This is a genomic window from Acinetobacter sp. YH12211 (assembly GCF_013418015.1).
Classification (GTDB): Bacteria; Pseudomonadota; Gammaproteobacteria; order Pseudomonadales; family Moraxellaceae; genus Acinetobacter; species Acinetobacter towneri.
The window spans coordinates 1-40,588 of sequence record NZ_VPCW01000020.1 but is presented as its reverse complement, the minus strand read 5'-3'; the positions used below and the strand labels follow the sequence as shown (position 1 = coordinate 40,588).

The following is a 40,588-nucleotide window of genomic DNA, read 5'->3' as shown; positions in this document are numbered from 1 at the left end:
GTGATCTTGCTTAGATCGTAACGTCTGTGATTTTTTGGGGTTCTATCTGCGACTAAAGTGCCTTCCTCATCCCATCTTCTTAGGGTTTGGATGGAAACACCCAGTGTTTTAGCTGCAACGCCAATACTAACATATCTACTCATTTGTATATAATAATATAGAAATAGGCAGATTTCAACTAGCAGTTATTAACCCTAAATCAATTTCAAAAAAAGTGCTGCACATTGCAGCACTTTTTGATTGCATCTTTTTATTTTGCAGTGCTGCTTGCAGAAGTCATCACAGTTTTTTGTGCCGCTAAATACTGTGCTTCCGCAGGTTGTTTTTCAATACGTTGTTCTTCTGGAAAACTCAGACTATGCACAATTTCAGTCGCTGCAACACTCGACCATGAACACCCTAAACTCATTAGACCTAACCCAATCAGCATCCACTTATTCATTTTCACTTTCCTCAATCTCTCATTTTTACAGCAGTCCGTTGTGCTCAATACATTAGGGTCTGTTGACAATTCGTCTATGTTTGCGGCATGAGAGATATATCTCGCAAGGTTTTTTAGCTGATATAAGGCATGGGACAGGAAATTTAGTCATTCTAAATGACTGGCACATAACGCAATAGCAGCAAAAAATATGCTCGCCCCGAAAGGCTGTGGCTAAAACTTTCTCAGATTGCGTTATGAAACTTAGCAATAATCTCGCTATTCCTTGCGTTTCATGCCTGATCTGCTCAGTTTTAGCCTACAGCGCAAGCCATTTATGAAATGTCAACAGACCCTAGCCTGCAAAAAAAATGCTGCGTGAACCGTGACAGAAAACTCTGCTTTTAAAGCGGTTATTAGACGTGAAAAGAGAAAAACTGAATATCACTGCAAATGGTGATTTTAGGTGAAAAGTGAACTTATTTTTTAGCACGCTCAATGCTACATAAGCCAATCGAATTCAAGTACAAAAGATAAAAGCGTAAAACGATATCCACATTTTACGCTTCATCTTAATTAAAGAAAGAATCTCACATGCCCTGTAATTTTTTTACCATTTCACCTAGGCGTTGTCCTTGCGCTTCACAAAGGATTTTTTCATCCTGACTCAAAGCCTGATCGTGGCGCGGGCCGCTCACATGCGTTGCACCATACGGCGTACCGCCCGTTTTGGTATTTGATAAAGCAGGATGCGCATTATGCAATCCCATAATCATCATTCCGTGGTGAAACAATGGCGGCAACATGGTCAATAAGGTACTTTCCTGTCCACCATGCATCGAACCCGATGAGGTAAAAACGCAGGCAGGTTTATTGTGCAATGCGCCATTCAGCCACAGACTAGTGGTTTGATCCCAGAAATATTTCATTTCAGATGCCATATTGCCAAAACGTGTAGGTGAACCTAAAGCCAAACCTGCACAATTGGCCAAGTCATCCAAAGTACAATAAATATCACCTTCGGCAGGAATACTTGGCTCGGCTTGTTGCACCACGGTCGAGATATTTGGCACAGTTCTAATTTTAACGGGCATGCCACTAGCCTCTACCCCGTTGGCAATTAAATGTGCCATTTCTTTGGTAGAACCATATTTACTAAAGTACAAAACCAGAATATATGCTTGCATCATGCTAAGAAATCAGACTAAAAATGAAAACTATACGGTATTTTGCTGCTTTTTTGGTTAAGCTTAACCATGAAAACAGATAAAGATGATTAAAAAAGTTGAGACAGCCACTGTATGATCGTTGAGTATTTAAAGAAACTGCCTTTTTATGACAAACAATGGTTTCAATTTGTCTTATTTGTGCTGCGTCGCTTTGAAGCAGATCGCTGCCGTGAACAAGCAGGCTCTTTAACCTACACTACCCTGTTTGCCGTTGTACCTATGCTCACCGTATTTTTGGTGATCATCTCATCCATTAAGGCACTCGAACCTGCACGGCAACAATTACAACAACTGATTTACAGCAACTTTTTACCTAAAACCACCATCGCCTTTGATAAAGCCTTAAATGCCTTTACCGACAAATCTAGCAACTTAACCGTCATCGGGATTTTGTTTTTATTCGTGACCACGGTGATGATGCTGACCAGTATTGAAACTGTGTTTAACCGAATTTGGCGGGTTAAGGAAACCCGTGGCGGCATTATGGGTTTTATGCGTTACTGGACCATTATCTCATTAGGCCCTATTTTACTGGGCAGTGCTTTTGTCATTTCCTCAACTTTGGCATCTATGAATGTGCTGAGTAATAACTTTGCAGGTTATGAACTCAATGGCGCATTTATTTTATGGCTGATTTCATTTGCCCTAACCATTTTAGGTTTTTTTATTCTGAATTGGACCATTCCCAACCGCAGTGTACCTATTAAAGCCGCATTAATTGCGGGGGTTTTCAGTGCTGTTGTATTTGAATTTTTGAAAAACCTGTTTGGTTTTATTATGTCCAACTTCACCAGTTATGAAATTATTTATGGTGCTTTTGCTGCCGTACCTATTTTCTTACTGTGGATTTTCCTGTCTTGGAATATTGTGCTGTTAGGTGTTGAAATTAGTTATGCCTTGACCGCTTTTGAAGCCAGTCGCGAAAAAAAATGCCATCCGCTGCTCATGCTATTGGACTTACTGGAATTGTTTTACAAAAAACAAATGCGCGGAGAAAGTGTCACTGAAGCTGAAGCCTTAGATGTATTGGGACGTAATGAAATTGGGCGCTGGCCGTCTTATGTGCTGATGCTAGAACAACAAAATTTAATTAAACGTACTGAAAATGATGAATTTGTTTTGGTGCGCAATTTATCTCAGGTAGATTTTTGGAGTTTTTATTCACAGCTACCGTATTCATTGCCACGTCGTCAGGACTTGGCCAATGTCTATCCTGATGATGAATGGATGCAAAAACTTGGCCCCGTACTCAGTGAAACCGATGACTATTTGGCTGCCAAATTGTCGATTCCGCTCTCTAAGATTTTTGAAGAAAAATAATCTTGTACGCGCTCGCTAGATTTTAAATATCACCCATCTTCAAATTTAAACCCGTATTGAGCTACTAGGTTATTTGAAGATGATTTTTACATGACAACATTGCTGATGTTGAGTCTTGCTCAAGTTCATGGAAAAGCTGCAAATACTTATTTTCTTTTTAGTACTTGGGTTTTATGTTTAAACCAACATTGAGCATTCACCATCAACACCCCCAGCATGACCAAAACAGCCCCAATCATAAAACTTTGGCTCAAGCTTTCATTCAACAACCATACACCAAACAATACGCCAAATAATGGCGTTAAAAATGAAAACACGCCTAAACTGGATGCTAAATATTGTTTCAGCAACCAAAACCAAGCGAGATAGCTAATAAACGAAATCAATACCGCATGAAAAATCAAACTGCCTATGGCTAAGGCTGTCCAATGAATTTCAGCCTGTCCCATCCACCATGCCATCGGCAGTAAAATCAAAAAACCACCCATCAATTGGTAAAACAAAGTTTGTGTTGCAGGGGCTTCCGATAAACGACTTAGACGTACCGCAACAGTTGTGGCTGCCCAAAGTATGCCTGCACTCAGCGCAAGTAAATCGCCAAAAAGCATCTGGCTGAAGTTTTGGTGGCTCTCTTGTTGCACAGTATCACGCCATAAAAAAGTCACCGCTATGCCAGCAAAAGACAACAGAATCCCGCCCCATTGCAAGCGAGATAAACGCTCTGCAGGTAGTTTCCAATGCAACGCTAAAGCCACAAAAATAGGCGCGGTATATAGTAAAACCACCACATGCGACGCAGAAGTATATTGAATCGCCTGCCCTAACATAAAAAATTCTGCGGCAAATAAAATACCCACCAATATGCCTGCAGGCAGATATTCAGTCGAAGCCCATTGTGTATTTCTTGCAAGCAATAACAAAGGCAACACCATCACAGCAGACAAGCCTGAACGCAGTGCCAATTGCATCAAGGGTGAAATATCTGCTGCAGCAACTTTTAGCACCACTTGTTGCAAACCCCAAAAAACACACAAAATTAGCATCATACTGCTGGCTTTTGCATCAAGTGCTTGGCGTGAACTCATGGCTGAACCTGATCTGAGATAAAAAATAGACTTTAAAGTAAGCAGCGGACTCAACCTACATCTTTTGGATATTCAACATCATTGAGTACTTGAGGAGTTTTGGCATTATGCGCGACTTTGCATAAAAAAAGCGACCTAAATAGATCGCTAATTTTTAAGGATTAACTTAATCATCTGTTGCGAAAGCAATATCACTGAGTCCGGCTTCACTCGCACGTGACATCACTTGCGCCACAGTATCATAACGCGCATCTTTATCTGCTCTTAACACCACGGTTGGCTGTTGAGCTTGCTGACTAGCATCATTAAAGCGGGTTTGCAACTCATCTAAACTAATGATTTGATCATCCCACGCCACTTCACCATTGGCATTGATACTGACCTGAATTTGCTCAGGCGGTAAATCAACAATTTCTGCGCTGGTTTGCGGTAAGGTTAATGGTATAGATGGGTTGGCAACGGTCGCTGTCACCAAAAAGATGATCATCAATACCAACATAATGTCGATCAGGGGAATAAGGTTCATCTCATTCATGCCTGAATCGTTGTCTTCACCCAATTGAAAAGCCATTAAACCTGACCTCCCACTAAACTTTGTTGTGTTGCATTCACTTCAGTTCTTTGAACAGAAGAATCTTGTTGCAACATGGTGTCAATCAACAAACTATGTGCATGATCTTGCAAATTTGTAGATAAGGTACGGTTCACACGCGAACAAATGTTGTAAGCAATCACGGCAGGAATCGCCACCGCCAAACCGAAGCCCGTCATAATCAACGCTTCACCAACAGGCGTTGCCACTTGAGCCAATCCCGCCTGACCGCTTTTTCCAACCGCAACGAGTGCATGGAAAATACCCCAAACTGTACCAAACAAACCCACAAACGGTGCTAATGACGCAATTGTACCCAGTACCGATACGCCTTTTTCTGCCGATGCTTTTTCTACCGAAATTTGACGCAATAAGGCTTGCTCAGCAACCGCTTTACGCTGCTCAAAATTTAAGGGCACCAGTTTTGCTTTAAGCTGATTTAAAGCCTGTGACAGTTGAGCATAAGCTTGTTGCTTCAATTGGCGCGTGCCTATCAAACGTAATGCGAAGATGGTCCATGTCGCAATCGACATCGCCAATAACACGAAATACAGCGTTTTGCTGACTGCATCTGCGTGTTGCCAATAGACGGAAAAGTTCATACTCGAACTCCTGTTGAAGGTTAGCCGTTAGGGTTCAATGTCAATTCAAAAGGCTGCTCAGCACGAATTGGATAAGCCACGCCATTTTCTTTGTACGGTTTGAATTTTGCACTACGCACTGCGCGTAAAATCTTTTGATCTAAAGCAGGTACACCACTAGAACGCGTAATTTGAGCATCGGTGATCACGCCTTTTTCATTGGCTTCAATCCGAACCACCACGTTACGGGTTTCTCCCTGTAAATCACGATTGGTATAAGAAGGTTTTGGAGAACGACTCCATTGCACGCCTGAGCCGCCAATCGACACTGTTTTTGGAGCAGAAGGTGCGACAGGAGCAGGTGCTGGCGCAACAGGTGCAACTGTCGGTTTCGGTGCAGGCTGTACCACTTTAGTTTCAGTCACCGTTGCTACAGGTGCAGGTTGCACCACACGTTCGACTGGTTTTTCTACGGGCTTCGCCACGGGTTTAGGGGCTTCTGCTTTTTTAACTTGCTGTACTTTTTCTACTTTTTTCGGTGGCGGTGGCAACGGTTTTTCTACCACAGGCACTTCTTTTACAGGCTGAGGCTTGGGTTTTTCAGGCTGTGGTTCAGCCTTAGGTTGCGGTGGCAACGGTTTAGGCTGTTCTTGAATTTTTACAAAGCGTACTTTTAAAGGTTCTTTTTCTATGGGCTTTAAGGTCGGAGTTTGCATTTGCCCCAATGCCCACAACACACCGACATGACCTAATGCAACCACAGCTAAAGCCGTCACAACTTTCTTTTTCATGGCATTGGGCATTTGTAGCATAGCGTTGGGAGATTGGTTCATTAAAGTCAGCGACCTTCAAAAGCAATTGCCAAACCATCACAATTCCGAACGATCAAACTGATCGGTTAGCACAATTAAAGTAACGCAATAATAAATGAGAAGTGTTTTCATTTGCAACTATTTTTTAATAACAAACGTGAATCATCCAATAAATTTGCTATTTTAAAAACAGTTTAAATAAATGTTATAACATTACAATTTTAGCATAAAAAAACATGCCATGTCGGCATGTTTTAATTCGATTTTTAGATAGCTTTTACCCTATTGAAATACAACAGTTTTGTTGCCATCTACAATAATACGGTCTTCCAAATGCCATTTAACTGCACGTGCCAGTACATTACGTTCCACATCCTGACCCAATTCACGCAGTTGATCTACCGTAAAGTCGTGGTTTACACGCTCTACATCTTGCTCAATGATCGGACCTTGATCTAGGTCTGCTGTTACATAGTGTGCAGTTGCACCAATCAGTTTTACGCCTTTTTCATAAGCTTGTTTATATGGATTTGCGCCCACGAAAGCAGGCAGGAATGAATGGTGAATATTGATCACTTTCATTTCCCACTTAGAGACAAAGTCTTCATCCAAAATTTGCATATAACGCGCCAATACCAACAAATCATTGCCTTGCATCAATTCATCAATTTTAGCGTAAGCTTCACGTTTATTTTCTTTATTAACAGGCACTACTTCAAACGGAATACCAAAGTTTTCTACCGCTTCACGCAAGGTGTCATGGTTCGACACCACTTTGGTAATTTCACATGGTAAACCACCACGTGAATGACGCCATAATAGTTCGAGCAAAGCATGATCAACTTTAGACACCAAAATGCCGACTTTTTTCACATCGCTGACCAAAGCCAAACGCCATTGCATTTCATAACGCTCTGCCACGTTAGAAGCAAAGGTTTGCAATAAGCTTTCTTTACGGCTTTGCAAGTGATCCAGTTCAAACTCAACCCGCATGAAATAACGCCCGCCCTGAGCTTCTGTTGCGTATTGATCAAGCGCGGTAATGTTGGCTCCTTGATGATACAAAAAGCTCGATACAGCCTGCACAATACCTGGCTTATCTTCACAGGTAATCAGTAAACGTGCAGTATTCGCAGTCGTCATATTCATGTTGTTTTTAGTCACTACTTGGTTAAATTGAAAAACAAGCCGAGTATTCTAGCGCGTTTCTCAGACATTCTAAATAGCCATTCTCAGTCTCTTAGTCGGCTTGAGTATTTTTACTGGATGATAAACTCTCAAACAGTTCAGATGTGCCTAGTGTTTCTAGTAAACGCTCATAGGTTGCACGACTTTCACCCCGTAAATATGCCCCTTCAAGGAACAGCATTTGACGTAAAGCCTGCCAAATCCATTTTTCTTCCAAATGGTTTGAATCGGTAATGTGACCCGACATATATAAGAAGTTCGTCCAGTTGGTCAGCACAATCCAAATATTGATAATCAAGGCTTCAATTTCTGACTCAGTCATTTGCATCAGACCCGCATCCACAAAGGCCTGATAAATTTTTTGTCCCTGCTGCATGACCTGTCCTGCAAAACGTGGATACATTTTGCGGAAATCTTCATTGGTTTCGACCAAATGATAGACATCACGATGCAAAAAACGATAAGCCCACAGCTGACTACTGAGAACCTGAAAATAACGAATTTTGTCATTGGCATCTAAGCCACGATTTTCAGGCAAAGCCAGCATTTCTAAAGTTTCTTGCTGATATTGTTCCATCAGCTCTTTAATAATTTCGTTCTTATTGCGGAAGTGGTAATACAAGTTTCCTGGGCTCATGCCCAGTTCTGCCGCAATATGATTGGTTGTTACCGAACGCTCACCACGCTCGTTAAACAATTGCAAACTCAATTGCAAAATACGTTCTTTGGTTTTCAACGTTTTGGTTTGAGACATCCTAAAAACAACCATTCTTTAAAATTTGGGGGGCATGAAAACATAAAGTCACTTGACTGATTAGAGTAAATACTCTAAAAATTAACTTATATTGCTTTTATTGAATGGTAACATGCCATGAACAGTCAAACAAAAACAACTTCAATGACCCCACATTCACCCGATTTACAACGTCTGGATGATATTTTGGCATTGCAGAAATATGCCTATCAGCGTCATCCTGTCCCAAGTGCCAAAGAACGCATTGAACGCTTAGCCCGCTTAAAACGTGTGATTGTGAAATATCAGGATCAATTTGCCGAAGCCATTAACCGTGACTATGGCAACCGCGCCATTGCAGAAACCAAAATTGGTGAATTACTTACCTGCTTGGAACATATCAAATATTACAGCAAAAACCTGACCGACTGGATGAAGCCATCTAAACGTCAGGTTGGTATTATCCACCAACCTGCAAAAGCATGGGTACAGTATCAACCTTTAGGGGTAATTGGCATTATTGCACCTTGGAACTATCCGCTGCTGTTGTCTTTAGGCCCACTGATCTGTGCTTTGGCTGCAGGCAACCATGCCATGATCAAAATTTCCAGTGCTTCTGCGCATTTTGGTAAAGTACTGGAAAACGCCATGAGCGAAGCATTTCCACAGGAATTGGTGGCAGTAATTAATGGCGGCGGTATTATTTCCGATGCGTTCTGTCATTTGCCTTTTGACAAAATTATTTTCACAGGCTCTACCGAAGTCGGCAAAACTGTAATGGCTGCCGCGTCACAAAACCTTGTGCCTGTCATTTTAGAACTAGGTGGAAAATCCCCTGTTTTGGTGCATCCATCTAGCGATATGGTCGATGTAGCGCAGCGTATTGCGGTAGGTAAACTCTGGAATGCTGGACAAACCTGTGTTGCACCCGACTATATGTTCTTGCCTAAAGGCAAAACTGCCGAATTTATGGAGCATTTCGAGCAATTTGTGACCGAAATGTATCCGCATATTCGTGATAACCAAGACTACACTTCTATTATTAATGACAAACAATATCGTCGCTTACAGGGCTATTTAGAAGATGCACGTGAGCGAGGTGCAAATATTATTGAAATTAATCCGCAAAGTGAAAATGTGGCTGCAACCCGTAAAATGGCACCAACGGTACTGACCAATGTCAGTCCAGACATGCAAATTATGCAAAATGAGATCTTTGGTCCAGTCCTGCCAATCTTAGAATATGAACAAATTGATGATGTAATCGAGTTTATTAATAGCCGACCGCGTCCTCTTGCTTTATACTATTTCGACTTTGATCAGGCGCGTGCCGACTATGTCGCACAGCGAACCCATTCAGGGCATTTCGGACTCAATACTGTATTGACCCACGTTGCACAAGATGACTTACCATTTGGTGGTGTTGGTGCATCGGGCATGGGGAAATATCACGGTCCAGAAGGTTTTTTCAGCTTGTCACATGAACGGTCGGTAATGTCTAATCCGAAGCTTTACAGCTTGAAGTTCATTCTCCCCCCATTTGATAAGCCGATTCATCGATTGATTTCGAAGACGCTTCTTCGTTAACTGATCAAGGCATGAGCTATCAAACACGCTCATGCTGTTTTTGAAGAAAATCGCTTGTCTTTTAAGCGTATTTTTGATATAAAACGCTCCTTGAATGAATTCATCCGTTTATTTTTGACTGGCCATACAGATTTGCTGTTGGCTAAATCAATGGAGTTACACCATGTCTAAGGTTTGCCAAGTTACCGGCAAGCGTCCAGTCGTTGGTAACAACGTCTCACACGCCAACAACAAAACTAAGCGCCGGTTCGAGCCGAACCTGCACAACCACCGTTTCTGGTTAGAAAGCGAAAAACGTTTCGTACGTCTTCGTTTAACCACTAAAGGTATGCGTATTATCGACAAATTGGGCATTGAAAAGGTTGTTGCTGACCTTCGTGCTCAAGGTCAAAAGATCTAAGTAAGGAGTCAGGACAATGCGTGATAAGATTCGCTTAGTTTCTACAGCTGGTACAGGTTATTTCTATACCACTACTAAAAACAAACGTACTATGCCGGAAAAAATGGAAATCAAAAAATTTGATCCAAAAATCCGTCAACACGTAGTTTTCAAAGAAGCTAAAATCAAATAATTTTAGCTTTTTTAAAAAACGACCTTATTCAGGTCGTTTTTTTTTGCACTTTTTTTGCCTCACTTGTTAAAATTTCCTCGTTTTCTTTTTTGGCACTATTTGTGCTTGTCTTATTTCAGTCTTTTGACCGCACCTTCACCATGGCTTAGGAGTTTCTCGTGCCTCATGATGTAGAACTCATCATCTTACTTGCCGTTGGTTTTAGCTTGGCACTGGTATTTGGCTATATCGCTGCGCGCTTACGCCTTCCACCGCTTATGGGCTATCTGATTGCAGGTGTCATCATTAGTCCCAACACACCGGGCATTGTGGCAGATATTCATCTTGCCAACCAATTGGCAGAACTTGGGGTCATGTTCCTCATGTTCGGTGTTGGCATGCATTTCTCGCTAAATGATTTAATGCAGGTACGACGCATTGCTTTGCCTGGTGCAGTATTGCAGATCGCCGTGGCGACCCTGCTCGGTGTAGGCGTGTCGATGATGTGGGGTTGGAGTTTTGGTTCTGCCTTAATTTTTGGCTTGAGTCTGTCTTGTGCCAGTACCGTTGTGCTCTTAAAAGCATTGGGTGATCGTGGCCTGCTCGACTCCGTGAACGGTAAAATTGCCGTAGGCTGGTTGTTAGTTGAAGACTTAGTGATGGTCTTAGCATTGGTGCTTTTGCCTGCCACAGCTGTATTACTGGGTGGACAAGCCTTAGAAAGTACCAATGATGAAAATATTTGGCTAACACTCGGACTGACTTTACTGAAAGTTTCAGGCTTTATTGCCTTTATGCTCATTGTTGGCAAACGCCTTGTGCCCTTCATTATGCAAATTGTGGCACGCTTAGGTTCACGGGAACTGTTTACTCTAACGGTAGTCGCTGCTGCCGTATCAATTGCTTTCGGTGCTTATAAAATCTTTGGCGTGTCGATGGCACTTGGGGCGTTCTTTGCGGGGATGGTGGTCAAAGAATCTGATTTTAGTCATCGCGCCGAAGAAGAAACTTTACCCTTACGTGAAATTTTCTCCATCCTGTTTTTCGTTGCTGTGGGCATGCTGTTTGACCCGCGTATTCTGATAGAAGAACCACTGCATGTTTTAGCTGTCGTCGGCATTATCATGGTGGGTAAAACCATTGCAGCCATGGCATTGGTCTTGTTCTTCCGCTATCCACTCAATACAGCCTTGACCGTAGGCGCGAGCTTGGCACAAATTGGTGAGTTTTCCTTTATTTTGGCAACGCTAGGTGTATCTTTACAACTGCTGTCACTAGAAGGACAAAACCTGATTTTAGCAGGCGCACTCATTTCAATTACCCTCAATTCCTTTGTTTTTTCTGCGATTGAGCCTGTGCAAAACTGGATTCGGGAACGCTCTTATTTGGCGCGTTTGCTTGAACGCAGCAATGACCCTTTAGCCATGCTGCCCGATGAAGTTTCTCAAGATTATTTACGTGATCAGGTGGTGATTGTTGGACATGGTGAAGTCGGACGCCGCATTACTCAAAATTTAATGGCTGAAAATATTAAGGTCGTGATTGCAGAAGAAAACCGTGAAATTGTCGAAGACTTACGCGAAAAAGGCATTGCTGCAGTCAGCGGCATTGCCACAGAAGCGGGTGTACTGATTCAGGCACATATTCAACATGCACGACTACTCGTTCTCTCGCCTATGGACATTCTGGATATTCATAAAATTGTGGATATTGCCAAAACCCTAAACCCTGAAATTCAGGTTTTGGTGTGTGCAGAAAGCAAAGCCGAAGCGGAAGTAATTCGTAAAGACAACATTGGTGAAGTGTATTTTGCCAAAGAAGAAATGGCGAAAAATATGAGCAATTATATTTTAAATCAAATTGAAATTGCCCATCATCAGCCACCAACGCATTGAGCATCATTCATCTAAAACCCATAGCCAAAATCACAAAAAGCGCACCGTTTAAGCTGCGCTTTTTTGTTGATGTATAGATTGGCTTTCACTGTGTTGATGAAAAACTATCTAATACTGTCCATGATTTTAACCAAAGCAGATAGACAATCTATTCATTAAAGATAGCTCATCACCGAAAGACCTTTTCGGATTAACTCATAAATTGCGGCTGTTCATCCACAATTTCGGCATGCCATTCATTGACCTGCTTTTCCAACAAGCCAAATAATGCCGCCTGAATCATGTGCTGTGCCACAACAGCCGTCTGATCGCCCAATATGGCTTTGACTTCGTCATTGAACTGGATTTTGACCAACGGCTCTTTTTCAGAGCCTGCATTACGCAATGCCAACTCGCCACCTTCAAGCTGAACCAGCTCTAAAATTGCTTCCTGATTACCAAATAATTCTTTCAATTGCTCTATAGACATATATCCTCCATGCTGGACATGGTGGCAAAGGCGCTTGCTCTCTGCATCGTTCAGAATATTTATATCGGGCTGATCAGATTTTTTTCAAGGGTGTTTGGTCGGCTTAAAATTCCACCATTTCATTGCGAAAACCATCAATCAACTGGGTTAAATCACGATGCCATTCGCGCAAAATTTTCGTATCTGGTAGCCATGCTTGCGGAGATTGTGTGACTTTAATAATTAAATTAGATGACGTTTCCTGTTCAGGCTCTGGTGCACTCGGCTCAGGTGTGTACTGACATAAACGATACGCGCGTTTTAACTCTGCAATAAAGCCCGATTTGCTCAGTTGCTGCAAAATCGCCACTTCAGGGGAAATCTGTCCTTTGGCTGCCATCAGTTCTTCAATTGATTTAAGAGTTGGATGACTGTCATTTAAACGATAATACCGCACCAATTCCTGCAAAAAAGCCAGCACGGCACCATTTAAATGAAACACCGCAGCTTCACGATGTGCCTGCGCTTGCTGAACATGCTCGGTTTGCTCTGCCTGCTGACATGAAAGACGGGCGAAATATAATTTCTGATTGGTACGATCTGCATGAAAACGAGCAACACGGGACATGAGCTTTTCCTCAATTTAGCGTTCTAAGAAGCTTAGATTAAACCGATTTTCCTACAACGCCCAACAAAAAATACACTATTTTTACTGCGATAAAATCGTGCACCAAAGCGGCGCTCATCTCGTATTTTTACTAAAATTCACGCATAAAAAAGGAGCATTTTTTGCTCCCTTTGAACTATTTTGATGCAGGCTTATCTTCTGCTGCTTTGACACGTATTCCATGACCATGCAGACGCAAAGTATTCAGCGCTTTAATGGCTTTTACTGCCTCACGTGCATGTGGCATTTCTACAAATGCAAAACCTTTAGATTTTCCTGTTGCAGCATCCAACACCAAATTACAAGATTCTACAGTGCCATATTCCTGAAAAAGTTTTAACAATTCTTCTTCAGTAACAGTACGCTCTAAACTACGAACTAAAATTTTCATCTTACAACCTTAAAATAGGCAAAAAACATCAAAAAGCACTCGCCTACTCTACTTTTTGCAGGAAACCATGTGGCATAGTTTAATCGAGATCTATACCAAAATCTAAATTAATCGCTTGGCGTTCCACCAAGGCACTTTTCACAGTTTGCTGACGGGTACGGTGATGAGTTTCCATCGTACATAACTGCCGTGTCAGATCACTCAAAAAATAACTGTCCAGTTTGCGCCCTTGTTCATCTACCGTATCACGCGCCCATAAATTAAAATTTTGCTTGGTTAAAATCAGTTCATTTTGGGCACGGGTCAAAGCCACGTACAATACTCGACGTTCTTCTTCAATATCATCAAAACTGCCCTGCGCCCGTGCATGGGGGTACTGTCCTGCGGCCACATTCGCCACATAGCAGACTTTTTGCTCAGTCCCTTTGGCAGAATGGATGGTGATCAAAGTGACCACATCTGTATCAGACTGGCGTTCAATTTCAGAAATAGACACAGGATCAAGCACATATTCTTCTAAAAACTCACTTAACTGCGCATGCTTACCCGCCAGTTGTTGCACCAACTGAAAATCACCCTGACGACGATTCCAGTCTTTTTTATAGTTATCAGTCAATTGTTCCTGAATCGCTTCAATGCCTAAACCGACGCAAGCTGCAACTTCATGGCGTAAGACATCCATTTGCTTCATGATCAATAAAGTTTTTTCTGGCAAGCGTCCAAATTTTTCCAGCTTTTCAATCACCTTATCCATTGTGGGTTCAAGTAACAATTGCTGCGCCAACTTACTCGCACCGACATCACCCACGCCATTCCATAAAGTGAGAAAACGCATCCATGCAATATCATCTAAAGGATTGGCAATAACGCGCAATAAACTAAGTAAGTCTTTCACATGCGCAGTTTCCAAGAGCTTCATGCCGCCAATAAAACGATACGGCACACTTGCCGCAATACAGGCAGCTTCAATATGTCGCGCTGCAAAACTTGAACGCACCAAGACCATGTGATCTGACCACGGCGCGCCTTGCAAGAAATGTCGCTCTTTAATATCAATCGCAATCCATTTGGCTTCATCAAATTCATTCGGGAAAATATGCATTTTGGGTTTGATGCCATCACCACGATGCGCCTGCAACCGTTTGTTATAGCGAATCTCACTTTGATCTAACAACCAATTGGACAGGTCTAAAATTTCCTGCGTAGAACGGTAATTTTGCTCTAATTTGAAAATTTGAGCATTGGGTACGCGCTCTGTGAAATGATGAATATTTTCAAAATCTGCACCACGGAAACCATAAATCGATTGTGCATCATCGCCCACACAAAACAAACTGACCCGATCTTTTAAAGGCTCAAGCAAAGCCCATTGCAAAGGATTGGTGTCCTGCATTTCATCGACCAGAAGATGCTGACAAATTGACGCGACATAATCGACCAGACCTTCCGACTGCGCCAATGCCGATGCCACCACAGCCAAAATATCGTCATAATCGAGAAAGCCACGTGCACGTTTACGGCTTTCGTATTCCTGCATAATTTCAGCAATTTGATCTTTTAATGCCAAATATTCAGGCTGTTGCTTTTCTAAAGCCACACTCAGTTTTTGACGGGTATTCCGCGCAAAAGAATACAAATCACATAATTCTTGAGGCTTAGGCAACTGACTTGGATTTTTCTTATCATCTTTTCCGCGAATGAGGCGAAACATCATCAACTGATCATCACGATCAATAATAGAAAATTGTTCCAAGCCAAAAGCTTTAGGAATACGTCGTAACAAGTACATACAAAAAGTATGAAAGGTCGAAGCACGTAAGCCTTTGGCTTGCTCGCCCAGTGCCAACTCCACCCGTGCGACAATTTCACTCGCCGCACGGCGGGTAAAGGTCAAAATTTGAATTTGATTGGCTGGAATACCTTGATCAATCAAGTACGCTGCACGTGCCACAATGGTTTTGGTTTTGCCACAGCCTGCGCCAGCCAAGACCAGACTATGTTGATATGCTGTCGTGGCTGCTTGTTTTTGCTGGGGATTCAATTCATCAATTAGGCTGGCTAAACTCATAGTGACTCATCGTACTGGGTGGATGAATAGTTTAACAGATCGGTTTAGGAATAAACCCATGAATATAAATGGCTCGGTTCATGCCTAAACACATACTTTTACACAAGCTCTATTGTAGAGATGTGGATAAGTACATGCTTATCCACATTATTTCCAGCCCAATTCTATGGCAGTGATTTCGTTAATACGTGTCTGTTGTAACGATTCAGGCATTTTACTTTTGCTTTGCGAAAGTGGTACATAACCCGCCATCAGTTCAGCCTGTCGTTGTGGATATAACGGTTGCTGATTTGGGTCTGCATAACCAATCGGATAAATCGGCTGACCTGTGCTTAAATCATATTTATCTGTGGCACCAAAGGTATGCAGTAATTCATGCACCATCACCAACGTATTACGCTGACTGTGCGCAGCAGAAGCAAATAAATTCACCGAGCCAATTTTGCCTTTTTGCAAAGCGGTGGAATGCTTCAAAATTTGAGTTTGACTCGGATCATAATAATTCAGGTACAGTGTCACTGTTGCAGCACCATCACTGCTTTGTCGTTGCTGCCAAGCGTAAAAACGGAACTTTAAACTCCAAAGTACGGTGCTCAGTAGCGATGCTTGCTCAGGCACTTTTGGTGGCAACTGCTTTAATTCTCGCCCCTGTTTGAAATAAAGCGCAATCGGTTGCCCACGATACTGCAAAGAAGCTTGTTTTAGATAGTCTTGAGCTGAATTTAAGTTATTGATATTTAATGTATTGATATAGTTTTGGGTGTTTGATCGTCCATCGGTATTGATTGGATGTAACAATACGATGATAGGCTTATTCCAGGCTTGATTCTGATCACGCCAAGCATTGACTGCAACGACCAGTAAAACCAGCAATAAGCATAAAATTCGAATTTTTTTCCACATACTTTAAATATCTTTAGGCAATCACTTTACCAAGTTTAATCTTATTATCTTTAAACTCGACCCAGCCACCCGCAATTGCTAAAACTGCTTCCTCAAGAGAAGAGAATCCGTAAGGAACAATATCGAGCTCTGGATCCAAGCGCTTGATCGCATCAACTACTGAAGCAATACTTACCCAGTTATTTGCATGTGATACCTGTTTCAAAGCTTCTTGCGTCAATTTGATAATGGTCTTAAAAGTTCTTTTTCTTACCAACAATTGACTTCTAACTTCTTTAATTTCAAATAATTCTAACGATTTAATTAAGCCTGAAAATTTAGCTCTTTTATAATTTCTCGAATCAAAATCAGGCTTAACAACATTAATGTATTGATGAACAACCAAAAGGTTTGCCCAACCATGATCATCAGCTTTATCACGTATTGTTTTTAAAATTAGTGCAAGCACATCCTTATCAATTGTAATTTGACCTTGTGTCACCTGCTCATTTGTATTTTCCTTTAAATCTACAGTTTCACCATTGGTGAGGTTTTTCACATCAATGAAACGATCACAAGCGTTTACAAAAGATATTGGTGTTGTACCCTTACCAAAACCATGAACAAAAAGCCCTTTCTCTCGAATTTTCAAAGCAAGGGGAGTAAAGTCACTATCACTAGAAACTAAGCAGAAACCATCAAATATTCCCGAATACAATAGCTCCATAGCATCAATAACCATTGCAATATCAGTCGCATTTTTTGAAACCGTATAAGCATATTGTTGTACAGGTGTCATGCCACATTTAAGTGATATTTCATACCAGCCCTTTAGTGTTGGGTTGCTCCAATCACCATAAACTCGTTTGACACTTGCTATACCTGATTTGGCGATCTCTTCTAATACAACTTCAACATTCACCATGGATGTATTATCAGCATCAATTAATACTGCTATTTTCTTTGGATTAAGATTCACAAAACCTCTCTGTTTTTTATTTTTCACATTTCAAATTATATGATTTAAAAAAATGCTGACCGAAGCCAGCATTTTCTAATTTGGATAATTAAGCCTCAACCCATTTACCATCTTGGTAAACCAATGACCATTTGGTTTGTTTGCCTTCAGGCGTTTCCGAACCAATATATTGCGCTTGATTCTTACGGCTGAATTTCACCAATGTTGGATTACCCTCTGGGTCTGCATCGGGTGCTTGCAAAATAAACTGATATTTCGGATCAAGCTGTTCTGCAACTGTGCGCAATTCCGCGACTTTCGGTGCACGGGTTTCACGTACTTTCGGGAACTTACTGGCTGCCAAGAACAAGCCTGCTGCACCATCACGCAACACAAAGAAATCATCGTGTTTGGTTGAACGTAAATGTTCCATTTTAATTGGATCAACACGCGGTGGCGCAGGCTGACCATTCTTGAGTACTTTTCGCGTGTTTTCACAGCTGGTGCAGGCAAAATAAGGGCCAAAACGACCTGTTTTCAACTGCATTTCGCCATCGCACTTGTCACACGGAATGGTTGGGCCATCATAGCCTTTAATTTTGAACTCGCCTTCTTCTAGCTCAAAACCTGCACAGTCTGGGTTATTCCCACAAATGTGCAGTTTACGACCACCATCAATCACATAGCTGTCCATGGCAGTTTCGCAAATTGGACAGCGTTTTTTAGACATCAAATCTGCAGTTTCAGCGGTATCATCATCCGACAATGCAGCAAGCGACTCGACAGGAGTTAGGTTCAGAGTTCCCTTGCAACGTTCTTTCGGTGGCAAGTTATAGCCTGAACATCCCAAGAATACCCCTGTTGTACCTGTACGAATCTGCATTGGACGTGAACATTCTTTACAATGTACTGCATCGACCTCTACAGGTAGATTACGGCGCATGCCTTGTTCGCCCTGTGCATTGGTCAAACGCTGCTTGAAGTCACCATAAAAACTGTTGAGTAAGTCTTTCCAGTTACGTTCTCCATCTGCAACTTTATCCAGCTGACCTTCCAAGTCTGCTGTAAAATCGTAGTTCATCAGGTTATTAAAACTTTCATCCAGACGATCTGTAACAATCTCACCCATTTTTTCGGCAAACAGACGACGGTTTTCCAGTTTGACATAACCACGGTCTTGAATAGTTGAAATAATCGCAGCATAGGTCGATGGACGTCCAATACCTTTTTTCTCAAGCTCTTTCACCAAAGAGGCTTCGGTAAAACGCGCAGGCGGTTTGGTAAAGTGTTGTGATGGATCAAGCTTCTCTAATTTAAGAATTTCACCGACTTTAACTGCAGGCAGTAACACATCATCATCCGATTTGTTTTGCCCACGCACTTTGGTAAAGCCATCAAAAACTAGCGTACGACCTTTGGCTTTTAACTCGACACCATTGGCATCAACCAAAATGGTCGATGATAAATATTCGGCTGGTGTCATTTGGCAAGCGACGAACTGACGCCAAATCAGATCATATAAACGCTGTGCATCGCGCTCTACACCCACCAAACTGTCGCCTTTAAGCGCAACATTAGATGGACGAATCGCTTCGTGCGCTTCTTGTGCGCCTGCTTTATTGCCATAACGATTTGGTTTAGCAGGCAGATATTTTTGACCAAACTCCGCTTCAATATGCGTACGCACCATATTGACCGCGTCATCACTCAGGAAGGTCGAGTCTGTACGCATATAGGTGATAAAACCTGCCTCATACAAACGCTGTGCTAGCATCATGGTTTTCTTGACTGAAAAACCAAGACGGGTACTCGCAGCCTGTTGCAGCGTTGACGTGATATACGGCGCACTTGGGTTGACTTTGGTCGGCTTATCTTCACGTGCAGATACGGTGTATTGCGCATCTTTAATCAAGTTCAGTAAAGCATCGGTTTCAGCTTTGTTGCGTAACTTGAGGGTTTTACCCGCTTGCTTAACCGCTTCTAGACGAATGTCATCTTTTTCAGATTTAGTATCTGCAAAGACTTGCCAGTATTCTTCAGGGATAAAGGCGCGAATTTCACGCTCGCGCTCCACAACCAGCTTCACCGCAACTGACTGCACTCGTCCTGCCGATAAACCACGGGCAATTTTTTCCCAGAGCAGTGGCGAAATCATAAAACCCACCACGCGATCTAAGAAACGACGTGCCTGTTGGGCATTGACTTTGTTGGTATCTAAACGCGCAGGATGCTTAAAGGCTTCTTGAATCGCATTTTTGGTAATTTCGTTAAACACGACACGTTGATAACGTGAGTCATCTCCACCAATGACTTCTTTTAAGTGCCACGCAATCGCTTCCCCTTCACGGTCCAAGTCCGTTGCGAGATAGACTTCATCGACCTGCGATGCCAGTTTTTTTAATTCAGCGACTACATTTTCTTTGCCTGGCAGCACTTCATAGTGTGCTTTCCAGTCATGTTCAGGATCAACCCCCATACGGTTGACTAATGCTTGTTGAGCTTTTTCAGCTTTCTGAGCCTCGGTCAGTTTGGTTCGGGTGGTGGTTTTCTTTTCTGTGGTTTTTGCGCCACCACTGGTTGGCAAATCACGCACGTGACCGACCGAAGACTTCACAATGTAGTCCGAACCAAGATATTTATTGATTGTTTTCGCTTTTGCAGGCGACTCCACAATCACTAAGGCACGTTTGTGACCAGCTTCAGATTTGGCTGCAGTGCTTTTGGATGTGGACCGAGGAGCGTTCGCCATAAGTAACCGTATTTCCTATTTAATGGTTTAAAAATTAACGTTCAGCCAAGCTATGTAAAAAGGCTTTCATCTCATCTAATTGAGTTGCGCGAAGATCGGCTTCTTCATCCCAATAGATTCCTACACAGTTTGCCTGCATATCAATAGCATAAATGCCCTTTAATGCAATGGGTAAGCCTTGGAATTTCTCATCGCCATGCAACAGTTCTAGCTTTTGGTCTGTCACTAAAGCACGCATTAACGGTAAACGTGCATCGGCAATGAGTACACTGTAATACGCCACCATACTGGCACGTGATTCCGTGGCTTTCGGGATTTTTGTCCAGTCAGGCGCAACCACCAAACGAGGGTGTAGTCCCATTTTTCGGGCTTTTTCACGCATCAATCCTAAAGCTTTTTCTCTTGGGCTGACACGCAGACCAAAAATAGAGCCCATCACAAATATAATGATGGCAACGGCAACCCAAATTCCAGTATTTTCCATAGTACAACCTTTCTATTCTTATATTAGAGTTGCATAAGCACAATATAAAACGCAAGATTAAAATAAGCTGTGATTTATTTATTTCAAGTGTTTTAGTCTATCTGCCTACAAACAGCTTAAAATCGTCTTACGTGAAAAGGCATCATTTTCAAAACTTTAAATGGTTGATAAATGATGACTTAAATCAGTCTTATCGATAAAAAAATAATCTTGCAGATGGGTTTTAAATCGACACATACCATTAATCGAAAAATTCTAAAACTTAGCTTAAAAACATCTCATGACTATATAGCACTTCATGTCCATTCCAATAAATATAGCCTTTTTCAATCAGTTCTTTGAGCAATAAACGAATATCAGATTTTGGAAATAACCGTTCCAGCAAATCACGCAATTCATAAATATCTTTTGGTTTTTCACCTTTTAGCTCACGTAACTTTTTGGCAACTTCCCATTGCACAGGGTCAATTTGGCTAAAGTTTTTAAATAAACTGTGCTGAGGATGTGGCTCTACGGCTTCAGTTTGCGCCACGATTGTAGAAGTGACTGTCGCCTCTTGCGTAGATTCTTCCACGACATCTAGGTCAAGTTGAGCCCATTGTTTCAGAACTTTTTTACGAAAGCTAATTTGTTCATCCACCCGCTTTACAATTTTCAGGCTCATCAACATACCAACCACATGCTGCACTTTGTCGGCCTCAAGTTGCAAAATATTGGCAATTGAGTGTTTTAAAGCTTCTAAGTTGGTTGGCTTGCCTGACATTTTTGCCAGCGCATCACAGTACTTTTTTACCAACAGCAATTCAGGTTTGCTGCGAATTGCCATTGGGCTTGGTAAACGATTTTTGCTTTTCCCAGACTGCATTTCAGGCTGAATATGAATCAGGTGACAGGCAATTTCAGATGCTTGCAACATTTCCATTAAAATCTGAATACTGTCAGCCGCAGAAATCACTTCAACTTGTGTTTCTGGCTCTAGCAGTGCCATCAGTTGCCCAACTACCACTGCATATTCAAACTCTTTAAACTCTGCGCGCGGGCTGTCTAAAATCATAAGTTGACCCGTACTGATCCAGCCAGCGAGTTCAGTTAAATCCTGCAAGTTATATTCAAATTTTCCTGCACAATTAAACAGATACACACTCGGATGATGCTCAATAATTTCTCGCAACAAAGTCGCGGTAGGCAGGTTGTTTTCAAGGTCAAGTAATACAACTTTAGAGGACATAAACTTTAGCGGACACAATAGGGTTTAAAAGATTCAGGCACAGCAGCCGAGCATTACAGCGGGAAGTACAGCAAAGGTCAAATTAAAATCAGCACGGAAACCAATACCGTTGATTAAGTACGATTGATTAATAGTGTGGTGGGCGATTGGTCATCGGGTCAAATGGTGCAATCCCATCCGACAAATCTGCCGACTCTACCCGCTGATATAACAACTGCATTTGTTTCTTTAAATCAGCAATTTCCAGACTTTGATGAACCACTTGTTCATTCAATTGCTCAACTAAATCGTCCAAAAATGCAATTCGCACTTGCAAATCTTCAATGGGTGCGGAAAATGACGCCTGATCATCTATACTTTGTTTAGTCATTTCAAATCCTCATTTGAGATTTTTTAGGAAACACTATGGCCTATATTACTTTAAGGGATGTCCAACTTGCATTTGGTGGACCTGCCTTGCTCGACGGCGCGAATTTTAACCTAGAACGTGGCGAACGAGTGTGTTTGATTGGCCGTAATGGAGAAGGTAAGTCTACTCTACTTAAACTGATTGAAGGAAGTTTACTGCCCGATGCAGGTGAAGTGTCCATTCAAAATGGCATCACCATTGCCATGTTGGCGCAAGATGTACCCATGGATTCAGGCAAAGTCGCCGATATTGTGGCCGATGGTGCAGGTGAAGCTGCTGCAGTATTAAAAGCCTATCACGAAGCCAGTGATGCCTGTGTATTGGGCGATATGGATGCCTGTGACCGTATGGGGAACTTGCAACACAAGCTAGATCAGCTTGATGGCTGGGCGCTAGAAAATAAGGTCAATGCCATTTTAAGTAAAATGGGACTTGATCCAAATGCCGACTTAGCCGATTTATCCGGGGGACGTAAACGTCGTGTATTGTTAGCACGTGCCCTGCTCACCCAACCTGACGTGTTGTTGCTAGATGAACCGACCAACCACTTAGATGTGGAAAGTATTGAATGGCTAGAAAAATTCCTACTCGATCAAAATAATTTAACTCTACTGTTTATTTCGCATGACCGTGCTTTTGTCGATAGTATCGCCACCCGCATTGTCGAGTTAGATCGTGGTGTATTACGCAGCTACGAAGGTAACTATTCACGTTATTTAGATTTAAAGGCGCAGCAACTAGAAGCCGAAGAAAAACAAAATGCGCTGTTTGATAAAAAACTGGCCGAAGAAGAAGCATGGATTCGTCAAGGCATTAAAGCACGTCGTACCCGCAACGAAGGACGTGTGCGTGCCTTAAAAGCCTTACGTGAAGAATCAAAAGCACGTCGCTTCCAACAAGGCAAAGTCAATATGGCAGCGCAGGAAGCCAATCGCTCAGGCAAACTGGTCTTTGATATTGAACATTTACAAGTGGCCTTTGGCAATCAAGCTCCGATTATCAAAGACTTTTCAACACTGGTATTACGTGGCGATCGTATTGGTTTAGTTGGCGATAACGGTGTCGGTAAAACCACCCTGATTAAAGCCATTTTAGGTGAAATTGAGCATGGTGGCTCTGTCAAAACAGGCACACAACTGGAAATTGCCTATTTCGACCAATTACGCAATGTCTTGGATTTGGAAAAGTCGGTCAAAGATAACGTGTCTGAAGGTTCAGACTTTGTTGATGTGAACGGACAACGTCGTCATATCTATAGTTATTTACAAGACTTTTTATTCTCACCAGAACGTGCACGCACGCCGGTTAAAGCTTTGTCTGGCGGTGAACGCAACCGTATTTTACTGGCAAAATTACTACTCAAACCATCTAACCTAATTGTGATGGATGAGCCGACCAACGACTTAGATATGGTCACTTTAGAGTTGCTTGAGGAAATGCTCAGCGACTATAAAGGCACCTTATTGCTGATTTCACACGACCGTGCCTTTATGGACAACGTGGTGACTTCAACTTGGGTATTTGATGGCAAAGGCAATATTGATGAATATATTGGCGGCTATCAGGACTATTTGCAGCAACGCCCAGACCAAACTGTGGTTGATCAAAAAAGTGATGTTAAAAAAGCCGTTGCCAAAGCCGAAGCGGCTGCAGCAGCACCAACGGCTAAAAAAGTAAAATTGAGCTACAAAGATCAACGTGCTTTAGAGCAGTTGCCAGGTGAAATTGAAGCACTGGAACAGGAACAAACCGAATTGGCTGAAAAACTGGCGGATGGTTCTTGGTTTGTAACAGATGCCAATGCAGCCACCAAAGCCTCACAGCGTTTGGCTGAAATTGATGAAGAACTGCTGGAAAAACTGGAGCGTTGGGACGAACTGGAAAACTTGGCGAATGGTAACTAGGGTCTATTGACACTTCGTCTACGCTTGTCCTGAAAGACTTCGCAAAACCGTTTTAAGCATCTTTCCCATTGGACGGATGCTTTTAAATTTTAAAATCGGTTCGTGCTAAACTGCAACGATACAACACTTTACACGGTCATTATGAGTCAACACACTGAATATCAACCAGGCGAATTTCAATGGTCTTTCCTGTTGCCAAAATATTGGGGCATCTGGATTGGCATTGTCTGCCTGATGATTTTAGCCATTTTGCCGTGGGCGATTCAGTATCGTTTGGCGCAGCTTTTAGGCAATCTTGCCTTTAACAGCATGAAGTCACGTCGCGTAACTACGTTACGCAATTTGGAAGTGTGTTTTCCTGAATGGAGCGAGGCTGAAGTACAAGAAAATGCTCGCCAAGTCTTTGTTGATCAAATGCTGGGCGTATTTGAAACCTTAAATGCGTGGTACTGTCCACAGTGGTTTAAAGGACGTACTCAGGTTGAAGGTTTAGAACATATTCAGCAAGCCCAAGCAGATGGTCGCGGGGTTTTATTGTTAGGTACACATTCTACTCTGCTAGATGCAGGCGGCTATGTCTGTGCGCAATATTTTGACCCCGATGTGGTCTATCGTCCACAAAACAATCCCTTACTGGACATGCTGATTTACCGTTGTCGCGCCACCATTTACGGTCATCAAATTGACCACGATGACATGCGTGGTTTAATCCGCCACTTAAAAAATGGTCGTGCCATTTGGTATAGCCCAGATCAGGACTTTGGTTTAAAACAAGGTGTTATGGCGCCATTTTTTGGCGTGCCTGCTGCGACAGTTACAGCGCATCGTCGTTTACTTAAAATGACCAAAGCCGCAGCAATTCCGTTATATTTTTACCGTACAGGTGAGCTTTCCAACCCTCAATATAAAGTCTTGATTGAACCTGAACTGCTGGATTTCCCAGGCGCAGATGAAGTTGCAGATGCAACGCGCACCAATTTCATTATTGAGCAGCAATTACGGATCGCTCCTACCCAATATATGTGGTTTCATCGTCGGTTTAAGAGCCGCCCCGAAGGTTATGACAGTATTTACTAATCTGTACGGCAGAAGGAAAGATTCATGAAAGTCATGCAGTTATTACCCGAATTAAACAGTGGCGGTGTAGAACGCGGTACGCTCGAAATCGCCCGAGCCTTGGTCGCTCAAGGACATACGTCATTGGTGGTGTCGAATGGCGGACGGATGGTTAACCAACTCGAAGCTGAAGGTTCCACTCATTTAAAGTTAGCCATCCACAAAAAATCATTATCAAGCTTGTGGCAAATCCGTCCTTTACGCCAACTGATTGTGCAACATCAACCTGATATTGTGCATGTACGTTCCCGCGTACCTGCATGGCTAACTCATTTTTCCCTAAAAGGTATTCCAGCCGAAAAACGTCCACACTTAATTTCAACTGTACATGGTTTTTATTCAGTTAACCGTTACAGCCAAATTATGACCCAAGCGGAAAAAGTGATCGCAGTTTCTGACAGTGTAGTCAAATACATTCGTGATCATTATCAAAACTGTCCACCTGAAGATATTGTCCGTATTTATCGTGGAATTGACCCTGCTGCATTTCCGCACGGGTATCAACCTTCGGCACAATGGATGCAACAAACCTATCAAGATTTCCCAGAACTTGAACATAAGTTTTTAATTTGTTTGCCGGGACGTATCACCCGCTTAAAAGGTCATGAAACATTGATTGATCTAATTGCGAAATTAAAAACCCAGTATCCACAGATTCATGCTGTTGTTGTAGGCGGTGCAGATGTTAAAAAAGCAGCTTATTTACAGGAACTGGAACGCAATATTCGGGATAAACATCTGACCGAAGCGATAACCTTTGTTGGACACCGTTCTGACATTCGCGAGTGGCTTGCGTTTAGCGATATTGTACTTTCACTTTCCAATCAGGCGGAAACCTTTGGACGCACTGCACTTGAGGCTTTATCTGTAGGAACACCTGTGATTGGCTGGAACCGTGGTGGTGTGGCTGAAATTTTGTCACAACTGTATCCGCAAGGGCTCATCGCAGCAGATGACCAAGTGGCTTTATTCAATGCAGTGCAATTGCATCTGGAAATACCGCAAAGTGTCACCCCTGTTGAATTGTTCAGCTTGGCAGATATGTGTCATCAAACCTTAGATTTATATCAGCAAGTTTTGCAGTCAAAACACACCTAAAGCCTTAAAACTGAATCGAGCTGATTGAAATTTAATTTGTTTAAAAACAATGAGAATGAAAAAATAAGCCCTAAAAAATCATCGCCCGAGTTCTACATCCTGTAAAACTCGGGCTCATGAGGTTGTGCTTTCAAAACTTATTGTTATTTTATTGTATGGCGTTCCTTACCTACATCATATCCTTGATGTTTATCCCTCAGCGTCGTCTTCCTTAATGGGATATTCCGTTCCCGAGTCCTTGTGCTGATGAATTAATCTTAACCAGATCAGTCAGAATAAAACATGCGTCATGTGCCTAAATCCGTGTAAGCCATTTCGTACACTTTTCGTTTAATTTCTAAACCGATTTATCCTGTGCTTTATACGGTTGTGCAATTTCATCGGTCACCAGTTTTTCTTCTTGCTCTGCTTTTTCAATCCCATCCTGAATCGCCTGTTGTGCTTCCTGCTCATCGGCATCGGTTTGCGGCAGTTCTTCCTGAATTCGATCAAACACCCGCCCAGTTTGCAATACCACATACACAGGAAAATGATCTGAACCAATATGTGCTAAACGCTGCATATCTACCAATGCAAAATCTGTGCTATGAAAAACATGGTCTAACGACCAACGCAACAAGGGATAATCGGCATGAAAGGTATTGATGTAATGACGCCCTACCCGTGGATCAAGCAAACCACTAATCCGCTGAAACAGTCGTGTCGTACGTGACCACGCCACATCGTTTAAATCACCCATTACGATACAGCTTTCATCTAAATCTTTGATTTGATCGCCTACAATCAACAATTCGGCATCTCTTAAAACTGAATCTTTGGCTTCGGTAGGACTTGGTGGTTTAGGATGCAAACAATACAACTGTACAGGCTGCCCCGAAGGCAAAATCACACTGGTATGAATGGATGGAATTTCATCGCTGAGAATAAATTTGATCTCACTGTCTTTTAATGGCAAACGGCTATACAAATGCATGCCATATAAATTATCTAAAGGTGCAGCGACCCGATAAGGATAATCGGCTTCAATCACAGACAAGGCTTTCTGCCAAGCCAAATCAGATTCTAGGGTCAACACCAAATCTGGTTTTAAGGCTTGAATATGTTCAATTAAAAGATGATATTTTTGATTTGGTGTCAGAACATTGGACACGATTAATGAAATTTGTTTTTCAGGATTTAGCTGTTCTGGACGAACTTGTTTGACCTGTTTTCTCCACAGCAAGGTGTAGGGCAAGACCATTTTGAGCTGATAAGCCAAAGCCGCAATCAGCCCAATTAAAATCACTTGGCTAGACACATCCCACGTCTGCTCCCAAATTAGGAGCAAAACAAAGGCAATGATGCCCAAAACCAAGATCTGTAAACGTGGAAAATCTGCGCCCCGAATCCACCATTCATCACGCGGAATCAGTGACCAAAAACTTAACCAAATGACTAATATTGCAAGCCCTTCTACCCAAATCATCTTGCTTTACTCTTTTGTATTTTTTGTCGTTTTTACATGAAAACCAAAGTTATCAATTTTGTATGTAACACAAACAAGAGATTTCACTCAATAATACTCATGTTTTGTTCATGTAATGCTTGCAGTTGCGTCCCCTTTTGATAGACTTATATTCCTTTATTGTTTTTTAACGCACCGAGGCAAAGTGACATGAAAGTAGGTCTGGTCGGTTGGCGCGGGATGGTGGGTTCCGTCCTTATGCAACGTATGGTTGAAGAAAATGATTTTGCTCATTTTGAGCCATTCTATTTCTCTACCAGTAATGCTGGCGGTGAAGCACCAGCGTTTGGTGGTAAGACTGCCCCAGCACTTATGGATGCAACAGATATTGAAAGTCTGAAGCAAATGGATGTCATTATTACCTGTCAAGGTGGTGATTACACTTCTGCCGTTTTCCCGAAGCTTAAAGCTGAAGGATGGAATGGTTACTGGATTGATGCTGCATCTACCCTACGTATGGATGATGAAGCGATTATCGTACTTGATCCAGTCAACATGAATGTCATTAAAGATGGCTTGGTGAATGGCACCAAAACATTTGTGGGCGGTAACTGTACTGTTTCACTCATGTTGATGGGCTTGGGTTCATTATTCCAAAACAATTTGGTGGAATGGGCAACTTCAATGACCTATCAAGCAGCTTCTGGTGCAGGTGCGCAAAACATGCGTGAGCTGATCACAGGCATGGGCTACTTGTATAACAACACCAAAGACTTGTTGGATGACCCACGTTCACCAATTTTAGACATCGACTCTAAAATTGCCGAATTACAACGTGGCGAAGGTTTCCCATCGGCAAACTTTGGTGTGCCTTTAGCGGGTTCTCTCATTCCATATATCGACAAACAGCTTGAAAGCGGTCAGTCAAAAGAAGAATGGAAAGGTCAGGTTGAAACCAACAAGATTTTAGGCAATCAGCAGATTGTTCCAATTGATGGTCACTGTGTGCGTATTGGCGCAATGCGTTGTCACTCTCAGGCAATCACATTGAAGCTGAAAAAAGACGTTCCACTGAACGAAATTGAAGATATGATTCGTCAATCAAGCCAATGGGCAAAAGTGGTACCAAATACACGCGAAGCATCAATGACCGATCTTACCCCAGTTGCAGTTACAGGGACTTTAACAGTACCTGTTGGTCGTTTACGCAAAATGAACATGGGTAAAGAATACCTTGGTGCATTCACTGTAGGTGACCAATTACTTTGGGGCGCAGCAGAGCCATTACGTCGTATGTTACGCATCTTAATTGATTACAAAAATGCTTAAGCTTCGTCTTGAGCACTGAATCATTTTTGATTCTGTGATCAATCTCAACAAGCCAGTCAAATTTGACTGGCTTTTTTATGTAATCAACGTGTTAATATTTTACAATCGACCTACAACTCGCTACTCTATCCTTTTCGCCTTGCGATAAATGACCGAGCTAACAATTAAGATGACTGTATATAACAAATTAAAGATCGCCATTTTATCTATTTTGGCTTCACAGCAAATGTATGCAATGAATGTTGACCCGATTCAAATTCAGTCAACAACTGGGGAATTGCTCTATGCCGAAATCAACTTTCGTCAATCGAATGTGAATGAAGCGATTGATGTTAGTTTAGCTACGGCCGAAGATCTGATGTCGATTGGTGCGAGCCACCGTCCGCCTGGTCATCTTAACTTTTTTACACGTCGTAACAGCAACGGTACAGGGGTCATCACCATTACCTCATCTCGACCTCTAACCGAGTCTGAGTTGAATATTGTGGTCAAAATTAAAGAAGGTAATGCAACTCGCCTGCAACATATTCGTACACCATTAAAACGCAGTGCACCTGCGCCATTGGCCGCTATGCAACGCAGTAATGAACAAGCTTTAACGCCTGTCATGATTGTCAATGAGCAAGATATTGCTTTAAATTTACCTGTAAGTACGGCCTATCAGGTTGAAACACCCAAAGCAATTGAACAACAGGCTTTTGAAGCACCGCTAACCATTAAACGCAATACACCGCCTGCGTTAAACCATCAAGCAGTAACAGTGATTCAAACTGCGCCAAGCCGTAGCGCAGCGAGTGAAAATACGACTGTTGCTGCTCCAAAAGCAGCGCCAGCAAAAACAAATAACAACCCAACACCGACAGCATCTACAGCGACTACGTCAGTCACTGCACAACAATCGGCTGATCCATTGGTACAAAAATTTGCTGAACAGCAACGCACGAAGCAACTGGCACAAACTCAGCCTGCTGCTGCCGTGAAAAAGCCTGCACAAACAGCGGCTGCACAGGCTAAACCAAGCCCTGCCACAGCCATGCCTGCAGTCAATACCCAACACGTGGTGCAATCGAATGAATCATTATGGGCAATTGCCTCACGCATTGCGGGTGAAAATAACCGCCCTGTTGCTGAAGTGATGCAGCAAATTAAAGCCAATAATGAGCATGCTTTTATTCAAGGCGATGCCAATCGTTTGCGTCGTGGTGCGACCTTAAATTTACATGCACAAGCTAACTCTAAAACAGAGAAAAAAGCCGCAATTCCAAAACCAGAAACGGCCAGTACACCACAATCAGGCAAAGCCAAATATCGTTTAAATCAAGCAGAAATGAGCCTCGTGGCAGAGAATCAACAGGACTCCACCCACGGTTCTGCCAAGAAGAACACACAATCCACACAAACTTCGGGTGACTTGTCATTAAAAGTTATGACATCCCGTGAGAAAACCGTTAAATTACAGAGAAACGTAACAGAATTAGAATTGGCATTACGTCAGAAGGATCACAGAATTCAATTACTCAACGCGCGCCTTGCTGAACTGCAACAACAATTGCAAAAACAACAAGCCGCAAATAAGCCAAAACACTAAATGTTACACACAATGATTTTTTGGGATAAGGTCAAACAGGGACCACATCCTCAAGGGGTATAAACATGCTGATTTATGTGATTCCGTTTATTTTATTACTGGTGATCGCAATTTTCTTGAAAAAGCGTGAAGCAAGTAAAGAAGCCGAACCAAACAACAAGAAAACAGCAGCGCCAGCCAAAACCAGTGCCAAGAAAACCACAACTACCAAAAAAGTTGCCCAGAAATCGGTGGTGGTTGAAGAGGTTGTTCCAACACCACAACACTCTACCCCTGTTCCTGTAAAAATCCAAACCAACATTGAAAACCTGATCAAAGAACGTAATTTCTTTGCTGCAGAAGCACAAATTAACCAAGCATTAAAACGTGATAACTCATTGCATGGTTTGTATTTGTTATTGCTTGATATTCATTTACAACAAAAAGATGAATTTGCAATTGATCAATTGCTGAATCATTTACGTTCTTTAGAGCTTGACGATATTCTGTCACAAGCTGAAGCGAAAAAAGCCAGTCATGCACATGAAGATATTGCTGAAAAATCAGCAAATGAAGCGCTGACAGCAGCTCCAAGCAGCTTAGATTTTACTGCACCTGTGAGTACGCCAAATCAAACGGCTTCTTTTGACCAGTTACAGCACGAACTGACCTCAAATAAAACTGCAGAACCTGAAGCAGCTTTAGAATTTGACACCTCATCGTTAAATTTCAGCCCTGCAGCTACACCTGTTGTAGAAAAAGCAGCCGAACCTGAAGTCAAAGCAGAACCTGCTGCACTGGATTTTAATTTCTCACTCGATTCCACAGCAGCAGAAGCAAAAACTGAAGCGCCTGCAATTACAGCTGAACCAAGTGTAAGCCCTGCAGAGGAAGTTAAACCGCTCGACTTCACGTTTGATTTAACACCAAGTCCAGCTGAAACAACAGCCCCAGAATCAACAGTCAATGAAGCTTCTTCAGTCAAAGCCCCAAGTCTAGACTTCAATTTTTCTACACCAGAAAGCGCATCTGCGGTTGAAGCAAAAGCTGAACCTGCAACGCCTGATTTTAATTTCACATTTGACAGTGCGCCTGCTGAGGAAACCAACCTTCAGCCTGCAATTGAACCTGAAGTCATTGCTGCACCAAGTATTGCACTTGAACCTGCTGCAACCGTTGTCAGCACAGATGTTGATCTAAATGATCCATTGGTGAAATCATTCCCAGACTTATCTCAAGTAGATGAAATTCAGTTGAATTTAGACTTGGCGAACCAATATGTGGAATTGGGCGCTTATGATGCTGCGAAAGCTTTACTTTGCGAACAAGGCGCAAATTATTCTGCTGAACAACGCCAACGTGCCGATCAGTTACTGAATCAAATCGCTTCTTAATTCAAATCAGATTAAGATAAAGCAGTCATTCTTGGCTGCTTTTTTTATGATGAAAAAAATTGCGTTAATCTATATGGGCGGCACTTTTGGCTGTGTCGGTGAACCACTAAGCCCAATGCCTGCGGAGCAATTTCTGCCACGCTTGGCACAGGTCTTACCCCTAAATTTAGAGATTGAATGCTTTGTTGCCCCTGTCATTAAAGACAGTAGTGCCTGCACAGCCGCAGACTGGTTACAGCTCATTCAATATATTCAAAAATTACAACACGATGATTTTCAACATTTCGTTATTTTACATGGCACCGACACCCTCAGCTATGCCAGCGCAGTCTTGGCACGTTTTTTAGCGCAAAGTACCCATGTCATTCTCACGGGTAGCCAATATCCCTTACTCAATGCACAAGGCACAGATACCCGTGAATTTAGTGATGCCTTGGACAACCTAAATTTTGCTTTACAACAGATTCATCAAGTGACTCAGGGAGTATATCTGGCCTTCCATCAGCAACTGATTCATGCCGCAACGGCACTGAAACAACACACCACCGAGTTAAATGCATTTACAGGTCAGTCTGCTTTGGTTTACACGGAGAACAAATCGCAGAATGAGCCAGCATTCAACATTAGCACTCAACATATTGAAAAAGCCCAGCACTTTAACTGCCTGAACTGGATGTTACAGCCAATTGCCATTTCCGCTTTGGTCGATAATTTAAAAGCCTTACAGCAACAGCCACCACACTGCCTCATTTTACAGAGTTATGGTACAGGCAATATGGCCGTCAATGCCGAAGTGATTGAGTTAATTCAGGCCTTACAAGCTCAACAATGTGCCGTGATTCTCACCACCCAAGTCACTTTTGGTGGCATGCAACAACGCTATGCGATCAGCCAGTGGTTACAGGACAGTAAAATTTTAATCAGTGATTGCCAAAGTCACGCAGATCTTTATGCCAAAGCCTTAAAAATGTATTTACAATACGACAGCCTTGCACAGTGGTATGCGCATTGGCAGTCTTCAGTGTGATTTGAGGTGATTATGCAGCGTTTTGCAATCGGAATTGAGTTTTGTGGCATTCGGTATCGGGGTTGGCAAACCCAGCAAGCAGGCGTACCTAGTGTGCAGGAAACCATTGAAAAAGTTCTGAGCAAAATTGCCGATGAACCCATTATTTTACATGGTGCAGGACGTACCGATGCAGGCGTGCATGCAACCAATATGGTGGCACATTTTGATACGCATGCCATTCGCCCTGAACGCGGTTGGTTGATGGGTGCCAACAGCCAACTACCCAAAGACATTGCAATTCAATGGATTAAAACGATGGATATGGACTTCCATGCTCGTTTTAAGGCTCAGGCACGGCGTTATCGCTATGTCGTGTATAACAATCCACAACGCCCTGCCTTGCTGCACAAACAAGTCACTCACGCTTATTATCCCTTAGATGTCGATAAAATGATTGCGGCTGCGCAGAAATTTGAAGGGACACATAATTTTGAAAGCTTTCGTGCCGCAGCGTGTCAGTCCAATCAGCCTGTCCGTCATGTCAGCCATTGCCGCTTAATTCGTCACGGCAATTATTTAGTGTTAGATATTCAAGCCGATGGTTTTTTGCATCACATGGTTCGCAATATCATGGGTTGTCTATTGGAGATCGGGCAAGGTTTGTATGACATTGCACATATTGACCAAATTTTTGCAGCTCAAGACCGTAAAGCAGCAGGAATTACTGCCCCGCCAGATGGCTTGTATTTTATTCAGGCACATTATCCTGAACAGTATGATTTACCGAAAGTTCCTTTAGGGCCACATTGGTTAAACATGCCGGAATAATTTAATCCCTCCCGACCTCCCTTTTCCAAAGAGAGGAGCTCCATTTCGAGGCGTTAAAAACGAAAGTCCCCCCCTTTGAAAAAGGGGGATTTAGGGAGGATTCTGTTTAGGAAAGGTTTTAAATTTTCAAACTTAACGCTGTTTACGTTTTCTATATTCCACTGGAGTTTCATTGGTCCAGCGTTTAAAAGCACGATAAAAAGTACTTGGCTCTGAAAAACCCGTTAAGTACACAATCCGCTCCACGCTTTCATTGGTATTCGATAATAATCGTTTAGCCAAACGACATCGATAATCGGACAGAATTTGCTGAAAACTGGTATTGGCTTCACTCAATTGGGTACGCAAACGACGTGGCGTGATATTCAATTGTGCCGCCACTGTTTCTAGTGTCGTTTCTCCACTTTCTAAGGTCGAACCAATGGCACGGCGCACTTCACCAACCAAATCATAACGCGCCAGTTCCTGCAGTTTTTCCAATGCCAACTGTTCGTGTAATTGCAATAACTCAGGTTCTGCCTGCCACAGTGGATAATCCAAAATACTCGGATCAAAATACAAACGCGTTTCTTTCTGCCCCAAACTCACAGGACATTCAAAGACACGGAAATATTCATCATCTGCAGCACCATCACTAAAGTTAAAGTCAATATAAATAGGCTGAAAACGACCTTCGGTAATGAATTTAAAGAAGCGTAAAACACCCGACATGGCGCATTCAGAAAAATGACGATTGACGATATTTTCTGACCACGGCTGCACGCCATTGGTTAAATAGCAGCGTCCATCTTCCACCACCAATTTGGCATCAAAAGCATCACTAATCAGGCGTTGATAAGCCAAAGCACGTTTTAGGCCTTCACCAAAGTTTTCTGAAGAAATAAACAAATGTTCAATCACCTGCCCGCGATAAAGTGGCAAATGTTCCCCCAGATGTAAACCAATATCAGGGTCTTTACTGACTTCCTCAGCCGCAACCCAAAACGCATATTGTGCATTTAAAGGCGTACGTTCATTGGCTTCGACCTGATTTAAGGCCACACCTGCTTTTGTTAAAATATCTTCGGTTGGCAACCCCGCACGACGAATCGCTTGGTAGCCTAAACGCAATACAACCGATGCATCAGTTAGCTGACCCACGCAAAAACCTTCCTTGTATGTACTTCATTTATACTTAAAAAGATTGAAATTAGATTAACTGCGATTGACCGAACTGACAACCTACCCAAGCCCATTTTTACAGAAAAAGTATAAACCGATGATTCGCTTATTTTACTAACAGATGCGCTGTGTATAGGGTAAAGCATCTTGTTTTTTTCAGAAAAATTGCCTATAATTTGCGCCTTTCCAATTTGATACTCAGGTAGGCTATGGCCAATAAAGAGGAACTCATCGAGTTCGAAGGCGTTGTCACCGAAACGCTTCCTAATACTATGTTTCGTGTACGTTTAGAAAACGGTCATGAAGTGATTGCTCACATTTCTGGTAAAATGCGTAAACACTATATTCGTATTTTAACAGGCGACAGTGTGAAAGTTGAAATGACACCTTACGACTTAACCAAGGGTCGCATCACTTATCGCGCACGCTAAGTTTTAGAGTAAGCTAAAGCCACTTTCGGAGTGGCTTTTTTACGTTCACTTAAAAAAATTCTGTTTAGCCTTTAATTCGTCCCCGCCGCTTATCGAATCACCACATTCTTTTCTTGCATTGCCTTCTACAATAAAGTTTTGAGCAAGGGAGAAAAAGCATGTTATTTCGATCCTGCGTTGCTTGTATAACAGGTCTTTTTGCGCTCAGTTTAGTGGCGTGTAGTAGTAATCCACCGCATTCCACTTTAAACCGCGATGCGTATTTACAGCAATTTATTGGTCAATCTAGCCAATATATCCTGACCCATTTGCAATTAAGCCAAATTGGCTATCAACAGCTTGGTACAGCTCAAGCTACCCCTCAATTGCTACATTACCGTATCATTATTCGTCCTGTACGTGTTCCGATCCCTATGGCGCAGCATCCCACTACAGGTATTGGTGCTGTTCCGTTAAATATCGGTATCCCGAGTCATGAAAGTTACGATGTTGCACTGACTTGTGATTTGTATTTTCGCCTACAGCAGGGTATTGCTACCGCAGTGTATGTTTCGGGACAACGCTGTTAAGTCTCCTAGCTAAAACACTCTGAAAGTACAAAACCAATAAAAAAACGCAGCCCGAAGACTGCGTTTAATGATTTGATTTTGAGCTGTAAGCGATAGGTTAAATCGCTTAAATTTTTAGTTGAGTGCCGTAACGACTGCTTGACCCATTTCAACAGTACCAACTTTATTCATGCCTTCAGACATAATATCGGCAGTACGTAAACCTTGATCTAATACATTGCCTACTGCATCTTCAATGGCTTTTGCTGCCGCTTCTTCGCGGAAGGTGTAACGTAACATCATTGCCACAGAAAGAATGGTTGCCAATGGGTTTGCCAAGTTTTGACCTGCGATATCTGGCGCTGAACCATGGCAAGGCTCATACATACCTTTGCCATTTTCGTCTAAAGATGCAGATGGCAACATACCAATAGAACCTGTCAACATCGCCGCTTCATCAGACAAGATGTCACCAAACAAGTTACCTGTCACCAATACGTCAAATTGTTTTGGCGCGCGTACCAATTGCATCGCTGCGTTATCGACATACATGTGCGACAAGTTGATTTCTGGGTACTGTTCTGCATGTAACTGAGTCACGGTTTGCTTCCACAATTCAGTCACTTCCAGTACGTTGGCTTTATCCACCGAACATACTTTACCGCCACGCAATTTCGCCATTTCAAACGCTACTTTTGCAATGCGTTTGATTTCTGACTCAGCATATACGTCGGTATTAAAACCTTGTTTTTCACCATTTTCTAATTCACGGATACCACGTGGCTGACCGAAATAGATACCACCTGTCAATTCACGCACGATTAAGATATCTAAGCCTGATACGATTTCAGGTTTTAAGCTTGAAGCATCTGCCAATTGTGGATACAAAATTGCAGGACGTAAGTTAGCAAATAAATTGAGTTCTGAACGCAATTTTAATAAGCCACGCTCTGGACGGATTGAACGCTCAATGTTGTCCCATTTTGGACCACCAACTGCACCCAATAAAATTGCATCGGCTTTTTTCGCTTGCTCAGATGTCACTGCTGGGTACGGTTCGCCATGTGCATCAATTGCAGAACCACCCAATAAACCTTGTTCCCAAGTCAAACCCAAATTGAATTTTTCATTGACACGTGTCAGCACTTGTTCAGCAGCTTTCACAATTTCTGGACCAATGCCGTCACCAGCTAAAATCAAAATATGTTTTGACATGAGAGTTTCCATTGTTCATGACAGTCAAAGACTGTGGGATTAAATTTTTTGTTCTACAAACTCACCCAAGCCATTTAAGACATTGTAGGGTTTGCAAAAACGTCGAATGGTTTTGTTGTTTTGCACCAAATCTACACATAAAGGATCTGGCGCAGACACATTTAATAAGCTGCCTTTAGTACGACTTCGATCACGATACATTCTAAAGGTATATTTTTGCTTGGCATTAAACTTATGAATTACATGCAGTTTTTCTGCACGATCTTTAGAAATGGGATAAAAGCGAATCACCAATTCATGTTGTTTAGGCGGTACAGATAAATACAAGGCATTGGATTTATTTAAGGATGATTCCTGTAAACGCACTAAACCCTCCTGAATGGCAGCACGTGTAACACGATGTTTTTCTGCATCGACAATTGTGACCGTATTTAAACGCTCAAACTCACAATCATCTGTACCCGCACAGTAAATCAGTGCATTGGATTTGCTTTGTTCAGTTTCTTTCACCTGTTTAATGCGTGCTGTATTCCACGTTTGGCATGCGCTTAGCATGGTGATACATAATCCAATGACAGCAAGCCGACCGAAAATTTTAGTCATTGTTCGCGCCCAACCTCACCTGTTAGATACAAAATATAAAAATTATTATGTGCCGATGTTAGCAAGAGTTAGGCAGCGATGCTATGACAAATTTCAGCGAATTTATGCCTGAATTTCGGCAAAAACCCATGGACGCGACTGCTTAGTATTCTCTTCATAAGCACGAATGTCATCGGCTGCTTGTAATGTTAAGCCAATATCATCCAAACCATTCAATAAACAGTGTTTACGGAATGGATCTACTTCAAATTTAAATGCCGTACCGCTTGGTGTACGTACTTCTTGTGCGTCCAAGTCGATGGTTAATTGATAGCCTTCAGTCGCCGCACACTCTTTAAATAATTGCTCGACCTGCTCTTCAGACAAGATCACAGGCAACATGCCGTTTTTAAAGCAGTTATTGAAGAAAATATCGGCAAAGCTTGGTGCAATAACGGTACGGAAACCATATTCATTCAATGCCCAAGGTGCGTGCTCACGGCTTGAACCACAACCAAAGTTGGCACGTGAAATTAAGATTGAAGCACCCTGATAACGCGGCTGATTCAATACAAACTCAGTATTAATCGGACGTTTTGAGTTGTCCTGACCCGGATAACCTTCATCTAAATAACGCAATTCATCAAATAAGTTATCGCCAAAACCTGTACGTTTGATAGATTTCAAAAACTGTTTTGGAATGATTAAGTCTGTATCGACATTGGCACGGTCTAATGGTGCAACGATACCTTGTTCAACGGTATATTTTTTCATGTTTAATTCTCACTGAATCCGTAACCTCTCCCTTGCCCTCTGCTATAGCGAGAGGGAACGCCATCTCTCTGAGAGAAGGCTGGGATGAAGGCATAACTTAGAATGAACGTACGTCTACAAAATGACCTGCGATTGCTGCCGCAGCTGCCATTGCTGGACTCACCAAATGGGTACGACCACCGTTACCTTGACGACCTTCAAAGTTACGGTTTGAAGTCGATGCACAGTGTTCACCCGGTTGCAATTTGTCTGCGTTCATTGCCAAGCACATTGAACAACCTGGTTCACGCCATTCAAAGCCTGCTTCTACAAACACTTTGTCTAAGCCTTCTTGTTCCGCTTGTTGCTTAACTAAACCAGAACCTGGAACCACCATCGCCTGTTTAATACTTGCTGCAACTTTACGACCTTTAATCACTTCAGCGGCTGCACGAATATCTTCAATACGCGAGTTGGTGCATGAGCCAATAAATACGCGGTCTAATTGAATATCTGCCAAAGACTGACCTGCAGTTAAGCCCATATATTGATAAGCACGCGTCCAGTCATTGCGCTGTACATCATCTTTCGCCTGCTCTAAAGTTGGTACGGCTTGTGATACTGGAATGACCATTTCAGGTGAAGTTCCCCAAGACACTTGCGGCTCAATTTCTTCGCCTTGTAATACCACTACGGTGTCAAAGTGCGCGCCTTCATCTGAGTGTAAAGTATTCCAGTAAGCAACTGCTGCATCCCATTGCTCGCCTTTTGGTGCATAGTTACGACCTTTCACGTATTCAATGGTTTTGTCATCCACAGCGACCATACCTACGCGCGCGCCTGCTTCAATCGCCATATTACATACTGTCATACGTCCTTCAATCGACATATCACGGAATACTTGACCACCAAACTCAATCGCGTGACCTGTACCGCCTGCAGTACCAATTTTACCAATGATCGCTAAAACGACATCTTTCGGTGTAACACCTTGACCTAATTTGCCATCTACACGCACTAGCATGTTTTTCATTTTCTTTTGAACTAAGCATTGGGTTGCTAATACGTGTTCAACTTCAGACGTCCCAATACCATGCGCTAAACACCCAAATGCACCGTGAGTCGCTGTATGTGAGTCACCACAAACTACGGTCATACCTGGCAAAGTTAAGCCCTGCTCAGGCCCAACCACGTGCGCAATCCCCTGACGGATGTCGTTGATGTCAAACTGCACCACATTAAAGGTTTTGCAGTTGTCATCTAAAGTTTGTACCTGAATACGTGAAGTATCATCTTCAATACCTGCAATACCGTCCGCACGTTCTTTTTTAGACGTTGGTACGTTATGGTCAGGCGTTGCCACGTTGGCACTTAAACGCCACGGCTTACGTCCTGCAAGTTGCAAACCTTCAAAGGCTTGTGGAGAAGTCACTTCATGCAATAAATGACGGTCGATATACAATAAAGCCGAGCCATCATCACGTTGAGTGACCAAGTGATCATCCCACAATTTGTCGTACAAAGTTTTTGCAGCTGGATTTTGTGCTTGTTGGTTTTCGCCTGCCATGTCAGATCTACTCCACTGGACTGGGTAATTTTTTCATTAATTTGATTATAACCGCGAATTTGTATAAATCTAATTTATCATTTTTATTAATTTAAAAACTTTTAGGAATTATTTAGTTGTTTCTAGCAAAATAATTTTTATCCACTGGAGCGTAAAACCTCGTGGTTCAGCACGAGGATATAAGCGACTGGAGTAAACCATATGAACGACACGAAATGTCGTTTTAAATTTTTGTAATATAGTCACTATTAAGAAAAATACTGTTAAAATAATTGGATGAAGACACTCAAATTACGCATAAAAGACAAACATTGCAAGGTGCTAAATCAGTTAGCATCCGAAGTAAATTTTGTCTGGAATTATG

General features: G+C 42.3%; 40 protein-coding genes and 1 pseudogene. 15 read left to right on the top strand and 26 right to left on the bottom strand.

Annotated features, from left to right (window positions below; all coding sequences use genetic code 11):
• The 3 genes from FTU98_RS10100 to wrbA form a co-directional block, all read right to left on the bottom strand.
• The coding region (locus FTU98_RS10100; protein ID WP_180051367.1) for a MerR family DNA-binding transcriptional regulator at positions 1 to 143 on the bottom strand (143 nt) is incomplete at its 3' end.
• 107 nt (positions 144 to 250) lie between these two features.
• Positions 251 to 442, bottom strand: coding sequence for a hypothetical protein (locus FTU98_RS10095; RefSeq protein WP_004976167.1), 192 nt, complete (start codon positions 440 to 442; stop codon positions 251 to 253).
• Positions 443 to 1,011: 569 nt separating this feature from the next.
• Complete coding sequence (gene wrbA / locus FTU98_RS10090) at positions 1,012 to 1,608, bottom strand: NAD(P)H:quinone oxidoreductase (RefSeq protein ID WP_026438329.1); 597 nt, start codon at positions 1,606 to 1,608, stop codon at positions 1,012 to 1,014.
• 114 nt (positions 1,609 to 1,722) lie between these two features.
• Between wrbA and FTU98_RS10085 the strand changes: the two genes are divergently transcribed.
• Entirely contained in the window at positions 1,723 to 2,970 is a 1,248-nt protein-coding gene (locus FTU98_RS10085; RefSeq protein ID WP_131261034.1) for a YihY family inner membrane protein, read from the top strand.
• A gap of 146 nt (positions 2,971 to 3,116) precedes the next feature.
• Here FTU98_RS10085 and FTU98_RS10080 read toward each other — a convergent pair whose 3' ends face one another.
• From FTU98_RS10080 to FTU98_RS10055, 6 genes are all read right to left on the bottom strand, one after another.
• Positions 3,117 to 4,055, bottom strand: a complete 939-nt coding sequence (locus FTU98_RS10080) for a DMT family transporter (RefSeq protein ID WP_136144062.1) — start codon at positions 4,053 to 4,055, stop codon at positions 3,117 to 3,119.
• A gap of 166 nt (positions 4,056 to 4,221) precedes the next feature.
• Positions 4,222 to 4,626 (bottom strand): biopolymer transporter ExbD, encoded by a 405-nt coding sequence (locus FTU98_RS10075; RefSeq protein WP_004976158.1) that lies wholly within the window; start codon positions 4,624 to 4,626, stop codon positions 4,222 to 4,224.
• Positions 4,626 to 5,249 carry a MotA/TolQ/ExbB proton channel family protein gene (locus FTU98_RS10070; protein WP_096901723.1) on the bottom strand — a complete coding sequence of 208 codons (624 nt, stop codon included), beginning with the start codon at positions 5,247 to 5,249 and terminating at the stop codon, positions 4,626 to 4,628. The genes FTU98_RS10075 and FTU98_RS10070 overlap by 1 nt, the downstream gene beginning before the upstream one ends.
• Positions 5,250 to 5,269: 20 nt before the next feature.
• On the bottom strand, positions 5,270 to 6,061 hold the full coding sequence (locus FTU98_RS10065; protein ID WP_104853035.1) for an energy transducer TonB: 792 nt from the start codon (positions 6,059 to 6,061) through the stop codon (positions 5,270 to 5,272).
• A 261-nt stretch (positions 6,062 to 6,322) separates the two neighbouring features.
• Positions 6,323 to 7,189 (bottom strand): formyltetrahydrofolate deformylase, encoded by an 867-nt coding sequence (purU, locus tag FTU98_RS10060; RefSeq protein WP_180051366.1) that lies wholly within the window; start codon positions 7,187 to 7,189, stop codon positions 6,323 to 6,325.
• 91 nt (positions 7,190 to 7,280) lie between these two features.
• Positions 7,281 to 7,982, bottom strand: a complete 702-nt coding sequence (locus tag FTU98_RS10055) for a TetR/AcrR family transcriptional regulator (RefSeq protein WP_004976150.1) — start codon at positions 7,980 to 7,982, stop codon at positions 7,281 to 7,283.
• A 117-nt stretch (positions 7,983 to 8,099) separates the two neighbouring features.
• On the opposite strand from FTU98_RS10055, the gene FTU98_RS10050 reads away from it, so the two are divergent.
• From FTU98_RS10050 to FTU98_RS10035, 4 genes are all read left to right on the top strand, one after another.
• Positions 8,100 to 9,548: a coniferyl aldehyde dehydrogenase gene (locus FTU98_RS10050; protein ID WP_004976148.1), complete on the top strand. Its 1,449-nt coding sequence runs from the start codon at positions 8,100 to 8,102 to the stop codon at positions 9,546 to 9,548.
• Between the two features lie 163 nt (positions 9,549 to 9,711).
• Complete coding sequence (rpmB, locus tag FTU98_RS10045; protein ID WP_004976147.1) at positions 9,712 to 9,948, top strand: 50S ribosomal protein L28; 237 nt, start codon at positions 9,712 to 9,714, stop codon at positions 9,946 to 9,948.
• A 16-nt stretch (positions 9,949 to 9,964) separates the two neighbouring features.
• A complete protein-coding gene (rpmG, locus tag FTU98_RS10040) occupies positions 9,965 to 10,120 on the top strand; it encodes a 50S ribosomal protein L33 (protein WP_004976146.1) in 156 nt (51 codons plus the stop codon).
• Positions 10,121 to 10,278: 158 nt separating this feature from the next.
• Positions 10,279 to 11,994: a cation:proton antiporter gene (locus tag FTU98_RS10035; RefSeq protein WP_131261038.1), complete on the top strand. Its 1,716-nt coding sequence runs from the start codon at positions 10,279 to 10,281 to the stop codon at positions 11,992 to 11,994.
• Positions 11,995 to 12,184: 190 nt separating this feature from the next.
• Here the strand turns inward: FTU98_RS10035 and FTU98_RS10030 are convergent, their stop codons facing one another.
• The 11 genes and pseudogenes from FTU98_RS10030 to FTU98_RS09985 form a co-directional block, all read right to left on the bottom strand.
• Entirely contained in the window at positions 12,185 to 12,463 is a 279-nt protein-coding gene (locus FTU98_RS10030) for a hypothetical protein (RefSeq protein ID WP_131261040.1), read from the bottom strand.
• A gap of 103 nt (positions 12,464 to 12,566) precedes the next feature.
• Positions 12,567 to 13,070 (bottom strand): DUF6586 family protein, encoded by a 504-nt coding sequence (locus FTU98_RS10025; RefSeq protein ID WP_180051364.1) that lies wholly within the window; start codon positions 13,068 to 13,070, stop codon positions 12,567 to 12,569.
• A gap of 175 nt (positions 13,071 to 13,245) precedes the next feature.
• Positions 13,246 to 13,500 (bottom strand): RNA-binding protein, encoded by a 255-nt coding sequence (locus tag FTU98_RS10020; protein WP_004976139.1) that lies wholly within the window; start codon positions 13,498 to 13,500, stop codon positions 13,246 to 13,248.
• Positions 13,501 to 13,579: 79 nt separating this feature from the next.
• The gene (locus tag FTU98_RS10015) at positions 13,580 to 15,568 is read right to left on the bottom strand and encodes an ATP-dependent helicase (RefSeq protein ID WP_180051362.1); all 1,989 of its coding nucleotides are present in this window, start codon (positions 15,566 to 15,568) and stop codon (positions 13,580 to 13,582) included.
• 147 nt (positions 15,569 to 15,715) lie between these two features.
• Complete coding sequence (locus FTU98_RS10010; protein ID WP_180051360.1) at positions 15,716 to 16,471, bottom strand: hypothetical protein; 756 nt, start codon at positions 16,469 to 16,471, stop codon at positions 15,716 to 15,718.
• A gap of 13 nt (positions 16,472 to 16,484) precedes the next feature.
• Entirely contained in the window at positions 16,485 to 16,691 is a 207-nt protein-coding gene (locus tag FTU98_RS13990) for an OST-HTH/LOTUS domain-containing protein (RefSeq protein WP_338150046.1), read from the bottom strand.
• A 24-nt stretch (positions 16,692 to 16,715) separates the two neighbouring features.
• Positions 16,716 to 17,429, bottom strand: a pseudogene (locus FTU98_RS10005) (NYN domain-containing protein); the annotation flags it as partial.
• A gap of 88 nt (positions 17,430 to 17,517) precedes the next feature.
• The gene (topA, locus tag FTU98_RS10000) at positions 17,518 to 20,157 is read right to left on the bottom strand and encodes a type I DNA topoisomerase (protein ID WP_167845766.1); all 2,640 of its coding nucleotides are present in this window, start codon (positions 20,155 to 20,157) and stop codon (positions 17,518 to 17,520) included.
• Positions 20,158 to 20,191: 34 nt separating this feature from the next.
• A complete protein-coding gene (locus FTU98_RS09995; RefSeq protein ID WP_004976129.1) occupies positions 20,192 to 20,641 on the bottom strand; it encodes an ammonium transporter in 450 nt (149 codons plus the stop codon).
• 262 nt (positions 20,642 to 20,903) lie between these two features.
• Complete coding sequence (locus FTU98_RS09990) at positions 20,904 to 21,869, bottom strand: hypothetical protein (protein ID WP_179989444.1); 966 nt, start codon at positions 21,867 to 21,869, stop codon at positions 20,904 to 20,906.
• A gap of 127 nt (positions 21,870 to 21,996) precedes the next feature.
• Positions 21,997 to 22,239 carry a SlyX family protein gene (locus FTU98_RS09985; protein ID WP_004976120.1) on the bottom strand — a complete coding sequence of 81 codons (243 nt, stop codon included), beginning with the start codon at positions 22,237 to 22,239 and terminating at the stop codon, positions 21,997 to 21,999.
• Positions 22,240 to 22,274: 35 nt separating this feature from the next.
• Here FTU98_RS09985 and FTU98_RS09980 point away from each other — a divergent pair, with 35 nt between their 5' ends.
• The 3 genes from FTU98_RS09980 (at position 22,275) to FTU98_RS09970 (ending at position 26,396) form a co-directional block, all read left to right on the top strand.
• Positions 22,275 to 24,182 carry an ATP-binding cassette domain-containing protein gene (locus FTU98_RS09980; protein ID WP_004976119.1) on the top strand — a complete coding sequence of 636 codons (1,908 nt, stop codon included), beginning with the start codon at positions 22,275 to 22,277 and terminating at the stop codon, positions 24,180 to 24,182.
• Between the two features lie 141 nt (positions 24,183 to 24,323).
• Positions 24,324 to 25,259 carry a lauroyl acyltransferase gene (locus FTU98_RS09975; protein ID WP_180051358.1) on the top strand — a complete coding sequence of 312 codons (936 nt, stop codon included), beginning with the start codon at positions 24,324 to 24,326 and terminating at the stop codon, positions 25,257 to 25,259.
• Between the two features lie 24 nt (positions 25,260 to 25,283).
• A complete protein-coding gene (locus FTU98_RS09970; RefSeq protein ID WP_180009186.1) occupies positions 25,284 to 26,396 on the top strand; it encodes a glycosyltransferase family 4 protein in 1,113 nt (370 codons plus the stop codon).
• A gap of 337 nt (positions 26,397 to 26,733) precedes the next feature.
• Here the strand turns inward: FTU98_RS09970 and FTU98_RS09965 are convergent, their stop codons facing one another.
• Positions 26,734 to 27,861 (bottom strand): endonuclease/exonuclease/phosphatase family protein, encoded by a 1,128-nt coding sequence (locus tag FTU98_RS09965; RefSeq protein ID WP_180009185.1) that lies wholly within the window; start codon positions 27,859 to 27,861, stop codon positions 26,734 to 26,736.
• 189 nt (positions 27,862 to 28,050) lie between these two features.
• Between FTU98_RS09965 and asd the strand changes: the two genes are divergently transcribed.
• From asd to truA, 5 genes are all read left to right on the top strand, one after another.
• Positions 28,051 to 29,169, top strand: coding sequence for an aspartate-semialdehyde dehydrogenase (gene asd / locus FTU98_RS09960; RefSeq protein ID WP_004976115.1), 1,119 nt, complete (start codon positions 28,051 to 28,053; stop codon positions 29,167 to 29,169).
• Positions 29,170 to 29,338: 169 nt separating this feature from the next.
• The gene (locus tag FTU98_RS09955; protein WP_242770122.1) at positions 29,339 to 30,757 is read left to right on the top strand and encodes a FimV family protein; all 1,419 of its coding nucleotides are present in this window, start codon (positions 29,339 to 29,341) and stop codon (positions 30,755 to 30,757) included.
• Positions 30,758 to 30,822: 65 nt separating this feature from the next.
• Positions 30,823 to 32,130, top strand: coding sequence for a fimbrial protein FimV (locus tag FTU98_RS09950; RefSeq protein WP_180051356.1), 1,308 nt, complete (start codon positions 30,823 to 30,825; stop codon positions 32,128 to 32,130).
• A 46-nt stretch (positions 32,131 to 32,176) separates the two neighbouring features.
• A complete protein-coding gene (locus tag FTU98_RS09945; protein WP_004976109.1) occupies positions 32,177 to 33,157 on the top strand; it encodes an asparaginase in 981 nt (326 codons plus the stop codon).
• 12 nt (positions 33,158 to 33,169) lie between these two features.
• Positions 33,170 to 33,967 carry a tRNA pseudouridine(38-40) synthase TruA gene (truA, locus tag FTU98_RS09940; protein ID WP_154321070.1) on the top strand — a complete coding sequence of 266 codons (798 nt, stop codon included), beginning with the start codon at positions 33,170 to 33,172 and terminating at the stop codon, positions 33,965 to 33,967.
• A 132-nt stretch (positions 33,968 to 34,099) separates the two neighbouring features.
• On the opposite strand, the gene FTU98_RS09935 is transcribed toward truA, so the two are convergent.
• Positions 34,100 to 35,107, bottom strand: a complete 1,008-nt coding sequence (locus FTU98_RS09935) for an AraC family transcriptional regulator (RefSeq protein WP_004976104.1) — start codon at positions 35,105 to 35,107, stop codon at positions 34,100 to 34,102.
• A 230-nt stretch (positions 35,108 to 35,337) separates the two neighbouring features.
• Here FTU98_RS09935 and infA point away from each other — a divergent pair, with 230 nt between their 5' ends.
• Entirely contained in the window at positions 35,338 to 35,559 is a 222-nt protein-coding gene (gene infA / locus FTU98_RS09930; RefSeq protein ID WP_001284370.1) for a translation initiation factor IF-1, read from the top strand.
• A gap of 158 nt (positions 35,560 to 35,717) precedes the next feature.
• Complete coding sequence (locus tag FTU98_RS09925) at positions 35,718 to 36,128, top strand: hypothetical protein (RefSeq protein WP_167845758.1); 411 nt, start codon at positions 35,718 to 35,720, stop codon at positions 36,126 to 36,128.
• Between the two features lie 114 nt (positions 36,129 to 36,242).
• Here FTU98_RS09925 and leuB read toward each other — a convergent pair whose 3' ends face one another.
• The 4 genes from leuB to leuC all read right to left on the bottom strand — a co-directional run bounded on the left by leuB (position 36,243) and on the right by leuC (position 40,224).
• On the bottom strand, positions 36,243 to 37,322 hold the full coding sequence (leuB, locus tag FTU98_RS09920) for a 3-isopropylmalate dehydrogenase (protein WP_004976098.1): 1,080 nt from the start codon (positions 37,320 to 37,322) through the stop codon (positions 36,243 to 36,245).
• 39 nt (positions 37,323 to 37,361) lie between these two features.
• Entirely contained in the window at positions 37,362 to 37,925 is a 564-nt protein-coding gene (locus FTU98_RS09915) for a hypothetical protein (protein WP_154321072.1), read from the bottom strand.
• A gap of 102 nt (positions 37,926 to 38,027) precedes the next feature.
• Positions 38,028 to 38,678, bottom strand: coding sequence for a 3-isopropylmalate dehydratase small subunit (leuD, locus tag FTU98_RS09910; RefSeq protein WP_180009180.1), 651 nt, complete (start codon positions 38,676 to 38,678; stop codon positions 38,028 to 38,030).
• 97 nt (positions 38,679 to 38,775) lie between these two features.
• Positions 38,776 to 40,224 carry a 3-isopropylmalate dehydratase large subunit gene (gene leuC / locus FTU98_RS09905; protein ID WP_004976092.1) on the bottom strand — a complete coding sequence of 483 codons (1,449 nt, stop codon included), beginning with the start codon at positions 40,222 to 40,224 and terminating at the stop codon, positions 38,776 to 38,778.
• Positions 40,225 to 40,588: the final 364 nt, after the last annotated feature.

Excerpts from the sequence above, each read along its gene's own strand:
- FTU98_RS09915 (WP_154321072.1), bottom strand. The coding sequence starts at position 37,925 with ATGACTAAAATTTTCGGTCGGCTTGCTGTCATTGGATTATGTATCACC.
- FTU98_RS10085 (WP_131261034.1), top strand. The coding sequence starts at position 1,723 with ATGATCGTTGAGTATTTAAAGAAACTGCCTTTTTATGACAAACAATGG.
- FTU98_RS09975 (WP_180051358.1), top strand. The coding sequence starts at position 24,324 with ATGAGTCAACACACTGAATATCAACCAGGCGAATTTCAATGGTCTTTC.
- FTU98_RS10095 (WP_004976167.1), bottom strand. The coding sequence starts at position 442 with ATGAATAAGTGGATGCTGATTGGGTTAGGTCTAATGAGTTTAGGGTGT.
- FTU98_RS09980 (WP_004976119.1), top strand. The coding sequence starts at position 22,275 with ATGGCCTATATTACTTTAAGGGATGTCCAACTTGCATTTGGTGGACCT.
- FTU98_RS10080 (WP_136144062.1), bottom strand. The coding sequence starts at position 4,055 with ATGAGTTCACGCCAAGCACTTGATGCAAAAGCCAGCAGTATGATGCTA.
- FTU98_RS09955 (WP_242770122.1), top strand. The coding sequence starts at position 29,339 with ATGACTGTATATAACAAATTAAAGATCGCCATTTTATCTATTTTGGCT.
- leuB (WP_004976098.1), bottom strand. The coding sequence starts at position 37,322 with ATGTCAAAACATATTTTGATTTTAGCTGGTGACGGCATTGGTCCAGAA.
- FTU98_RS10055 (WP_004976150.1), bottom strand. The coding sequence starts at position 7,982 with ATGTCTCAAACCAAAACGTTGAAAACCAAAGAACGTATTTTGCAATTG.
- FTU98_RS10075 (WP_004976158.1), bottom strand. The coding sequence starts at position 4,626 with ATGGCTTTTCAATTGGGTGAAGACAACGATTCAGGCATGAATGAGATG.
- FTU98_RS10050 (WP_004976148.1), top strand. The coding sequence starts at position 8,100 with ATGAACAGTCAAACAAAAACAACTTCAATGACCCCACATTCACCCGAT.
- FTU98_RS09995 (WP_004976129.1), bottom strand. The coding sequence starts at position 20,641 with ATGGAAAATACTGGAATTTGGGTTGCCGTTGCCATCATTATATTTGTG.
- leuD (WP_180009180.1), bottom strand. The coding sequence starts at position 38,678 with ATGAAAAAATATACCGTTGAACAAGGTATCGTTGCACCATTAGACCGT.
- truA (WP_154321070.1), top strand. The coding sequence starts at position 33,170 with ATGCAGCGTTTTGCAATCGGAATTGAGTTTTGTGGCATTCGGTATCGG.
- FTU98_RS10030 (WP_131261040.1), bottom strand. The coding sequence starts at position 12,463 with ATGTCTATAGAGCAATTGAAAGAATTATTTGGTAATCAGGAAGCAATT.
- rpmG (WP_004976146.1), top strand. The coding sequence starts at position 9,965 with ATGCGTGATAAGATTCGCTTAGTTTCTACAGCTGGTACAGGTTATTTC.
- FTU98_RS09950 (WP_180051356.1), top strand. The coding sequence starts at position 30,823 with ATGCTGATTTATGTGATTCCGTTTATTTTATTACTGGTGATCGCAATT.
- FTU98_RS09985 (WP_004976120.1), bottom strand. The coding sequence starts at position 22,239 with ATGACTAAACAAAGTATAGATGATCAGGCGTCATTTTCCGCACCCATT.
- FTU98_RS10070 (WP_096901723.1), bottom strand. The coding sequence starts at position 5,249 with ATGAACTTTTCCGTCTATTGGCAACACGCAGATGCAGTCAGCAAAACG.
- FTU98_RS09945 (WP_004976109.1), top strand. The coding sequence starts at position 32,177 with ATGATGAAAAAAATTGCGTTAATCTATATGGGCGGCACTTTTGGCTGT.
- FTU98_RS10020 (WP_004976139.1), bottom strand. The coding sequence starts at position 13,500 with ATGAAAATTTTAGTTCGTAGTTTAGAGCGTACTGTTACTGAAGAAGAA.
- asd (WP_004976115.1), top strand. The coding sequence starts at position 28,051 with ATGAAAGTAGGTCTGGTCGGTTGGCGCGGGATGGTGGGTTCCGTCCTT.
- FTU98_RS09925 (WP_167845758.1), top strand. The coding sequence starts at position 35,718 with ATGTTATTTCGATCCTGCGTTGCTTGTATAACAGGTCTTTTTGCGCTC.
- FTU98_RS09970 (WP_180009186.1), top strand. The coding sequence starts at position 25,284 with ATGAAAGTCATGCAGTTATTACCCGAATTAAACAGTGGCGGTGTAGAA.
- infA (WP_001284370.1), top strand. The coding sequence starts at position 35,338 with ATGGCCAATAAAGAGGAACTCATCGAGTTCGAAGGCGTTGTCACCGAA.
- FTU98_RS10010 (WP_180051360.1), bottom strand. The coding sequence starts at position 16,471 with ATGTGGAAAAAAATTCGAATTTTATGCTTATTGCTGGTTTTACTGGTC.
- FTU98_RS10015 (WP_180051362.1), bottom strand. The coding sequence starts at position 15,568 with ATGAGTTTAGCCAGCCTAATTGATGAATTGAATCCCCAGCAAAAACAA.
- wrbA (WP_026438329.1), bottom strand. The coding sequence starts at position 1,608 with ATGCAAGCATATATTCTGGTTTTGTACTTTAGTAAATATGGTTCTACC.
- topA (WP_167845766.1), bottom strand. The coding sequence starts at position 20,157 with ATGGCGAACGCTCCTCGGTCCACATCCAAAAGCACTGCAGCCAAATCT.
- FTU98_RS09965 (WP_180009185.1), bottom strand. The coding sequence starts at position 27,861 with ATGATTTGGGTAGAAGGGCTTGCAATATTAGTCATTTGGTTAAGTTTT.
- FTU98_RS10065 (WP_104853035.1), bottom strand. The coding sequence starts at position 6,061 with ATGAACCAATCTCCCAACGCTATGCTACAAATGCCCAATGCCATGAAA.
- purU (WP_180051366.1), bottom strand. The coding sequence starts at position 7,189 with ATGAATATGACGACTGCGAATACTGCACGTTTACTGATTACCTGTGAA.
- FTU98_RS09990 (WP_179989444.1), bottom strand. The coding sequence starts at position 21,869 with ATGTCCTCTAAAGTTGTATTACTTGACCTTGAAAACAACCTGCCTACC.
- rpmB (WP_004976147.1), top strand. The coding sequence starts at position 9,712 with ATGTCTAAGGTTTGCCAAGTTACCGGCAAGCGTCCAGTCGTTGGTAAC.
- FTU98_RS10025 (WP_180051364.1), bottom strand. The coding sequence starts at position 13,070 with ATGTCCCGTGTTGCTCGTTTTCATGCAGATCGTACCAATCAGAAATTA.
- leuC (WP_004976092.1), bottom strand. The coding sequence starts at position 40,224 with ATGGCAGGCGAAAACCAACAAGCACAAAATCCAGCTGCAAAAACTTTG.